The organism is Bythopirellula goksoeyrii (genome assembly GCF_008065115.1).
Taxonomy (GTDB): Bacteria; Planctomycetota; Planctomycetia; order Pirellulales; family Lacipirellulaceae; genus Bythopirellula; species Bythopirellula goksoeyrii.
In genome coordinates this window covers 5823064-5880734 of the sequence record NZ_CP042913.1, presented here as the reverse complement: position 1 = coordinate 5880734, position 57671 = coordinate 5823064, and the positions used below count along the sequence as shown (strand labels likewise).

General features: G+C 53.6%; 54 protein-coding genes (2 of these 54 only partly in view). 34 read left to right on the top strand and 20 right to left on the bottom strand.

All coding sequences use genetic code 11. The annotated features are described in order from the left end of the window. From Pr1d_RS23235 to Pr1d_RS23205, 6 genes are all read left to right on the top strand, one after another. Positions 1-443, top strand: the end of a protein-coding gene (locus Pr1d_RS23235; protein WP_148075765.1) for a lipoprotein N-acyltransferase Lnb domain-containing protein. The gene continues 601 nt to the left of window position 1, outside the view; 443 of the gene's 1044 nt are visible here — the last part of the coding sequence; the start codon falls outside the window, past its left edge; the stop codon is at positions 441-443. Next, entirely contained in the window at positions 440-2287 is a 1848-nt protein-coding gene (locus tag Pr1d_RS26565) for a cyclic nucleotide-binding and patatin-like phospholipase domain-containing protein (protein WP_148075764.1), read from the top strand. Before Pr1d_RS23235 ends, Pr1d_RS26565 begins: the two co-directional genes overlap by 4 nt. A 287-nt stretch (positions 2288-2574) precedes the next feature. Next, complete coding sequence (locus tag Pr1d_RS23225) at positions 2575-3477, top strand: nuclear transport factor 2 family protein (protein WP_148075763.1); 903 nt, start codon at positions 2575-2577, stop codon at positions 3475-3477. Positions 3478-3541: 64 nt separating this feature from the next. Further along, entirely contained in the window at positions 3542-4975 is a 1434-nt protein-coding gene (locus Pr1d_RS26145; RefSeq protein ID WP_210417810.1) for a hypothetical protein, read from the top strand. Between the two features lie 166 nt (positions 4976-5141). Then, positions 5142-6743 carry a hypothetical protein gene (locus Pr1d_RS23210; RefSeq protein ID WP_168205445.1) on the top strand — a complete coding sequence of 534 codons (1602 nt, stop codon included), beginning with the start codon at positions 5142-5144 and terminating at the stop codon, positions 6741-6743. An 18-nt stretch (positions 6744-6761) separates the two neighbouring features. Next, positions 6762-7613, top strand: coding sequence for a phytanoyl-CoA dioxygenase family protein (locus Pr1d_RS23205; protein WP_148075760.1), 852 nt, complete (start codon positions 6762-6764; stop codon positions 7611-7613). A gap of 64 nt (positions 7614-7677) precedes the next feature. Here the strand turns inward: Pr1d_RS23205 and Pr1d_RS23200 are convergent, their stop codons facing one another. The 6 genes from Pr1d_RS23200 to Pr1d_RS23175 form a co-directional block, all read right to left on the bottom strand. Beyond that, positions 7678-8280 carry a hypothetical protein gene (locus tag Pr1d_RS23200; protein ID WP_148075759.1) on the bottom strand — a complete coding sequence of 201 codons (603 nt, stop codon included), beginning with the start codon at positions 8278-8280 and terminating at the stop codon, positions 7678-7680. Then, complete coding sequence (locus tag Pr1d_RS23195; protein ID WP_148075758.1) at positions 8277-8927, bottom strand: RNA polymerase sigma factor; 651 nt, start codon at positions 8925-8927, stop codon at positions 8277-8279. Before Pr1d_RS23195 ends, Pr1d_RS23200 begins: the two co-directional genes overlap by 4 nt. Positions 8928-9048: 121 nt before the next feature. Then, positions 9049-10089: a hypothetical protein gene (locus Pr1d_RS23190; protein WP_148075757.1), complete on the bottom strand. Its 1041-nt coding sequence runs from the start codon at positions 10087-10089 to the stop codon at positions 9049-9051. Positions 10090-10318: 229 nt separating this feature from the next. Further along, complete coding sequence (locus Pr1d_RS23185; protein WP_148075756.1) at positions 10319-10948, bottom strand: Uma2 family endonuclease; 630 nt, start codon at positions 10946-10948, stop codon at positions 10319-10321. 55 nt (positions 10949-11003) lie between these two features. After that, entirely contained in the window at positions 11004-12164 is a 1161-nt protein-coding gene (locus Pr1d_RS23180) for a DNA topoisomerase IV subunit A (protein ID WP_148075755.1), read from the bottom strand. Positions 12165-12254: 90 nt separating this feature from the next. Continuing rightward, complete coding sequence (locus Pr1d_RS23175; protein ID WP_238476576.1) at positions 12255-14390, bottom strand: DNA topoisomerase VI subunit B; 2136 nt, start codon at positions 14388-14390, stop codon at positions 12255-12257. Between the two features lie 518 nt (positions 14391-14908). On the opposite strand from Pr1d_RS23175, the gene Pr1d_RS23170 reads away from it, so the two are divergent. The 7 genes from Pr1d_RS23170 to Pr1d_RS23145 all read left to right on the top strand — a co-directional run bounded on the left by Pr1d_RS23170 (position 14909) and on the right by Pr1d_RS23145 (position 22573). Next, positions 14909-15454, top strand: a complete 546-nt coding sequence (locus Pr1d_RS23170; protein ID WP_148075754.1) for a hypothetical protein — start codon at positions 14909-14911, stop codon at positions 15452-15454. A gap of 61 nt (positions 15455-15515) precedes the next feature. Further along, positions 15516-15896, top strand: coding sequence for a hypothetical protein (locus Pr1d_RS23165; protein ID WP_148075753.1), 381 nt, complete (start codon positions 15516-15518; stop codon positions 15894-15896). Between the two features lie 18 nt (positions 15897-15914). After that, positions 15915-16565, top strand: a complete 651-nt coding sequence (gene def / locus Pr1d_RS23160) for a peptide deformylase (protein WP_238476575.1) — start codon at positions 15915-15917, stop codon at positions 16563-16565. Positions 16566-16591: 26 nt separating this feature from the next. After that, positions 16592-17524, top strand: a complete 933-nt coding sequence (gene fmt / locus Pr1d_RS23155; protein ID WP_148075752.1) for a methionyl-tRNA formyltransferase — start codon at positions 16592-16594, stop codon at positions 17522-17524. 142 nt (positions 17525-17666) lie between these two features. Then, positions 17667-17840, top strand: a complete 174-nt coding sequence (locus Pr1d_RS25910; protein WP_168205443.1) for a hypothetical protein — start codon at positions 17667-17669, stop codon at positions 17838-17840. Positions 17841-17872: 32 nt separating this feature from the next. Then, the gene (gene miaB, locus Pr1d_RS23150; RefSeq protein ID WP_148075751.1) at positions 17873-19297 is read left to right on the top strand and encodes a tRNA (N6-isopentenyl adenosine(37)-C2)-methylthiotransferase MiaB; all 1425 of its coding nucleotides are present in this window, start codon (positions 17873-17875) and stop codon (positions 19295-19297) included. Between the two features lie 99 nt (positions 19298-19396). Further along, positions 19397-22573, top strand: a complete 3177-nt coding sequence (locus Pr1d_RS23145; RefSeq protein ID WP_148075750.1) for a [protein-PII] uridylyltransferase family protein — start codon at positions 19397-19399, stop codon at positions 22571-22573. Positions 22574-22613: 40 nt separating this feature from the next. Here Pr1d_RS23145 and Pr1d_RS23140 read toward each other — a convergent pair whose 3' ends face one another. From Pr1d_RS23140 to Pr1d_RS23130, 3 genes are all read right to left on the bottom strand, one after another. Next, positions 22614-23828, bottom strand: coding sequence for a DUF362 domain-containing protein (locus Pr1d_RS23140; RefSeq protein ID WP_148075749.1), 1215 nt, complete (start codon positions 23826-23828; stop codon positions 22614-22616). Positions 23829-23861: 33 nt separating this feature from the next. Beyond that, the gene (locus tag Pr1d_RS23135; protein ID WP_148076500.1) at positions 23862-24185 is read right to left on the bottom strand and encodes a P-II family nitrogen regulator; all 324 of its coding nucleotides are present in this window, start codon (positions 24183-24185) and stop codon (positions 23862-23864) included. 84 nt (positions 24186-24269) lie between these two features. Then, the gene (locus Pr1d_RS23130; RefSeq protein WP_238476573.1) at positions 24270-24806 is read right to left on the bottom strand and encodes a 2Fe-2S iron-sulfur cluster-binding protein; all 537 of its coding nucleotides are present in this window, start codon (positions 24804-24806) and stop codon (positions 24270-24272) included. Between the two features lie 87 nt (positions 24807-24893). Here Pr1d_RS23130 and Pr1d_RS23125 point away from each other — a divergent pair, with 87 nt between their 5' ends. The 4 genes from Pr1d_RS23125 to Pr1d_RS23110 all read left to right on the top strand — a co-directional run bounded on the left by Pr1d_RS23125 (position 24894) and on the right by Pr1d_RS23110 (position 27200). Further along, positions 24894-25160, top strand: coding sequence for a hypothetical protein (locus Pr1d_RS23125; protein ID WP_148075748.1), 267 nt, complete (start codon positions 24894-24896; stop codon positions 25158-25160). A gap of 155 nt (positions 25161-25315) precedes the next feature. Beyond that, positions 25316-26110, top strand: coding sequence for a thymidylate synthase (locus Pr1d_RS23120; protein WP_148075747.1), 795 nt, complete (start codon positions 25316-25318; stop codon positions 26108-26110). Then, a complete protein-coding gene (locus Pr1d_RS23115) occupies positions 26107-26616 on the top strand; it encodes a dihydrofolate reductase (RefSeq protein WP_148075746.1) in 510 nt (169 codons plus the stop codon). Before Pr1d_RS23120 ends, Pr1d_RS23115 begins: the two co-directional genes overlap by 4 nt. Then, the gene (locus Pr1d_RS23110) at positions 26616-27200 is read left to right on the top strand and encodes a DNA-3-methyladenine glycosylase I (RefSeq protein ID WP_148075745.1); all 585 of its coding nucleotides are present in this window, start codon (positions 26616-26618) and stop codon (positions 27198-27200) included. Before Pr1d_RS23115 ends, Pr1d_RS23110 begins: the two co-directional genes overlap by 1 nt. Here Pr1d_RS23110 and epmA read toward each other — a convergent pair whose 3' ends face one another. The 4 genes from epmA to efp all read right to left on the bottom strand — a co-directional run bounded on the left by epmA (position 27201) and on the right by efp (position 31544). Beyond that, entirely contained in the window at positions 27201-28157 is a 957-nt protein-coding gene (gene epmA / locus Pr1d_RS23105; protein WP_148075744.1) for an EF-P lysine aminoacylase EpmA, read from the bottom strand. It lies immediately after the preceding gene. Positions 28158-28173: 16 nt separating this feature from the next. Beyond that, on the bottom strand, positions 28174-30129 hold the full coding sequence (locus tag Pr1d_RS23100; protein ID WP_148075743.1) for a M48 family metallopeptidase: 1956 nt from the start codon (positions 30127-30129) through the stop codon (positions 28174-28176). A 91-nt stretch (positions 30130-30220) separates the two neighbouring features. Next, positions 30221-30826 carry a LemA family protein gene (locus tag Pr1d_RS23095; RefSeq protein WP_148075742.1) on the bottom strand — a complete coding sequence of 202 codons (606 nt, stop codon included), beginning with the start codon at positions 30824-30826 and terminating at the stop codon, positions 30221-30223. A gap of 136 nt (positions 30827-30962) precedes the next feature. After that, the gene (gene efp / locus Pr1d_RS23090; RefSeq protein ID WP_148075741.1) at positions 30963-31544 is read right to left on the bottom strand and encodes an elongation factor P; all 582 of its coding nucleotides are present in this window, start codon (positions 31542-31544) and stop codon (positions 30963-30965) included. Between the two features lie 102 nt (positions 31545-31646). Here efp and epmB point away from each other — a divergent pair, with 102 nt between their 5' ends. The 4 genes from epmB (at position 31647) to Pr1d_RS23070 (ending at position 38817) form a co-directional block, all read left to right on the top strand. After that, complete coding sequence (gene epmB, locus Pr1d_RS23085) at positions 31647-32681, top strand: EF-P beta-lysylation protein EpmB (protein ID WP_148075740.1); 1035 nt, start codon at positions 31647-31649, stop codon at positions 32679-32681. Then, positions 32678-33724 carry a 23S rRNA (adenine(2503)-C(2))-methyltransferase RlmN gene (gene rlmN, locus Pr1d_RS23080; protein WP_148075739.1) on the top strand — a complete coding sequence of 349 codons (1047 nt, stop codon included), beginning with the start codon at positions 32678-32680 and terminating at the stop codon, positions 33722-33724. Before epmB ends, rlmN begins: the two co-directional genes overlap by 4 nt. A 59-nt stretch (positions 33725-33783) precedes the next feature. Beyond that, entirely contained in the window at positions 33784-37968 is a 4185-nt protein-coding gene (locus Pr1d_RS23075) for a DUF7133 domain-containing protein (protein WP_148075738.1), read from the top strand. Positions 37969-38229: 261 nt separating this feature from the next. Next, positions 38230-38817: a putative ATP-dependent zinc protease gene (locus Pr1d_RS23070; protein WP_168205442.1), complete on the top strand. Its 588-nt coding sequence runs from the start codon at positions 38230-38232 to the stop codon at positions 38815-38817. 37 nt (positions 38818-38854) lie between these two features. Here Pr1d_RS23070 and Pr1d_RS23065 read toward each other — a convergent pair whose 3' ends face one another. After that, on the bottom strand, positions 38855-39793 hold the full coding sequence (locus Pr1d_RS23065) for a DNA-methyltransferase (protein WP_238476572.1): 939 nt from the start codon (positions 39791-39793) through the stop codon (positions 38855-38857). 118 nt (positions 39794-39911) lie between these two features. On the opposite strand from Pr1d_RS23065, the gene Pr1d_RS23060 reads away from it, so the two are divergent. Next, a complete protein-coding gene (locus Pr1d_RS23060; RefSeq protein WP_315853091.1) occupies positions 39912-40748 on the top strand; it encodes a sugar phosphate isomerase/epimerase family protein in 837 nt (278 codons plus the stop codon). A gap of 16 nt (positions 40749-40764) precedes the next feature. Here Pr1d_RS23060 and Pr1d_RS23055 read toward each other — a convergent pair whose 3' ends face one another. Next, positions 40765-41160: a 4Fe-4S dicluster domain-containing protein gene (locus Pr1d_RS23055; protein ID WP_148075735.1), complete on the bottom strand. Its 396-nt coding sequence runs from the start codon at positions 41158-41160 to the stop codon at positions 40765-40767. Between the two features lie 252 nt (positions 41161-41412). Here Pr1d_RS23055 and Pr1d_RS23050 point away from each other — a divergent pair, with 252 nt between their 5' ends. Together Pr1d_RS23050 and Pr1d_RS23045 are read left to right on the top strand one after the other, a co-directional pair. Next, positions 41413-42969: an alpha-N-arabinofuranosidase gene (locus tag Pr1d_RS23050; protein WP_148075734.1), complete on the top strand. Its 1557-nt coding sequence runs from the start codon at positions 41413-41415 to the stop codon at positions 42967-42969. Positions 42970-42989: 20 nt separating this feature from the next. Then, positions 42990-43559 carry a DUF2585 family protein gene (locus tag Pr1d_RS23045; protein WP_238476571.1) on the top strand — a complete coding sequence of 190 codons (570 nt, stop codon included), beginning with the start codon at positions 42990-42992 and terminating at the stop codon, positions 43557-43559. Between the two features lie 764 nt (positions 43560-44323). Here Pr1d_RS23045 and Pr1d_RS23040 read toward each other — a convergent pair. After that, positions 44324-44827, bottom strand: a complete 504-nt coding sequence (locus Pr1d_RS23040; protein ID WP_148075733.1) for a CBS domain-containing protein — start codon at positions 44825-44827, stop codon at positions 44324-44326. A 1234-nt stretch (positions 44828-46061) separates the two neighbouring features. Next, positions 46062-46268, bottom strand: coding sequence for a hypothetical protein (locus tag Pr1d_RS23035; protein WP_148075732.1), 207 nt, complete (start codon positions 46266-46268; stop codon positions 46062-46064). 373 nt (positions 46269-46641) lie between these two features. Here Pr1d_RS23035 and Pr1d_RS23030 point away from each other — a divergent pair, with 373 nt between their 5' ends. The 6 genes from Pr1d_RS23030 (at position 46642) to arsM (ending at position 51303) form a co-directional block, all read left to right on the top strand. Beyond that, positions 46642-46842: a hypothetical protein gene (locus tag Pr1d_RS23030; protein WP_148075731.1), complete on the top strand. Its 201-nt coding sequence runs from the start codon at positions 46642-46644 to the stop codon at positions 46840-46842. A gap of 425 nt (positions 46843-47267) precedes the next feature. Continuing rightward, positions 47268-48248, top strand: a complete 981-nt coding sequence (locus Pr1d_RS23025) for a WD40/YVTN/BNR-like repeat-containing protein (protein ID WP_148075730.1) — start codon at positions 47268-47270, stop codon at positions 48246-48248. A 225-nt stretch (positions 48249-48473) separates the two neighbouring features. After that, on the top strand, positions 48474-48821 hold the full coding sequence (locus tag Pr1d_RS23020; protein WP_148075729.1) for an ArsR/SmtB family transcription factor: 348 nt from the start codon (positions 48474-48476) through the stop codon (positions 48819-48821). Positions 48822-48876: 55 nt separating this feature from the next. Then, positions 48877-49314 (top strand): arsenate reductase ArsC, encoded by a 438-nt coding sequence (locus Pr1d_RS23015; RefSeq protein WP_148075728.1) that lies wholly within the window; start codon positions 48877-48879, stop codon positions 49312-49314. After that, complete coding sequence (gene arsB / locus Pr1d_RS23010; RefSeq protein WP_148075727.1) at positions 49307-50410, top strand: ACR3 family arsenite efflux transporter; 1104 nt, start codon at positions 49307-49309, stop codon at positions 50408-50410. The genes Pr1d_RS23015 and arsB overlap by 8 nt, the downstream gene beginning before the upstream one ends. Beyond that, on the top strand, positions 50407-51303 hold the full coding sequence (gene arsM, locus Pr1d_RS23005) for an arsenite methyltransferase (RefSeq protein ID WP_148075726.1): 897 nt from the start codon (positions 50407-50409) through the stop codon (positions 51301-51303). Before arsB ends, arsM begins: the two co-directional genes overlap by 4 nt. Positions 51304-51410: 107 nt before the next feature. Here the strand turns inward: arsM and Pr1d_RS23000 are convergent, their stop codons facing one another. Further along, complete coding sequence (locus Pr1d_RS23000; RefSeq protein WP_148075725.1) at positions 51411-51929, bottom strand: glycine cleavage system protein R; 519 nt, start codon at positions 51927-51929, stop codon at positions 51411-51413. A gap of 81 nt (positions 51930-52010) precedes the next feature. On the opposite strand from Pr1d_RS23000, the gene Pr1d_RS26140 reads away from it, so the two are divergent. Further along, positions 52011-52148 (top strand): DUF4160 domain-containing protein, encoded by a 138-nt coding sequence (locus tag Pr1d_RS26140; RefSeq protein WP_210417809.1) that lies wholly within the window; start codon positions 52011-52013, stop codon positions 52146-52148. Between the two features lie 238 nt (positions 52149-52386). Then, positions 52387-52680, top strand: a complete 294-nt coding sequence (locus tag Pr1d_RS22990; protein ID WP_148075724.1) for a DUF2442 domain-containing protein — start codon at positions 52387-52389, stop codon at positions 52678-52680. Between the two features lie 77 nt (positions 52681-52757). On the opposite strand, the gene Pr1d_RS22985 is transcribed toward Pr1d_RS22990, so the two are convergent. Then, positions 52758-54425, bottom strand: coding sequence for a hypothetical protein (locus tag Pr1d_RS22985; RefSeq protein ID WP_168205441.1), 1668 nt, complete (start codon positions 54423-54425; stop codon positions 52758-52760). A gap of 298 nt (positions 54426-54723) precedes the next feature. Then, on the bottom strand, positions 54724-54948 hold the full coding sequence (gene infA, locus Pr1d_RS22980) for a translation initiation factor IF-1 (protein ID WP_148075722.1): 225 nt from the start codon (positions 54946-54948) through the stop codon (positions 54724-54726). A gap of 407 nt (positions 54949-55355) precedes the next feature. On the opposite strand from infA, the gene Pr1d_RS22975 reads away from it, so the two are divergent. Beyond that, the gene (locus tag Pr1d_RS22975) at positions 55356-57494 is read left to right on the top strand and encodes an efflux RND transporter periplasmic adaptor subunit (protein WP_148075721.1); all 2139 of its coding nucleotides are present in this window, start codon (positions 55356-55358) and stop codon (positions 57492-57494) included. Positions 57495-57613: 119 nt separating this feature from the next. Continuing rightward, positions 57614-57671, top strand: partial view of an efflux RND transporter periplasmic adaptor subunit gene (locus Pr1d_RS22970; RefSeq protein WP_148075720.1) — the 5' portion only. It continues 833 nt past the right edge of the window; 58 of the gene's 891 nt are visible here — the first part of the coding sequence; it begins with the start codon at positions 57614-57616; its stop codon lies off the right edge, out of view.

Sequence of the window (57671 nt, the reverse complement as noted above, 5' to 3'; positions counted from 1 at the left end):
GAGACGCGATTTTGCGCCGCTCGAAATGCCTGGAAGGCCACGACTTGTATCTCTATCGCCTTGCCTCGGATGCACTCACCGATCACGAGTTCTTTTTTGAGTATGTGAATGCCATCAATTCATTAGCAGAAAATCCGCGTTGGTATCATGGTTTGACGACTAATTGCACAACCAGCATCTACGCACAGGGTCGAGGCCGGATGGAGTGGGATTGGAGGATGCTATTCAATGGATCTCTGGACCGATTTATGTACGATCGTCAGCTGCTTGACCAAGAATTGCCGTTTGAATCATTGAAGAAACAGAGTTGGATCAATGGCATTGCCAATTCTGCTCCAGTCGACAACTTTGGTGATTACCTCCGACGCGAGTTAACTGGCTATCGAACTTCAGTTGATCATGAATTAGCTGAAACAGGTAAACGTGAAGAGTATCTAACATGAACGAGATTGACGAAAAGATCCACTTACTGAAGCTGCACCCCTGCTCCCGTGGCTTGGATCATGAAGCCTTGCGAGAAATCGCTGAAGCCGTAGAACTCATGCGCTGTCAGCCTGGCGATACTATCCATCGGGCTAATGAGCCCATGACTTCGGTGTATTTGATCATTCACGGACGGCTAAGGCTGGAATTAGTAGACATTCAAGGCAACGTGATCACTCAGCGATTTCATAGTTCGGGCGACCAAATCGGGGGCTTAGCTGCTGTGCTCGCGGAGCCGACACCCATGGAATGTATCGCCGAAGATCCCTCCACACTACTCCGGATGGAATATGCAAGGGGCCTGGAGTTAACTAAGAAGTTCGATGTGTTTCGTACCAATTTTACGCGACTGGTGGCTGATTCGGTTAAGCGTACGATCTTCAATGACCGACTCCCTACCCGTCCGAGATTTGTAGCATTCGTACATCAGTCTGATGAGACCCGTATTGTCAGCCGAAAGCTATTTGAGCGACTTGTCGAATTGGGAGAGACACCTGGTGTCCTCACGGACCAGTCAGATGCAGAATCCATCGAGGGGAGCCGCTGCTGTCAAATGTTTGGAGCCGGGCGTGACTTGAGCGTTGATGAAGTGCGAAAGCAAGTGGCCCAATGGCTGGAAACGGGCCAAGTTTTCGCCGATACCAAAACAACTTTTGATCTATCACTTGCCTCCAATACCTTGGAAAAATGTCACCTAGCGTTCTGGTGTGTGACGTCTCAAAACTGGCAGGCATCGGTAAAACTTTTGCGGGAGATTGAGTCCCTTGCTCCGGCATGGCGCGACAAAATCTGCATTCTCTGGCTACTTGAGCCCGGAGAAGACGCCCCATTAGCAAGGGAGTTGCGCGATCTGGCCGGGAGAGATCTTAAGGTCTCGTTCGGTTCACCAGTATCTAACCAAGGCAAAGTCCTATTTAGTGGGTTTGAACGACTCCTCCATCTGGTCCGAGGTGTCAAGATCGGAGTAGCGCTTGGGGGCGGCGCTGCACGCGGAATGGCACACCTGGGCGTACTCAAGGCGCTAGAGCAGAGTGGGATTACCGTGGATATGATTGCTGGCACTAGCGCCGGAGCGATGACCGGCACCGTTTACGCAGCAGGACTCGATGCCGATTATGCTGTCGAGTGTTTTGTAAATGATCTACGACCCTCCTGGTTCTTCCGGTTACTTCCTCGTGGAGATCAGTGGTACTTGTTGCACAAATACCGCATGGGTCGCTTTGATCCCATGCTCCGAAAGTATCTTAAGGACTTAGACTTGGAGCAATTAGCGGTGCCGATGCACACGGTTACCCTCGATTTGATCGAAGGCAAATCCGTGGTACGGAGTGGAGGTGATGCGGTACATGGCATTCTCGAAAGCATCAATCTACCGGTGTTGTCCACGCCAATTAATCGATCTGGCCAAGCTTTGGTAGATGGTGGATTGATTAACAATATTCCTGCCGATGTGCTCGTTGCTAAAGGTTGCAACTTCGTCATCGCGGTGAGTGTTACTGCGAAAATGGAAAGTGAGTTCGCCCGAAACCGGCCGGATACGCCTGCTTCTCAAATGCGATCTGCCTCAACGATTCAAACAATACTAAGGAGTTTTCAGGTTCAAAGTACCAACATCAATGCGATCGGCGTTCAACCGGCGGACTTTGTCATTGAGCCGGACGTAACCGGATTCGAGCTGACTGGGTTCACCCGCACCGACGAGCTAGCAGCGATCGGCGAACAGGCCACAACGGAGGCGATCCCCGAGATTAAGAATCTCTTGCACCGACTCGATGCCGAACTTTTTCCCGCGTTCGACGGCTGACTATTCGATTAATCGGCCAGTAGCCTGCGGATAGTTTATTGACGCGGTCAGCAATGTGATTTCACTTGAAGGACTGCGGGAGTCACACCTGAGGTTGTTTGGCAGTTGGGATGTGCGGATAAGATGCGCTCCACACTTTGGGGCAACCAATCGTTTCTTGTTGCGAGTAACATGTGGAAACTGTATCGATTGACCGACTTCTTTTGTGGGGTTAGGATCGATTCGGTGCGGATCTCTCCGCCCGGCTAGTGGTAGATTATGCCAATTCAACATTGGAGGATTTTGATATGAAGCGAACGATTTGGAAATGTGTGGCAGTAGTCCTCGCGGCGTGTGGACCAGCGACGGCTATTGCGGGCAACGCTGTGGCGGACAAAGCTGCGATAGAGAAAGCGATTGCTTCCTATGTGGCCGCGTTCAACGCCCATGATTCAGCCGAGTTGGCCTCCCATTGGTCCCCAGAGGCGGTTTACACCAATCCTCGCACTGGTGACCAAGTCGTTGGTTTGGAGGCTATCAAGCAAGAGTTTGATGCGCTGCTGGCTGACGCCAAGGATGTCAAGCTGGAAGTCGAGGTGGAATCGATCGACTTCGTTTCTCCGAATGTGGCTGTCGAAAATGGGTTAGCCACGGTATCGGGGCCTGAGAGTGTAGCCGAAGTTACCCGTTATCAGGCGGTTCATGTGAAACAGGGAGGTAAGTGGCTGCTGGATCGGGTGAGTGAAGAGGAGGTCACATCACCACCTTCCCATTACGAGCAACTCAAGCCGCTCGAATGGTTGATCGGCTCGTGGGTCGACGAGGATGATGAAGCTCGGGTCGAAACCACCTGCCAATGGTCGAAGAACCAGAATTTCATCACACGGTCATTCACCATCGACCTCGCCAACGAGCCACCACTTTCGGGAGTGCAGTTCATCGGCTGGGACGCCGCGTTGGGCAAGATACACTCTTGGGCCTTCGATTCCGATGGCGGTGTCGTCGAAGGCACTTGGAGCAACAAGGACGGTAGTTGGATTGTCGAGTCCTCAGCAGTACTGCCCGATGGTCGCAAGGCGTCGTCGATCAATATCATGAAGATATTGGACGACAAGACGCTCTCCTGGCAGGTCACGGGGCGTGATGTCGACGGCGAGATCCTACCAAATCTGCCGGAAGTAAAAATCACTCGCATCGCTTCTGAACAATAACAACTCGCTAGCGGAGAAGGCTTTCTCGCACGCAAAGAATCAATTTCGCTTAAGGAGCATTTCTATGTTCAAACTTAAAATACTGCTGGTAAGCTTCACGATAGTCATTCTTGTTTGTCCACTTGACGTTTTTGCCCGCGGTGGTGGAGGTCGTGGCGGCGGTGGAGGGGGTCGAGGAGGGGGTGGAGGTGGCCGCTCAATGAGTGGAGGCGGAGGGGGATCCATGAGTCGCAGCCCTTCGATGAGCCGTCCTTCTCCTAGCCAGTCGCGACCCAGCCCCTCCGCATCGCGCCCCAGCTCGTCTCGTCCGAGTGCCGGTGGAGCGCGAACGAGCACAGGTGCTCTAGGAAGTCGGCCGAGCGGTGCCGCTGGAGCACGTCCTGGAGCGAGTGCCGGTGCACGACCGGCAACGGGCGCGGCTGGCCGACCAAGCGCAGGTAACGTGGCTGGGAGCGGAAGACCTTCTCAAGGGCAATTGAATAGTTTCTTGAATGTGCCTTCACAGGGATCGCGACCAGGCGCGTCAGTCGGCTCGCGACCAGCCGGTGGTAATGCGGCTGTCTCTGATTTCTTCCATAGTGGCGGTGGAGCTGTAGCAGTTGCTGGCGCCGGTGCCGGTGCCGTTGCAGGAGCACGGGCCGGTCAAGCTGGTGTCCGTGCCGAAGGCGCCCGCACTGCTGCCTCCGGTAATCGTGCCGGGAACCGCGGTGACCGCCAATCAGCACGCGTCGAAAGTCGTGGTGAACATCGCTCGAGTTTGGCCGAGGGCCGTGGCGAGCGACAAACCGAACGGCAACAGCAAAGGGGAGAGCGCGCGGACAGCATCCGCGATGAACTTGGCAATCAGTTTGACGAAAATCATTTGTTCGAAGACTTCTGGCGTGACAATCCTCAAGCCTACTTGAACTTCCAGCAGAACCCCGCTCTCTGGTCTTGGGCAGCTTTCTCGACCGTATCGGCATTCATGCCCTGGAATTGGGGAACAGGCAATTACTACGACTACGGCAGCAGTGGAGGATCCTCTTCCTCAGGTGACGCAGGAACCGTGTACGCGGATGAAGCAACGTACTCATCGCCGGAATACTGCGAAGAGGCAGAACAATTAGCGTCCAGCGCGCCTGAAGAGCCGCCCGCCGATACCGAGTGGCTATCCCTGGGAGTTTTCGCCGCAGCTGACGAAAAGAGCAACTCGATACCCAATATGTTTCTACAACTAGCCGTGAGCAAGGAGGGCATCATCGCCGGAACCTACCAGAACAAGACCACCGGTCAGACGGAATCGCTCGAGGGGATGGTCGATCAGGAAAGCCAGCGGGTAGCCTGGACTGTCACCGGCAAGAATACTCCGATCATGGAGACGGGCCTGCAAAACCTGACCATGAACGAGACGCCAGCGCTGGTTCACTTCGCCGATGGAACGACGCAGAATTGGCTCTTGGTGAGGGTGGCGAAACCGGAGGATACCCAGACTGGTGGTCAATCGACGACACCTCAGTAGCGAGGCGGCTGAGACAAATTGCTGACGCAAGCCGTGGTGTGCAAAACCCCTCGGCTCGCGGTTATAACTGTGCCCACTCTCATGGTCCGCTAGCTTTAGTATCGATGGTAGTCGAGATTGCATGTGGATCAATCGAATGATCGCTATTAACATAGGGAATTAGTCCATGTTTGCGCTTCGTCAATTGTTGATCGTGTTGGTAAGTGCGACACTTATTTGCCCTCTGGATGCCTTTGCCCGTGGTGGTCGAGGGGGTGGAGGTGGAGGCCGAGGCGGCGGTGGTGGCCGCTCGATGAGCGGTGGCGGCGGGTACCGCGGCGGATCGATGAGTCGCTCACCATCAATGAGCCGGCCATCAGCACCGCGGCAGAGCATGTCTCGCCCGAGCACGTCGCGACCCAGTGCCGGGGCCAGACCTAGTACGGGGGCAATTGGCAGCCGTCAAGGTGGTGCGCGGCCTGGCACAGGTGTCGGCGGGCGCCCGGGAACAGGGGCCGGCGGTCGGCCCGGACCGGGTAACATCGCAGGTGGTGGGCGACCCAGCGCGGGGCAGCTTAATAACTTCCTGAATATTCCATCTCAGGGCGCGCGGCCCGGAATGGGGGCGGGGAGACCCTCGGCAGGCACTCTTCCGGCAGGTGGGAACAGGGCGGTAGTCGACTTCTTCCAAGGTGGCGGTCAAGCGGCAGCTGTAGCGGGGGTAGGCGCGGCAACGGGAGCGATCGCCGGTAATCGCGCTGGCCAAGTCTCTAATCGAGCTCAAGGCGTCGCGGGAGACCGCGCCGGTCAACTGGCTGATCGCGCTGTTCAGGCAGGCGAGCGTGCCAATACTTTTGCGGATCGTGCGGGGGAGGGCTCGATTGCCGGCGATCGAGCCGATCGGATCGGCGATCGCACCGATACTCGTTCGGACATACGCGACAGCCGCGGCGAGAATCGTGACTTCGCTTCGGACAACCGACAAGACCGCGTGTCAGGACGTGGTGACCAACAGGCGGCGCGGGTTGAAAATCGTGGCGACTATCGTGCGAGCTTGGCCGAAGGTCGTGGAGATCGTCGCACGGATCGTCAGCAACAGCGGGGCGATCGTGCCGATTCCATCCGGGATGCGATCAGCGACGAGTTTGACGAAAATCACCTATTTGAAGACTTCTGGCGCGAACACCCCAATGCGTATGTCAACTTCCATCAGAATCCTATCTTCTGGAGTTGGGCTGCCTGGTCTACGGTGTCGGCTTTTATGCCATGGAATTGGGGATCCGGTTACTACTACGATTACGGTAGCGGTGGGAGTAGTGGATACTCGTCGGACACAGGCACTATGTATGCCGACGAGGCTACATATTCATCGCCTGAGTATTGCCAACAAGCGGAGGAGCTAGCGGCGAGCGCGCCGGAAGAGCCGCCAGCGGATACCGAGTGGATGCCGTTAGGCGTGTTTGCGATGACCGTCGACGACAATAGTAGTGCCTTGCCGAATATGTTCCTACAACTTGCTGTGAGCAAGGAAGGAATTATCGCGGGCACTTATCAGAATAAAACCACGGGAAAAACTGAATCGCTCGAAGGCATGGTCGACAAGGAAAGTCAACGCGCGGCATGGACTGTTACTGGCAAAAACACGCCGATCATGGAAACAGGGCTGCAAAATCTCACCATGAACGAGACGCAGGCCTTGGTGCACTTTGCCGACGGCAGTACCCAGCAGTGGCTGATGGTGAGGATCGACAACCCTGATGCGGCGAAGGGGGTAACTGGGACGCAGTGAAATAGAGGATTATCTGATATGGATCTATCGACAATTCACAAGCCAGTATGCGATCTGTTTGCTGCTCAAGGGGCGCATGTACCGCTAGAACTGAGCCAGGAACAGTTGGCAGATTTCGAGCGAGACGGTTTTATTGCCAATGTGCCGCTCTTGACTCTGGAGCAGTGTGATGCGCTGTGTGATGAACTTGAAGAATTCTTTCAGCCGGGGCACGAGGGCTCGGAGTTGTGGTACGAGTACCACTCGAATGAGTCCACAACTCCCGAGAAGGCGTTGTTCCACGCGCTCGGTGCCTGGCGATTGAGGCCAGGGTTTCATGATTTACTTTGGAATCCGGCTTTAGTGGGGACTTCGCGGCAGTTGCTGAACGCTGCGCCCAGGTTCTGGCACGATCAACTTTTCTGCAAACCGGCCCAGCATGGCGGAGTCGTCGCTTGGCACCAGGACTATTCCTACTGGACCCGTACCGAACCGATGCAGCATCTCACCTGCTGGATTCCGCTTGACGACTGCGACGCTGAAAATGGCTCGATTCAATACGTCCCCGGCAGTCACCGCTGGGAACTGCTCCCGAGAACGGAGCTTGCGGGCGACATGGACGGCATTCGTGCGGTGCTGAATGATGAACGTTGGGAAGCTCTTTCCAATCCCACTGTGGTTACCGCAAAGCAAGGTTATGCGACGTTTCACCATCCGCTAATGGTGCATGGTTCTCAGGCGAACAATAGTTCGCGACCGCGACGAGTGACCGTGGTGAATCTTGTTGCGGATGGCGTCTGTAGCATGGCTGACGAACCGCTTCTGGTGGGAGTACCAGCGATTCCAAGCGGGGAGCCTCTCTGCGGGCAGTTTTTCCCGCTGTTGGGGTAAGCTTCTCGTGATCTTGGAGAATCCGCACTCCACGTCACGGTTAGCGGAGACATGCTCCGGTCACTTACGTTCCCGGCTCGCCGGTGGGTGTCCATTCGGAGAGGAACTGCTCACCAAGGGATTGCCAGGGAGTGATAACCGAATCGACCTGAGTTTTCAAACTTGCCTGGGTACTGGCAGAGACGTTGGCAAATACATTGGATTCAGGGAGCTTGAGTTGAGCGAGTGGGTTGTAGCGAGGCAACTGGGAATTATTAACGGCCTGATTGAGAATCATTGTCATTCCCTCGGGGACGGCGGCGAACTGCTGCGTCAGAAAACGTGCGTGCTCGGCATTGGAGTGACGCTCGGTGGCACGGTGTGCTAAGAAGGCGATGGCGAGGGAGGCCGCAAGGGCGGCTGCGGAGAGCCAGCCGATCAGAGCGCGATCGTGCTTGGCAGCGGAGAGTCGTGCCAACTCGACTCTTGGGGATTGGCCTGTCGCTTCGAACAGAGATTCGTGCCGAGCACGGGCCCCTGAGTGGAGCAGGGAATCAAGCTGTCGTGAGTCGTCCGCAAATTGACGGAGATGAGGGCTAAGGCGCAGTACGACGCGCAGCCAGGCAGGAAGCTCAGGCGACTTGTCCAACGCTCGTTGAATTTGGTATTCCAGGAAGGTGCGGATCATGTGTTTACCTCCACAAGGGCAGGTTCTTGAGAAATCGTGTCTAACACCTTTTCCTGCGAAGGTTCCTGACACTTATTGTTTTGTAAGTGCGGTAGCAGAGCTTTGCGGGCGCGGAAGAGTTGGACGCTGATAGCGGATTTGGTCTTGCTTAGTGTACGAGCGACTTCGGTGATCGAAAGCTCTTCGCCATAGTGGAGCCAGAGGGCGGTCCACTGATCGGGCTTGAGGACGCGATCAGCCAGCTTCCAAAGGTGGTCGCGTTCTTCGTTGTGAACGGCCACGTACTCAGGGGAGAGCGAAGCGTCGGCTATTTCCAGTGGTGCGGCGGTCTCGGCTAAGATAGGGAGCTGCTTCCGCCGGCCATGTTCAATCGAGAGCCGCATGGCAATGGTAAATACCCAGGGGCTGAGCCGTTGGTTAGTGTCAAAGAGGCGAATCTTTTGGAATACACGGAGCATGGTCTGTTGTACGACATCTTCGGCGTCTTCACGTCGTGGAAGCCGTCGAGTAAGTGCGTAGAGCAGTCGTGGCCTAAAGCGTCGATCTATCTCGGCGAAACTCCGCTCACACCCCGTCTGCAAACGACGCGCAAGTTCGGCGTCACTTAAATGGTAGAGCGATTCAGCGTTCGCCGCAGGGTCGTGCATTGAATCTTGATTTCCTCACCTTCATAGTAGCCCTCGCCGGGAGGCGGGGGTTCGGCTTTCATGGAGCCGCTGCCGGAATGGGGGGGGAGTTTCTCCCGACAACGGCTTCGCATGAGTTCGTCTATTCGTTGTAGGTCTGGAATTCTTGCACTCCATTTTTCAAGGCCATCAGAGCATCATAGCTGATCTTGAAATTCGCCGTGAGAGTGGAACTACCGGCTTGGTGGTCTACGGTGAGATTATTCAAGAGTTCGGCTGCTTTCTTAGCTCCCTTCTTGTCGTGGTGAGGGCGGTTTTTCTGGTCGAAAGCGTACGGATCATGTCGGTCTGAGTCATGGTTGTCCTCATGCATCGCCGCGAGTTGGACCATGGCTTTCAAACCGGTGAGCAGTTGCTGCAGTTGCTGAGCGCGGGCTGGGCTGCCGGCAGTGAGTTCGCCGTGTGCGGTGAGGGTATCGTCTTCAGCGGAAGCTTGCATGTTGACCGAGCGGATCGTTCTTACGATGGCTGATCCGGGGTCGTCGCTATCGATCTTCATCGGCAATTTCGAGAAATCATTCACTGAGACCGAGAGGAACGTATTGGCTGACGAGGGAGTCGCTAGCCAGGTCGTTCCTTTCTCAATAACTTTGTTTGTTAGTTCAATCGTTCGATCACGTTCGAAGGTGGCCACTAACGTGTATTGTTTATCCACCGGGTTGCGAGGAATCGCACACCAAATCCGGGGGTTGTCCCCTTTCTCCAGAATGAATGAATGAAGTATCGTATTCTCGTCCAAATCCTCGGATTGGTATCCCGGGGCGGCAAGGAGCCATCCTTCCAGGTTTCCACTGGTAGCACCCAGCTGGACGATGGCAGTCGTGGGTGCTCCGTCGAAGTTGTCCCCCAGCATCAAGATATCTGTCACGGCAGTTCTTGGGTCAAATCCCAAGGCATCCGCAAAGCTGTCCATCTTGGCTAGAGCATCGGGGTGCTTGGCCGAAATCAAGTCTTCGAGGATGCGTCCAAAGTTGCTGGAAAAAAGTCTTTCGGGGCTAGCTTGCACCGTCCAGAGAGAACTTGCTGTAAGCGTTTCGACTGTTGGTTTGGTGTCGCTTTGGGCCAGTGCTGGCAGTGAGACTGTAGCTGTGAGCAGACTGAGTGTGCAGAAAATGGTTTTCATAGGATTGCTCCTGAATAAGTGAGATGGCCGTAGCGTAGGCTTCCAGCCTGGGTAATTGGGTATGACAGCCAAGTCGCCACGGCGATTCACCTGCGGAGAGATGGCTGCTCCACATAGATATACGCTTTGAGAACGAGGGGGATTACAGTGCTTGGCCGGATCGTCACGCGATCCAGCTAGAAAGTTTTGTTGGCCCCGTGGCAGAGGTACCTCCGGCTAAAGCGAAAGTTTACGCCTTGGCCGCCGCGAACACCGCTGCGACATCGACATTGAAACCTTCGAGCAATTTAGAGTTAGCAGTCTGCCCTTCGCGAAAGACACCGTGCTCTATGTAGGTTTTTTCCTTAAGTGTAAGCACGGTGATTTGTTTTTCCTGGGGATCGACGATCCAGTATTCAGGTATCCCCCCCTCGGCGTAGTCCGCTCTCTTGATGCAGTAGTCGCGTTCGTGACTTTTCTTGTCAGGACTGACAACTTCAATTATCAAGTCAGCACCATTGAAATATTGCTCCTCAGGGCGAGGGAGATTCTTGCGAAGCTTGAAAATGATATCAGGCTCACGAATCTTGCCCTGTGTGATCGTCGTTGGAAGCGGCGCCATCAAGACTAGCCCGCCTTCGGCAGCAGCTTGCAATACCATAAACAAGAAACCGACAATCTTCTGGTGCTCGATTGTGGGCATTTCCAGGACCTCGATTTTACCTGAAGTGAATTCGACAAGTTGATTAGTTCGCTCAGTGATCTCAAGATATTCGCTGATACTCCATTGGCCCTGAGGAGGATAGAGTAGAGCTAATTCCCACGCGGGTTCGCCAAGAGAAGAACTGACAGGATGGGAAGTAGGCGAGATGCTGGCCATGGTAAATACTCCGCAGAGTTGCTGGTCTCATGAATTATAGCACGAAGCTCACCAGTTAATCCAGCCAATCCTGTTCTGCGAGCCTCTCTGGGACATAGACCTCAGTAACGTAGCTAATGTCTTTGGAGATGAGCGATTCGACTTCGAGTTTGAAATCGTTCTTGAGCATGCGCTGAATTTCTGACTGCCAGCGGCGCTTTTTCTCAAACCAGGGGTACTTGGCGATCTGTTTGGCTCGCTTGCGATCGGTTTCATTGAGCGAAATTTTGACGCTATCGGAGAGTTGGCAGCGCTCGAGATCGATGCTGCGCAAACCCAGGTATTTGGCCGCGGGAATGGCCATCCGCTGCGACTCAAAGGCCAGGTTGATGGAACCTTGCTTGATGACACTGTAGATGTAATAGCCCCAGGGGTCGTTGTCGAGCACGCAATAGATGGGGAGTTTCAACTCATTGTGCAAACGGTGCAACATACGACGCACGCCGCGGGGGGGTTGGCCGCTACCGTGGGTGAGAATGCAATTGTGCTTTTGCCAGAATTTGTCCTCGTTAAACCGCTGCCAGACAGTGCCTTTTTCAACATGGAGGATAAACTTGGCACCGCACTTCTTGGGATCGAGTTCGATCACTTCGGGTTCGACGATTGAGGGGATCGCGTAGCCGCCTGAACCCATGCGAGCGCAGTCGATTGTGTCGCCCTTGTCCGTGATTACAATATTACCGACCATGGCCCCGCGATTTTCAGCGTAGAGATGCAGTTCCTCCCGGATGGAATTCAAGAGTACTTCGACATCTTCAATGATTGTATCGCACTCGTTTTGCACATCAAAAGTATTCTCTTTCGCTCCTTCGATGGTGTGTTTGAGCATGTAGAAAAGACCTCGAAGGCTTGTCGATTTACCCTGATCGATGAGTCTCTTGCAACCGCTGGCTACGAGCATCGTGCGCATGTAGGCTTTTGCTTGGGAGAGGTCGAACAACTGGCGACGATTCTTGCTGTTGCCCATTTCCAGGATCCCCTTACGAGGGCTGAAACGGACATTCGACAGGGTGCGCGAAGGAATATCGACGTACGGGTCCTTGCGCGTTTTGGCCGCACTCACGACGCGGTCGGCCAATCCCGTGAGGTTGGAGATCGTTTTCTTGTCGCGCGGAGTAAGCTTCACTCCAGCGTGAGGCGTGGCAGGTTTCTTTTTGAGGGGGCGTTTCTTGGCCATGGATGTTTTTCTATGGTGTAATTAGCCGGAAGATCATGTCCTCAGGCTCATCCCGGACTGCGTGGCAAGCCCGGCTAGGGGGAATGTGTGTTAATCTTGTTCAGGTTCTTCTTCGACAGTTTCAACGCGGTTGATGGCGGCTTCGTGCTGGGTGGGGTCGACAATCAAAACGTTCTCGCCGAGGTCCAACTGGGTCGGGTCTTCCTGGATTTTCTTGCCACGTTCGTCGAGTTTCATGTCGGCGTCGGCTGTGCGCCGCTTCGCAACATTTACTAGTTGCTCGTAAAGCTCGGGTTGTTTAACGCCATTGATTTCACTCACTGCGTTGGAAACTTCCTTCAGATAGCGGAGAAATATCTCGCGACGATCGGATTGCTGTTTCACCCGTAGACGACGGCGTAGGAACATGCCCAGTTTGCGACCGACAGCTTGCAGGCCGAGGCGGATTTCCTTTTGAATCTCCGGGTAATTGGCAATCGCCTCCTTGGATTCGCTCGTGAAGGGGACCCACACGCTGGCGATGTGGACCATCAGGCTCACGGGGCCTTTGGGCAAACCGCCGCGGGATTGGCTCAGCCCGTAGCTCCGCCAATTCGTGTTCAAAATGGTCTGCGTAATGGCACAGGCTGATTGCTGGAACTGCAACGGCACACGATTGGCGTATCGGAGTACCTCCATCGATTGGCCCTCGGCGATGTTGACGTTTTTCATCGCCGTGAAAAGGGCTTCGATTTCCTTGGGCTTGAGCTTGCCTGGAGTTTGGCGCGTGCCTAGGCTGGCCGTTTTAATAATCTTGTCGGCCCCCTCGCCACCAAGTCCATTGAAAGTATGGACAAGGAATTGCCTCACCGTGCGAGCATCAGTTTCTTCGAGCAAGTCCAACAATAGATCCTTGGTGATGTTTTGCGTAGGTGCGGTGCCACCGTAGGTGAGGCCCACTTCAATCTGAAAGGGATTCCCCCGATAAACCGAAGGAGGGCGAGTCGCCGCGGCGTAGAATTCACCTGGCACAACTTTGTGCATTCCCTTGAGGATGAGATCTTCACCAATCGGGCATATGCAATCCGTCGCAGGTGCAGCGATCTTCGTTTTCTGGATCGCATGAAAAAGCAACTCTGCTTCCTTGCGGCCTACTTTGCGAGTGTTCGTCCGCGTACCAACTCCAGCGGACTGACAGATGCGACGAGCTATCGGCGAACTTACGCGGGAGAAACGCGAGGTGAGAAACTCCGAAAGGGTCGAACCTTGTGCCTCTTCAAGCATCGTAGCGAGTCGGCCCATTTCCACACCATAGGGATGGGGTTTGATTTCTTTTGGCTCGGGAGGAAGCGTCTTGGTGGAGCGCTCGTAGGTGTAGACAAAATCGTCAGGGTCTTCGTAATTGAGCGTAATATGCGGATTCGCGATGGCGGTCTGCTCCAAGTATTCGCCGACGCTCCCACGGCCTCGGACGAACTTGGCTTCCAGCTCGATAGTTACCCGCGTGCCGTGAGGCTGCTCGACCCACTCGATGCCATGCTTTTCGATATACTCTTTCCCTTTGTCGCCAGGAGGAATGTCAACTCCCTCGCCTTTGCCGTTGAGAATGCGGGGCTCGTTTTTCTTGGTGTCGATTTGGATCTCATAGTAGTGAGCCGATTTTCTTGCTCCCACTTTCGAGATGATCTTCACCGGCTTGCCGGTAGTTTGTACGCCATACATGCCGGCGGCGCTGATGCCGATTCCCTGTTGGCCACGGCTTTGACGAAGTCGATGGAACTTAGAGCCGTAGAGAAGTTTGCCGAAGATCAATGGGATTTGCTTCTTCAAGATGCCAGGGCCGTTGTCCTGAATTCCGACCTTGTAGTGGTCGGCTGAGGTCTGCTGGATATGGACCCAGATTTCTGGGAGGATGCCTGCCTCTTCGCAGGCGTCGATCGAGTTGTCGACCGCTTCCTTTACCGTAGTAAGCAGTGCTTTGCGAGGGTTGTCGAAACCGAGCAAATGGCGGTTCTTAGCGAAGAACTCGCTGACGGAGATATCCCGCTGAGTGGCGGCCATCGCTTTGGCGGTGGTGCGTCGCTTGGGGGAGGCAACGCCATTGGACTCAGCGAGGGATTGCTCAGAAGCAGGAGCCGCAACCTTCTTGCGGACCTTTTTCTTCACCTTTTTTTTCTTTACCGAACGAGTCGCTGGTTTTGCCGCTCGTACTTTTTTCTTTGCTGTTTTCTTCTTTGCCGTTGCCAAACCGCCCTCTCCCTCGAATGTCTCTAAGAACTTTCAATCTTAAGTTCGCAAAGTCCCAAGACTGGAAAACTGTAGCCCGACCAACACTTTGGTCCGGGAACCTCGGAGGCAGGTGTGTCTCCGGCTAAGGTTTGCGTTAAACTCTGCGGGTTCTGGGGATTATAGCGATATTTTGGTCCTCAACCCAGGGCAGGTAACCCCTCAATTTACGAATCCTAGGATTTGCCCCTACCTGCGGAAAACAAATTCTCATCGTTAGGACCCGAACTGGCCGAAACCAATTGCAGGACGACTCTCTCTTGTTGAGGACCCAGAATCCAATCTCAGATGTGAGTCATCCCCACCCCCAACAGTCCCGTCACCGGTCGGAAGTGACCACCAACCTCGACGGGGCTCCCCAAAACCCCATCAGGCTCTCGCCGGAAGCCTTAGCGACAATTCCCGTTCCCCCCCAATGGAACCGTGCGAATTGAAACATGCCTACCGTGCTTGAGTCTGCGATCGCAGGGAGGCGATTCATGGCTACACGTATTCTTGCCGTCGGCACATTGGCGTGCCTTGTCGGGATCCTGTCTATTTCCACCATTGCGTCGGCCAACGACGATCAATACGAATGGTGCGGCGGAGAGCCGGGATCTGGCGAGTGCTACTGCAGCGATGGTTCGGCAGACTGCCAATGCCGTTGCAAACGATGCCACGGTGCATTGGCACATCACGATGGACTATGCCAGAAGTGCCTCGGTGCGATGGCAGATTGTGAAGGCTGTTACAAGCGGTGTATCAGTTATCAAAACAAGAATGACTTGTTTTACAATTACTATGAAGGGCCGAATCCTAGTGGTACTGCTGCACAGATGTATGTATCACCTTTGCCTGTGCCGGCGCATGTAGGACACACCTATGTGACCTATCAGCCGTTGATGCCGCACGAGTTTATGTACAAGCATTGTCGATCACACTACGCCCATACTCCCGGTGCGGGTTGGTCGCGAGCCAAGATTCGCTACCACACGTATGGATTGCGTCTGCAAGACATTTGTCATATTTGGAGCAACAAGTATTGATTGTTGCTGGTACGAATTCTGACATTACAACTCACATAATTCCGTCACGAGGAACAGAATCGTGTCTCACACAACACCCCTAAAGTTTGCCTTGGTCTTGTTGCTATCCTCTGTGCTGGCACCGACGGTCGAGGCAGAGGCTCCCTATTTGAAGAAGCCACTACGTCGGGCAGAACTTACTAATTGGCACGCCAACTACGCCCATTCGGCGTATGGCTACCCGGTGGCGATGGTTGTGCCTCCTACCGCTCAGTTGCAAACCAACTGGAGCTGGGGCGCCCCAAGCATGAGCATTTCACGGATTGACCACCAGTTTGGCCGGAATTATCCCGGTCCAGGCCCCTTCGGAGCAGGTTTCCGTAACACACCCGTGTGGCCAAGCAACATGCACCAATTCGGTGTGTATCACGTGCGGGCTCCCTGGTATCCAACTCAGCGGTAGTGGGACCTGTTACTCAGGATGAAAATCGGGCAGAATGGCGATTTAATCGCCATTCTGTTTGATCGTATAGGTATTCTGCGCTTGACTCTCGAAGTTATTCATTATCCGCATCCCACGTTGAGGCATGTCTCAAAACCCCTCAAAAAGGTTGATCGTGAGCTGCGCGAGATGATTGTGCAGATGTTTGAGTTGATGTACAAGCATGAGGGTGTGGGATTGGCGGCCAATCAGGTTGATTTGCCATATCGGCTTTTCATCGCCAATCCTACCGGGGATCCCAAAGAAACCGACTCTGAGCACGTATTCATCAATCCCGTCTTACGTGGCGGCAAGGGTCAGGTCGAGGGTGAGGAGGGGTGTCTCAGTATTCCCGAAGTCAAGGGAAACGTGGTCCGCAAGGAGCGGATCACCATCGAGGCCTACAATCTTGCAGGTGAACAATTCAACGGAGAATTGGATGGGCTGTTTGCCCGCATTGCTCAGCACGAGGTCGATCATCTGGATGGAGTGTTATTCATTGACCGACTCTCGCCGGGGCAAAAAATCGACATTGGCGGGTATTTAGAAGAATTCGAGATTGATTTTCAGAGCAAGCGGGAACATGGCGAAATGCCCTCTGATGAGCAAATCGCAGCAAGAATTGCGGAACTTGAACGCATGCGAGCTTGACGCTTACTAACTCAACGGAGCACAACATGCGGATCATCCTATTGGGAACCGGACCGTTTGCTGTTCCTTCGCTGCGGACACTCGAGGCCTCAGAGCATAAAGTCTTGATGGCCGTGAGTCGGCCTCCACGGGGGCGCAAACCCATGCCAGCTCCGGTGCAGGTGGCTGCCGAGTCACTGGGTATTCCCGATTGGCAGCCCGAGACGGTTAACTCCGATGAAGCACGAGCTAGGCTGAGGGAATTGCGAGCTGATCTTCTGGTCGTCTGCGACTACGGAGAGATTCTCAAATCGGAGACTCTCGCCATCGCACGATTGGGGGGAATCAATCTGCATGGATCCTTGCTCCCCAAATACCGTGGTGCTGCACCCGTACAGTGGGCTGTCCTCAATGGCGACAGCGAGACTGGTAACACAGTGATTCAGATGACGCCGGGGTTGGATGCCGGGCCTGCGTTAGGTGTGGAACGAGTAGCGATTGATCCCGACGAGACCGCTGGTGAACTTGAGGTTCGCTTGGCCGAACTTGGGGCCGCTTTGGTACTGCGGGTTGTGGATGAATTGGCCACCGGCACAGAATCGCCCGTGGAGCAAGACAAAAGTCAGGCCACCAAGGCCCCCCGGTTGGCCAAGGAACATGGCGAAATCGATTGGTCACGCTCTGCGGTGGAGATTAAGAATCAAGTGCGAGCGCTGCAACCCTGGCCGCGGGCATTCACCGATTGGCACCGTAGCGCCGACGCAGCTCTACGATTGATCGTACATCGTGTCGCGCTTTGCGATGAAACATTCTCTGAAAGTACTCCCGGGAATGTAGTTTCGACAACTGGGCAGCTGGTCGTCACCACCGGTGACGGCTTCTTGAGCCTGCTAGAAGTTCAGCCTGCAGGTAAGCGCGTGATGCGAGCTGAGGAGTTTCTACGAGGGAATCCGATGCAAGTTGGAGACGAGTTGCTCTAGTTTTCCTGCTATCAGGCACAGATTTCGCCTCGCACGCACCACCACAATCCGTGTATCATGGGAGCTTGCAAAGGTGCGAAGAGACTTATTCCTTCCTAGCCGTTGGCACCAGGCCTGCGGTTATTAGCTCCGGAGTCGAAGCATGGATCGCTGGGACTTACTAATAATTGGTGTGGCTGGTTACATAGCAGTGATGGCTCTGATGCGGATGATGGCCAACCGGCGTAATGAGCTGGTCGCCCATGCCCGCGAACAAGTTGCGACGCAGCTGAAGAAAAAAAAGAAGCAAGAGAAGTCGAATCGCAATGCGGCATAGTGAAGCAGAGTATTTGAGTTGAGAGTTGAGTGATGGCTAAGAAACTCTATATCGAAACGGTTGGTTGCCAGATGAATGTGCTCGATAGCGAGCTCGTCGTGGCCAGTCTGCGCAAGCAGGGTTATGAACTGACCGACAACACAACTGATGCCGACACGATTCTATTCAACACATGCAGTGTTCGGCAGCATGCCGAGGACAAGATCTATAGCGCCCTTGGGCGGCTCAAGAATGCCAAGCAGACGCACCCACATAAAGTGATCGGAGTTTTGGGCTGCATGGCCCAGAAGGATCAGCGGCTGATCTTTGAACGCGCCCCCTATGTTGATTTGATCGTCGGGCCAGGCCAGTTGCATCAAGTTCCCGACCTCATCGCAGGCATCGAGGCTGGAGGTGGCCCTCAGATGGAAGTGAGCCTGGGTCGCAAGGAGGGGAGCCGTCAGCAAATCGAGCGGAGCCATGAGAGTTTCGACCCCCTGCGTGATGCAGCGATGCGACCGACACCTTATCAGGCCTACGTGCGGATCATGATCGGCTGCGACAAGTTTTGCACCTACTGCATCGTGCCGAGCGTTCGTGGTCCCGAACAGAGTCGTCCGCCGAGTGAGATACTCATCGAGGCACAGAAGCTTGCATCTGAGGGTTGCAAGGAAATTATCCTGTTGGGTCAGACGGTCAACAGCTATCGCTATAAGGAAGGGGACCGCACCACCCGCATGAGCGATTTGTTGGTATCTCTCAGCGAAATCGATGGACTGGAGCGGATTAAGTTTGTTACGAACTATCCCAAGGATATGACCGACGATCTTCTGACTGCCGTGCGAGACTTGCCCAAGTGTGCAAAGTATCTCCATGTGCCAGCCCAGAGTGGTTCGAATTCTGTGCTGGAGCGGATGAAACGCGGCTACTCGATTGAAGACTATCGCGAAATGATGGAGCGTATTCGCAGCATCGTGCCTGATGCGGCGGTGACCAGCGATTTTATCGTTGGCTTCTGTGGAGAGACAGAAGATGATTTTCAACTCACTTGTAAGCTTGTCCACGAGCAGCGATTTAAGAACAGCTTTATATTCAAGTACAGCGAAAGACCTGGAACCCGTGGGGCCGATCTATTTCCTGATGACGTGCCTGAGGAAGTGAAAAAGCGCCGCAACAACGAGCTTCTGGCGATGCAGAATGTCATCAGCGAGGTGGACAACCAGCCGTTCATCGGCCGCCAAGTGGAAGTTCTGATCGAAGGACCCAGCAAAGCAAGCGAGCGCCAGGGGACTGCCGATTCCGAACAGTTGCAGCTAACCGGTCGGACGATGTGTGACCGCATCGTGGTTTTCGACGGCAATCGACGTCAGATAGGCCAGACGTTGCCAATTGCGATCTATGATGCCAACGCTCACACGCTATTTGGTGCAGTCGTTACGCAGCACGTGGGACCAGAGCTGTTTTCTTTAGGTGCTTAGGCGCATTCCCGTTGATCTATGGTTGAGGTGGGGTGAGAATAGAATCGGCTTCGCGAATAATGCCGACGAACCTATCCCCGCATAGAAGAGACTTGCCTGGTGACTAACGTTGCGATTGATCTTGAGTCCGTGCGTCGTGCCGTCGATGATCGGGATGAGGCGGGGCCACTCTTAAAGTCATTGGGAGTTGCCAATCTCCGCTCGGCGCACGCCAATCTGGTAAAGCTCGCGGAGGATATTCCTCTGGATCTCTTAAGCATGCTCATCGAGCAATTCAGAGAAACCGCTCCGCAATTAGCTGACCCCGATATGGCACTGAATAATCTGGAGCGTTTTTTTCAGACGGCCCGTAACCCGCTGGCGATGGCATCGCTTTTCGAGCGAGATCACACAACCCTGCCGAATCTGCTCTTGATTCTCAACACTAGCCAATATTTGAGTGATCAGTTGTGTGCTGATCCTGAGAGTTATGACTTACTTCGGATGACGGAAGGTCGTCCAGTCGCTCGTGAGGTGCTGGTCAACGAACTCGTCGGCGAAGTCCACTCGATGGACAGTGAATCAGATGTGCTCGCAGCATTGCGCCGATTCAAGCGGCGCGAAACTTTGCGGATTGCCTATGGAGACATTGTGCTCGAAGTTCCCGTGGCCCAGGTCACTCGGCAGATTTCCTATGTGGCCGACTCCGTGGTCGAAGCGGCCATGGATTTTGCAATTCGCAAAGTGGGCAAACGCAAGCAGCATGGAAACGTCCGAGAGTTTTCGCCTCCACGTATTGTTGCCCTAGCCTTGGGCAAACTAGGAGGCTTGGAACTGAATTACTCGAGTGACATCGATCTCGTGTTCCTATTTCAAGCAGCGAGTACAGGGCAGGGGGATGCAAGTCAGACCATCGCGACTTCGATTGCCCAGGAGACGATCAATCTGCTTTCCGAAACGACCGAATTGAGTTTCGCCTATCGCGTAGACATGCGACTCAGGCCCGAAGGGAGGCAAGGCCCCCTGTGTGTGAGTGTCGACCAAGCACTCGGCTACTACGACATGCGAGGCCGCACCTGGGAACGGCAGGCTTATGTAAAAGCTCGGCCAATCGCTGGTGACCTGGAACTTGGTTATGAATTCTTGGGGCGATTAGAACCTTGGGTTTTTCGACGCTACTTGAGTCTAACTGATATCACTGGCATCAAAGCACTGAAACGCCGCATCGAAGTCCGCAGCACGAACGGAGAGTTTGCAGCCAGCGACGTAAAAGCTGGTTTGGGAGGAATACGCGATATCGAATTTGTGATTCAGTTCTTACAGCTCCTTAATGGTGGGGCTCTCGAAGAAGTGCGGACTGGCAACACGCTCGAAGCGATCGCCAAACTCAGCAGGGCCGGCGCGCTGACACATCAAGAAAGCACGATGCTTGAGGAGAACTACAGCTATCTTCGAAAACTAGAGCATCGCCTACAAATCATGTACGATCTCCAGACCCATCAACTCCCCAAGTCGGAAACAGATCTGGTGAAGATCGCTCGAAGGATGGGTTATTATGATACGGAAAAAGTATCGGCTCTGGAGTCTTTTCGCAACGATTTTCGCCAGCGAACTGAAATCGATCGCAAAATTCTCGATCACTTGCTGCATGATGCCTTTGGAGATAATGCAGAGAGCGAACCCGAAGTCGATCTGGTAAACGATCCCGATCCCTCGCCGGAGACGATTGCCAAAGTTATGGACAAGTATCCGTTCGCCGACTCCCAGGCGGCATACGCTAATCTCATGTCGCTTGCGGAAGAACGAATTCCGTTTCTCTCGACACGGCGTTGCCGGATGTTCTTGGCGTCGATTGCTCCCCGTTTGCTCGCGGCCATCGCCAAGACGCCTGATCCCGACGTCACACTAGTGAATCTGAGCCGAGTGAGCGATTCACTAGGCGGGAAGGCAGCATTGTGGGAGTTGTTTAGCAGCAACCGTCCTACACTGAATCTGTATGTCACATTGTGTGCGGCCTGCCCCTATCTGGCAGGCATCCTCACCAGCAATCCGGGCATGATTGACGAACTGCTGGATAGCTTGTTGTTAGGAAGGCTGCCCAATCTGGAGGCCGTCGAAGCAAGTCTGGCCGAACTGACCCGAGGGGCCGAAGACAAAGAACCAATTCTACATAGCTTCAAGGTCTCACAGCACTTGCGTGTTGGAGTACGTGACATACTTGGCAAGGATGACATCCAGGCCACCCATGGTGAACTCTCCGACATTGCTGAAGTGTGTTTGAGGGAAGTCGTCGAGATGGAATACGACAAACTCGTCGAAAAACGGGGCGAGCCTCGGATTGACCCGCCGAGCGAGACCAAGTCATCCTCCAGCGAAGAGAAGCAGTTCGCCGAGTGGGAGCCGAGTCCCGAACGGATTGGCAAACCTTGTGAATTCATAGTATTGGCTATGGGAAAACTCGGCGGGCGCGAACCGAATTATCACAGCGATCTCGACCTCGTATTCCTCTATGAGGCTGAGGGCCGCACGGTCACCGATCGCCGAGGTTCGGCCGACTCGACGACGAACAATCATTTTTTCAGTGAATTAGGACAGCGAATCATCAAACGAATGTCGGACTTTGGTCCCTACGGGCGGCTGTTCGAGGTGGATCCTCGACTGCGACCTACCGGTCGTGGTGGGGCGCTATCAGTTTCCCTAGAGGAATTCGTGCGATATTTTCTCGAAGGTGCCGGTCAGCTTTGGGAACGCCAGGCATTGTGTAAGGCCCGTGTGGTTGTGGGCAGTCCAGTGGCAGCAAACAAGGCAATGGAAGCAGTCGTGGCTGCGACCTACTGTAAGCCATGGCAAGCAAGCGATGCTACGGAAATCCACGGGATGCGTATGAAACTTCAAGAATCAGCCAGCGAGCGCAACCTCAAACGGGGCCCCGGCGGCACGATGGATGTCGAATTCATCGTGCAAATGCTTCAGCTCAAATATGGCCAATCCCACCCAGCGGTCCGCGAAACGAACACCCTCAACGCCTTAGCCTCCCTGGAGCAAGCAGGTTTTCTGTCTGAGGAAGATGCCCGCTTTTTAAAGGATGCTTACAACCTACTTCGAAACGTGGAGGCACGAATACGGCTAATGGATGCTACAGGTCGTCACGAGTTTCCCGAAGAGGACCGCGAACGCGCGAAGTTAGCATTTCTGATGGACGGGACGGAACCCCAGAAACTTGCGGAGGAGGTGTTCGAAACTTGTCGCAAGGTGCGCGAAACGTTTCTGCGGATTTTCGCGGAGGCTGAAGGTTAGATTGAACACGCGCTGAAATACTAAGTGACTTTGGCGTATTTCAAAACGTCAATTGATGCTGCCCGTCTTGAAACGTGAGTTCAATCGGCTCGCCTTCGATCGTACACTGAGGGCAAGCCGCGATTTCATCGCGGAGGTCTTCACTCACGAAGAGGTGGTCCAGGTTCAATGAGTTTTGAATGAACATCCATCGCTCAGATCCGTAGCGGTGGACAATGCGTTCGACGACGGTCTCGTCGTCTTTCAGTGTGGCGGGGATTTTGGCCCGCTCCATGTCACCGGTGGTGTAGACGTTGATGAAAGTCTTGTGTTCGTCAATCGCATCGCGGAGACGCTGAGTGATGAAGTCGGCCAGACCGACGCCGATGGCGTTGCCTTGTGAGGCGGCAGCCAGCGAAAGTGCTGCGATGATGTTGATGTTGGGTCGGTCGAGATCTTCGTATCCTTTGACGCCACGGTAGCCGATCACGTTCGTGTCCATTCCAGTGCCGCTGAACGTTTTGCCGATTTCGTTCACGATCAATACGTCAAGTTCATCAATGGGGATGCGCGGGAAATAATCGCGGCAACGATCCAATAGTGCGGGTTCGCGCTTGAGGATCTGGTCGGCAGGTAGGGCGTGAACCTCGGCCGTTTGATCGAAACCATCTTCGAGTATCGCCAGTCCCGCCCAGAATTTGCCGGAGTCGACAAGCACCTGGCCCATCTCCAACAGCATGTCTTTCATCTGTGGCGTAGGGCTGGAGTGGAAGGTCTCGGCCGACTTAATCTTCCCCATGCCGACGACCATCATTTTTACCAGTCCGCTCTGTACCGGGCCGGAGAAACAGGTGTGCAACTTAACGCGATTGATGACCAGAATGCCATCGGCCTCGTAGGAGTGACGATCAAGCCACACGTCGCCCGTCTTCACAGAAGCAATCTTGACACACTCCATGCTGGATAGAATCGGCATCTGCATTGCTTCTTCGGTCATGCCGAGCGATTCAACCATCTGTTGTTGCCCTTCGGCGGTCGCCCCGTTGTGCGAACCCATGGCTGGCACCATGAAGGGTTCTGCCCCATGCTTGCGGAGCCAATCGCCTGCGGCGCGAACGATCGTGGGAATCTGTGAGATGCCACGACTGCCAACCGGTATTGCTACACGACCCTGAGGCGGCTCTAAGCCGAGGGCATCGAGTTGTGCGTGCACCTCGGCCGCTACGTCGGCGAGCGGGTTAGAAACGAGATTCTGTCGAACGGAAAAGAATTTCATAGTAATCAGTGGTCGGTAGGCAACAATCAGGGGTCAGTGCTTAGATGCAATGAGTGTCTCCGGGGTCTCGGCGGCAAGAACGAGTATCTTACCATCCCCCATACGACCGGTGCGGGCGACTTCCACTAATTTTCGAACGACCTCCTCGCAGCGAGCGTCTTCGACCCAGGCGGTGATCTCCACTTTGGGGAGAAACGCCTCGGAATATTCGCTCTCAGAGTACTGGTCGAGATAACTTTTTTGCCGACCCATCCCTTTCACCTCGCGCACATGCACTGCTTCTAACGGAGCGAGCCGCAGCCCTTCGAGAATTTTCTCGGCGAGGTACGGCTTGACGATAGCGATGACTTGGCGCATGGGGGTAGCTTTCAGCAATTGTTTACCAGCCATCATCAACCAGAATTTCTGAAAACTGACGGCTGATAGCTGACAGCTACTATTCTAACTGAAAAAATTCTCACCGAAGAGATCTAGCTCTGGGCCGGTTTCCACTTCCATATCGCCTTGGATCGTCACCTGGCAGGAGAGACGCATAGTCTCTTCGTGCCCCAGATAGGCCATCGCAGGAATAGGATCAAGTCCGCCCGGGGTGATAGGAGTTGGAATCGGCCATGTGAGCCGCGTTTTTTCCAAGATCCCCATCTTGCTGGCATTCTCCATGCCCTTGATGATATTCACGCGGCAAGTGCCACATTGGCCAAGGCCGTGACAATTGACGACCTTGTTGAGTGAGGCTCCGAAGCCGTTGAGGCCTTGATGCGGATTCACGCCGGCCTTCATGGCCTCTTTGCGTAGATTGGCGCCCTCGGGAACCTCGATTTCTTTTTTCTCTTTGATAAACTTCAAGACCGGCATCGGCGACCAACCCTTTGGAACTTGTGGGAAACGCAAATCGAGAGGATCGGCTACCGTTGCTGCCGACCAGCAGGTAGGATAATCTACCGCGCCGCAAGGAGTCAGAAAAGTGGAAACACTCATGGTTTCCGCATAAATTTGACATGTTTCACTGTCGGCAGTTCGTCACCGAAATACCCGTTTCCTAGCATAACCCGATAGAATTGAGCGATGGGCAAACAATATTCCAAACATCAACAGAAGATCATCAAGAACTATTATGACAACAAGGACGCGATTTCGCTGCAGAGACTCAGTGAATTGGTGACCGATCTCTATTTGGCCGAAGGCAAGGGTCGACAAACCAAATGGAATCAGGTAGTTGGAGTCCTGGAAAAGTTGGGTCTCAGCGCTAAGCGGATCGAACAGTTGCGTAAGAAGGACGACCCATCGATGCTGGTCAAGGTAGTGGAAGAAATCATGGCTAAGGAGGAGTGAAATAAAGAGAAATTAGAAGAAATAGGCCGCGGATGAACGTTGATGATGCGGATACACGCGGATCAGAATATTTCTAAGTCTGCGCTAGTCCGTTCAGTCCGCGTTTATCCGCGGCGAGTTTCTTTAATTCCTATCGATCTACAAGTTAGTATCAAATGCAACAATACATCACCCTCCTCAAACACATTCTCGACAACGGCGTCGTCAAAAGCGATCGCACGGGGACAGGTACACGGAGTGTCTTCGGTTACCAAATGCGTTTTGATCTCGAAGAGGGATTCCCTCTGGTGACAACCAAGAAGTTGCATCTGCGGTCAATCATTCATGAATTGCTATGGTTTCTGCAAGGAGAGACGAACGTACGTTATCTCAACGAGAACCGAGTGTCGATTTGGGATGAGTGGGCCGACGACGAAGGGGAACTCGGACCCGTCTATGGCAAGCAGTGGCGATCTTGGGCGACTCCCGATGGACGCAGCATCGATCAGATGGGTGAAGTCGTGGACGCGATTCGCACGAATCCCGACTCACGGCGACTGATTGTGAGTGCCTGGAATGTGGCTGACATCGATCAGATGGCATTGCCGCCGTGTCATTTGTTGTTTCAGTTTTACGTTGCCGAGGGAAAACTATCCTGTCAGTTATATCAGCGCAGTGCAGATGTGTTCCTCGGCGTCCCTTTCAACATCGCGTCCTACGCTCTGTTGACGATGATGGTGGCTCAGGTGACAGGTTTGGGCGTTGGTGATTTTGTCCACACGCTCGGTGATGCCCATTTGTATGATAACCATTTGGAACAAGCCACCTTGCAATTGTCGCGCACACCACGACCACTGCCGCAGATGAAAATCAATCCGGCCGTCGACGACCTATTCGCCTTTCAGTTTGCGGATTTTGAACTCACCAACTACGATCCGCATCCCCATATATCTGCACCGGTGGCTGTATGAAACTAGCGATTCTGGTAGCCGTCTCGGAAAATGGCATCATCGGTCGCGAGGGGCAACTTCCCTGGCACATGTCAGCCGACTTGCGGCGGTTCAAACGCATCACGATGGAACACGCGATCCTCATGGGACGTAAAACTTGGGAATCAATCGGAAGGCCGCTCCCCGGGCGAACTTCCATCGTGATATCCCATCGGCCGGACTATGAGACGGGGCATGCTGAAGTTAGAGTCGCCGGCAATCTCGAACAGGCGATGGACTATGCGAAACAGGCTGATTGCGACCAAGACCAAGCGTTTGTGATCGGAGGGGCAGCAATCTACGAGTTGGCGTTACCCCAAGCCGACCGACTCTATTTCACGCGAGTCCATGCCGAGGTGGAAGGGGACGTGAGCTTCCCCGAGGTTGACTGGTCTCACTGGGAAGTGAAAGAAGAGTCTCATCATACGGCCGATGAGTTCGACCAGTTTGACCACACTTTCACGGTATATCAGCGAGTGAGGGCGTAGTGGCAGAGGCGAGAAAGACCTGCGATTGGCAGTACGCTGGCCGCGGCGAATTGGTGCCGTATCACGATCAGGAGTGGGGCGTCCCCGTCCACGACGATCGCAAACAATTCGAGTTTCTCACGCTCGAAAGCGCTCAGGCAGGGTTGAGTTGGATCACGATCTATCGCAAACGCGAAGCCTACCGCAAGGCGTTCGCCGAGTTTGATCCAGAGAAGGTTGCTCGCTTCACAGAGAAGCGAATCGAGAAGCTGCTCCTCAATCCCGGCATCGTCCGCAACCGACTCAAAGTAAACGCTGCCGTGACCAATGCTCGCGCCTTCTTGGAGGTGCAAGAAGAATTCGGCACGTTCGACAAATACATTTGGGGTTTCGTCGGAGGCAAACCGAAAGTCAACAAATGGAAGCGAATGAGCCAACTCCCTGCCAACAGTAAAGAGTCCGATGCACTTAGCCGCGATCTCAAACAGCGAGGCTTCAAATTCGTGGGCAGCACGATCATTTACGCCCACATGCAAGCCGCAGGACTAGTGAACGACCATCTGGTGCATTGCTTTAGGCATAAGGAGTGTGCAGCCCTGCTGTGATCAGCCTTCATTGTTCTGTTTGTTGTACGCCATCACATCCCCAATCGATTTTGCCCCAACGGCCAGCATCACGAGACGGTCGAACCCCAGGGCGCAGCCGGATGAATCAGGGAGTCCCAGCTCCATCGCAGCCAGCAGCGACTCGGGTAAGGGGAGGGCAAGGCGGCTATCTGCTTCTCGATGTTGATTCACTTGCGTGAGACGACCGCGGAGTTCAGCGGAGTCGGTAAGTTCATGATATCCGTTGGCCAGTTCGACACCTTGGAAGTAAAGCTCAAACCGTTCTGCCACTTGTGTGCCATCGTCGCGGGTGGCAAGTTTTGCCAGAGCTGCCTGGCTGGCCGGATAATCGTAGAGAATCGTGGGTGAATCGAGTCCCAACTTTGGTTCGATTCGTGCGGCCAGCAGCAGGTTGAGCCACTCGTCGCGGTCTGTCGTTGGCATGTCTGCCGGAATCGAGACTTCATGATGTTCAGCGCAATTGGCCAGTTGCTTGCTAGTGGCTGTATGAGGGCAAATGCTCAGCATGGAGTGAAACGCTTCGCTATAGCTGATACGTCGCGCTGGTGGTGTACCGAGCAGTGATTGGCAGAGTTCATCGAGAAAAGTCATGCCGGCCTGCATATCGTCCCCCGCACGATACCACTCGACCAGCGTGAACTCGGGGTTGTGTAGTTGACCCGATTCGCCGGCGCGGAAGGAACGTGTGACTTGGAAGATGGATGACAGACCCTCGGCTATGAGGCGCTTCATGTGCAGTTCAGGAGAAGCCTGTAAGAATGCAGGGTGACGCGTTGCGTCTCGGCTTAGGGCCATGGGTTCGATATGCAGCTCAGGGATTATTTCACTGGAGAGCAATGGTGTTTCCACCTCGATGAAGTCGCGATCGAAAAAGAATTTGCGCAGTTTTCGTAGCAGTTCACTACGTTGCTGCAGATACTGGAGTCGCTTGTCCATGTCGTACACCGTCTAACTAAGCAGACGCCCGTGCTACGATTGGTTGGCCAGGAAGTAGCGGAGGCATGGGGCAGTCGAGCATGTCACACATCCCTCGGAAGAGTTCTGCTTCTTTGATCGACACGTCGCGATCGTAACAGATCAGGTCCGCAGCAGCTTCGATAATTTGATGGCGATGTTTGGGGGCTACTGTCCGAATCGTCTCCAGTGCCTTCTGCAATGCTGGTAGTGTGCATTCGGAAGCTGGTAGCAGCGGGACGGATATCTCAGGCAGCATTTCGGCAGCATGGCGAAAGGAATGTTCCACACGCTTTCCCGAATTGTCGAGATTTGCCAAGGTGGAAAGGAGAATGCCGACTTCATGCTCCAGTCTCGCAAGACTATAATAGGCAACTCGGGGTGGACGAGTGGGCTCAAATTGAGGCCGCAAATGTCGCAGCAATACGCTGTGTAACATCCATTCAAACGCAGCGATGCGGTTATCCGCTTCCACAAGTTTCTTAAAAGCCTGTGAAAAACGGCGGTATTGCTCTTTGGTCATTGTTCGCAGTGCAGGCAATGCCAAGTCCACGAGGGCGAGCCGTGCGCGAGGATCTACGACGCGCACCACCGGATCGAGTTTTCTCGTGAGGTCTACAACGTCCGGTGATATAGTTTTTGTTAGAGCGTTGAACTGCTGCTCGCGAATTTCCTGGTTCGAATCCAGCAGCAGCGCAAACATGACCGCTCGCCCGCCGTAAGGTTCCTGAACCGCAGAGCGGATTTCTGGTGGAAGGCGGTCAATTAATTCAGCAGCGTACTCACGGTGGGTTTCAGTTGGGCTACCAACTTGCTCGGGTGAATGGCGCACGACTTCCAGAGGAACTTCGTCGGCACCAGCAGCCAGTCCGACCAATCCAGCGGCGGTTCCCAACTCGGTCAAAGCGGCAGGGATCTTTGGCACTGCCGGAAACTTGCCATCCCAACGGGGTTCGAGGGCAAGGATGCGTTTCTCTAGTGGGGGATGCGTCGCCATCAAACCAGTGAAACCTTCCCAAACACCTTGACCGAAATACATGTGGCTCAACTCAGCAGCATGGACGTTCTTTAACCTTGAGCCAGAGACAAAAGCCCCGATTCGCTTCAATGCACCAGCGATCCCCTCAGGATTGCGAGTGAATTGCACCGCAGAGGCATCGGCCAGGTACTCACGTTGACGCGAGATGGCCGCTTTGATCAAGCCCCCGAAAAAGGTGCCAAGATATCCGATGACAACCAGCGCCAGACCAACGGCCAAGAAGTAGATGGTCGGGTCCCCCTTACTACTGCGTCGATTTCCGCCTCGAGCTGCAATATTGAAAAGCAAACGCCCCAGAAGCCCCATCAGCAAGATGCCATGCAACACTCCGATCATACGGATGTTAAGACGCATGTCGCCATTGAGAATATGGCTGAACTCGTGGGCAACAACCCCTTGTAGTTGATCGCGCGTGAGCTGTTCGGCAGTCCCCTGAGTGACCGCCACAACAGCATCGCTAGGAGAATATCCAGCGGCGAAGGCGTTGATGGCCTTCTCGTCTTTCAACATGTAGACCGGTGGCACCGGTACTCCAGAAGCAAGGGCCATTTCTTCGACGACGTTGACTAGGCGGCGTTCCACAGGATCAGTCGTATTCTGTGGAACGCGCTGGGCCCCCAAGTTCTCAGCAACGGTGGTTCCCCCGCCACGAAGTTGCGCGAGTTTGAACAAGGTTCCACCTGCGATCAAGGCTAGTGTGAAGCCTCCTGTTCCCAAGGGAACGTTCCACGCCTTGGGTGAATAGCCAGCGGCACTATCGGCAAAGAGTTGACTCTTGCCGGAAGCTTCGATCAGGCCGATCGTCGCAAGAAACACCGTAGCGACCATCGCGATTACCGCCAGAATGAATACGACGACCAACCATTTGGTTGTGCGGCGTGCATCGGTCTGGCGCTGATAGAAATTAGTAGACATAGAGGGAAAGGTTGAGAGTGGATCGTGGAGTAACGGAAACGGGAGAGTGTCTCTGGACACTCGATCCTCAACACTCAACTCTAAGCTTCCATCATTCAAACGACACTTTGGGAGCTTCGGCGATGGCTGCGCTGTCTTCGAACTCTAGTAATTCGGCGTCGCTGCTGTGGCCGAACATGTTAGCGAAAAACACGGGGGGGAACGACTGGCGGTAGGTGTTGTAGGCAGTCACGGCGTCATTGTAGGCCTGACGAGCGAATGCCACACGGTTTTCCGTCGAAGTGAGTTCCTCGGTTAGTTGGGCCATATTTTGATTCGCCTTGAGGTCGGGATAGGCCTCCGAGAGGGCGAATAGTCGACCAAGCGTTCCACCGAGAGCGGTTTCTGCAGCGGCAAGTTCTTGCATCGCTTTGGGATCGCCAGGAGAAGCAGCGGCTTTTTGAAGTCCGCCAACAGCTTGATTACGGGCGTTGATGACAGCTTCGAGCGTTCCTTTTTCGTGGCTCATGTACCCTTTAGCGACTTCGACCAGATTGGGAATCAGATCGTACCGCCTCTTGAGCTGCACTTCGATTTGAGAGAAAGCGTTTTGGAAGCGATTGCGTAACGCCACCAAGCGATTGAAAATTCCCACTCCATAAAGCAGGAGCAAGAAACCAATACCAACGATAATAGCAAGAATTACCCAAGGGGACATGTGCGTCTCCATTTGTTAACGGAAAAGGGGGGCGGATTGGAATTCTATACTTTGTTCGTTTTACAGTGAGTGATCTTGCTAGAAAAATCCTCGATTTCTCGGAGGTCCGCCTAGACGGATGCCTCCGGATTGAGAATTATCCTTCTTCAGGATCCTTGGCTCGTTCGATGTAACTTTGAGTTCGGGTGTCGACACGGAGCCAATCACCGATGTTGATAAATGCGGGGGCAAGAACCTCGGCACCTGTTTCAAGTGTCACCGGTTTCGAGACGTTGGTGGCTGTGTTCCCCTTGACAGCAGGTTCACAGTACTCGACTTTCAGGACCACATGGTTGGGAAGTGTCACGCCGATGGGATTGTCGTTGAACACCAGCAGCGAGCAGTCCATCCCTTCTTTGAGAAATTTGGCGTCGTCGCCGAGTTGGTCTGCGGTCAATTCATATTGCTCGTAGTCGTCGAGCTTCATGAAGACGAATCCATCCACCTGCTTGTAGAGGAATTGGGCGGTGAATTCTGACACATCGGCCGCCTCGACCGTTTGTCCAGCTCGGTAGGTTTTGTCGGTGACCGTCCCCCGTACCAAGTTCTTTAGCTTGCACTCATAGAGGGCATTTCCCTTGCCGGGCTTGCGGAAATTCATTTCGACCATCTGGAAAGGAATGCCATCGATCTGGATTTTTAGTCCTTTGCGGAATTCGTTCGTACTATACGTGGGCACGGTGTATCTTCCTGTTTAGCTTCGGGTTATCTTGGGTTATGTCTTTGGTGCAGCGGCAACTCGGTGTTGCTGGTTGCTTGACGGATGCAATGAAATCGCGAAATGGCTATTCTAACGAGTAATGATCGATCTGTCCGCCCCGCCTCAAAACCGGCGCAGGAGGACTCTTGGCAGGCCGAAATCCGCCAGGCAGTGCGCACCTCGTCCGAGTTATGTCGTCGGCTAGGGCTCTCTGAGAGCTTGGCCTGTGATGCAGCCGTAGGCGCTGCCCAATTCCCAGTGTTTGTGCCGCCAGGCTATTTAGCTCGTATAGAACCGAACAGCCCCCACGATCCGCTTCTCCGACAGGTTCTGCCACTGGGGGGAGAAGGCAAAGCCGTGGATGGTTTTACAGCCGATCCAGTGGGCGATGAATTAGCGGCTCTGCATCCTGGCGTGTTGCAAAAATACCAGGGTCGCGCGCTGCTGATTGCCACGGGGAGCTGCGCGGTACATTGTCGGTACTGCTTTCGGCGCCACTATCCTTACGAAGAAGTACCCCACAGCGAAGCGGCTTGGGATTCGGCGCTGACTGCAATTGCGGAGGACCCCTCGATTACGGAAGTCATACTCAGTGGAGGTGATCCGTTGATGTTGGTGGACTCACGGCTAGCGATGTTAGTGGGTAAGATAGCAGATTTGCCCCACGTTACACGACTTCGGATCCATACGAGATTACCGATTGTTGTGCCTCTGCGAGTCACCGACGAGTTGCTCCAGACTCTTACCGATACGCGACTGACAAGTGTGATCGTTGTCCATACAAACCATGCTCGTGAACTAGCCCATGACGTGGCAGTAGCACTCAGCAATCTTCGCGATGCTGGCATCACGCTCTTGAATCAAGCGGTCCTGCTTCGGGGGGTCAATGATTCGGTCGACGCGCAGCGGGAGTTGAGCGAACGACTCGTCGCGGTTGGCGTGTTGCCATACTATTTACATCAATTGGATCGCGTAGCGGGGGCGGCTCACTTTGAAGTGCCGATTGCAGAGGGGAAGCAATTAGTTGGCGAACTTCGACGACAACTGCCGGGCTACATGGTGCCACGTTACGTGCAAGAGATCGCTGGCGAAACGAACAAGACGGTGCTCGCATGAAACAAGTCAGCATCTTCGACGCACCTGAATTTGAACGATTGCAGCGAGAACTGCAAATCGATCCCCAATACATGCGTAAATTGCGTAACGCATTATTCAAACATTTCCAAGCCGATGATATGGCGATCGTCGACTTCCCCTCCCCGGAGCGACTTTCCTTACATCCTCTCACTATTGAATCACGTCATGATTCACAACTTGATGGTGCAACCAAATTATTGTTTCGTACAGCGGGTGGAATGCTCATTGAGACCGTGATTCTCCGCATCACGACGGGTCGTACAACTTTGTGTGTGTCGAGTCAGGTTGGTTGTGCAGCGGCGTGCGATTTCTGCGCTACAGGCAAGATGGGAATCGCACGTGTTCTTTCGGCTGAGGAAATCTGCGATCAGGTATTGCAGACGGGGCAACTGCTAGCAAGAGAAGGCCGCAAACTTCGCAATATCGTCTTCATGGGGATGGGTGAGCCATTCCACAACGAGGAGCAACTTTACTCATCCCTCCAAATACTGACCGATGCGAAGATGTTCCATTTCTCTCCAGCGAAGATCCTGGTCTCGACGGTGGGGATTGCCGACGCAATGCTTCGCTGTGTACGCCGGTTTCCCCAAGTTAACCTCGCTTTGAGTTTGCACAGTGTCAATCAGATAGTGCGCGAGCAGTTGATCCCCATTGCCAAGAAATATCCTCTCGAACAATTGCAGGCTACTCTCCGGAAGGTGAACTCATTGCAGGGAAAGCCTGTAATGATTGAGTATCTGATGCTCTCCGGCGTAAATGATTCAGATGATGATGCCTGCGCAGTAGTGGATTGGCTCACTAGCCTCAATGTCCATGTCAATCTGATTCCCTATAACTCGATCGAGGACGCCCCGCATCTTGCAGGGACAGATCGAGCAGGTCGCGAAGCCTTCGCTGGAATTCTCAAGCAGGCTGGCATTCCAACAACGATCCGCTATTCATTGGGAGCCGATATTGCTGCCGCTTGCGGGCAATTAGTTCGGAAAGAGAATCGTGCTCAGGCGATGGCGCAGTTGCAGTAATCGGAAACAATCAAGGATCACGCGATGACCCCACAAGTTCGATGGAAATGTTTACAACCATGAACCTCGCTCTTCATCCTATCAGCTTGGCTGTATGCCTTATTCTAACTTCGCTTTCTCAAGGCAACGACCAAGCGTGGGTTGTTTATCCCGGTGGAGACGGTGCAGGGAAGGGGAAGCACTTGGTATTCCTCTCGGGCGATGAGGAGTATCGCTCTGAGGAAGCCTTGCCGATGTTAGCCAGGATCCTCAGCGATCGACATGGCTTCAAGTGCACTGTGCTGTTCGCTGTGAATCCAAAGTCCGGCGAGATCGATCCCAACAATGTTGCTTCGCTCCCGGGGAGTGAAGCAATTGGCTCGGCAGATGCCATTGTGATGGCACTTCGGTTTCGCGCCTGGCCAGCCGAGGCGATTGAGAGATTTTCACAAGCGGTTACCGCAGGCAAGCCGATCATCGCGCTGCGGACGAGTACGCACGCATTCAAGTATCCAAAAGGGAGTCCGTATCATAAGTTCAACCGCTTTGGCGAAGTAGTGCTGGGAGAAGAGTGGGTAAATCATTGGGGTGTGCATAAGAAAGAAGCAACTCGTGGGATCATCGAATCCTCCGCCAAAGTCGATCCGATTATAAACGGTGTGAGCGACATTTTTGGCGATACGGACGTCTACGAAGTCTACCCCCCCGAGGACGCGAAGATTCTCCTACGAGGACAGGTTCTCTCAGGCATGAAGAGCGACTCTCCCCCAGCTAGTTATTCCAAGAAGCGAACCAACGACGGCAGGTCGCAGGATGTCAACGACCCAATGATGCCAATCGCCTGGACACGCCTCGTGAAGAATGATGCCGGCAGCACTAACCGTGTTTTCTGTACCACAATGGGGGCTGCGACCGATCTGACGTGCGAAGATTTGCGGCGCCTCATCGTGAACGCGGTGTTTTGGGGACTTGAAATGGAAGTCCCAGAGAAAGCGGATGTGGAGATCGTTGGCGATTTCCAACCGTCCGCGTATGGATTCGATGGTTTCCAACGTGGCGTGAAGCCACAGGATCACGCGATAGAAGCAATGTCCAAGGTTGGCACCTTGCCCTTGTGGCTTCATAAGCATGAACGGATTGCGCTAGTCGGCAATTCGCTTGCTGAGCGGATGAGTCTGTTCGGACATTTCGAATCGCTTCTTCATAGTCGTTTTCCGCAGCAGGAACTCGTGTTCCGCAACTTTGCCTGGCCATGCGACGCGGTTGACAACCGCCAGCGACCCAGTAGTTACAATGCCATCGACGATCCGCTGGAGGTATTCAGCCCCGATACTTATCTCTGCTTTTTCGGATTCAATGAGTCCTTCGCAGGCCTTGAAGGTGAGGCGGCGTTTCGCTTAGCCTATGAAAAATATCTCGACGAGATGGCGAAGCTATACCCTCGTCGATCAGGTGCAGCGCCGCGTTTTGTGCTCGTTTCACCCATCGCTTGGGAACCAACGGGCAATTCCCTCTGGTCAAATGCCGACCAGCGCAATGATCAACTACGACGGTATGCAGCGATCGTCGAGGAGGTAGCAGCAGAGAGAAGGCTCGTATTCGTTGATCTGCTCACTCCGACCGAGACTTTGTTTGCTGCCGAGCCAGGAATGCAGTACACGATCAATGGTTGTCACTTGAACGAAGCAGGTGATAGGGAAGTGGGTCTCATACTAGATCAGGCCCTGTTTGGCAGTCCAGCGTCTGTGAAAGTTGGTTCTCAATCTTTTGGCGAATTGAGAGATGCGATCAACGATAAATCCTGGGTTCACCAGCAAGACTACCGCATGCTCAATGGATGGTACGTCTATGGTGGTCGGCGCACCTGGGACAAGGAGACATTTCCGCTGGAATACGCCAAAATCCGCGCAATGGCCGCAGTGCGAGATCGACGTGTTTGGGACATTGCTCAAGGGAAGTCGCCTGGACCGCCGGATGACAGTGAGACGGGCGAGCTGTATGTACCTGAAACGCGATTTGGGAACCCGAGGCAGGATTACTCTGAGCCCGAAGAACTCAAGTATTTAACTCCGGAAGAGTCCATCGCCACGATGCGAGTGCCAGAAGGTTTTGAGGTGCAGGCATTTGCCAGTGAGCGCGATTTTTCGGAACTCACCAAGCCGGTTCAACTCAACTTCGACAATCATGGCCGCCTGTGGGTTTCGTGTATGCCTACCTACCCTCAGTGGAAGCCAGGCAATCCCAAGCCGAATGACAAATTGCTTATCTTGGAAGACACAGACAGCGATGGTCGCGCTGACAATTGCACGACCTTTTACGACAAACTTCATTGTCCCACCGGATTCGAATTTTGGAACGGCGGCGTTTTGGTGACTGACCAGCCGAGGCTATTGTGGCTCAAAGACACCGACGGAGATGATCGGGCGGATGTCGTTGTCCATCTGCTCGATGGCTGGGCTAGCGACGACACCCATCATGCCATCGGCGCGTACGAGTGGTCCAACGGCGGACTGCTGCACATGCTTGAAGGAGTCTCAATGCATACGGCCGTCGAAAGCCCTTGGGGACCATTTCGGCACCAAAATACCTCGGGTTCCTATGTTTTTGATCCATCAACTTTGAAGATTCGACATTTTCAAACTCCAGGCTATGGCAATCCCTGGTGCTTCGTCTTCGACCCGTGGGGCCAGGGTATCGTTGGAGACGGCACCACTGCCAACCAAACTTGGGCAACACTCCTTTCGGGCGCTCAGTTTTCTGGACGTCGAGGCGTCGACTTGATCTTGGACAATCAAGGAATGCGCCCCGCGGTTGGCAATGAGTTTCTGTTCTCCCGCCACTTACCTGACGAAGTGCAAGGACAGTTTATCTACGCCTGCGTAATAAACATGAATGGTCTCCCGCGATTTGCGATCCGTGACGATGGTTCAGGCTTCCAAGGGGAGCGTCTGATGAAATCTTCAAGGCCCGATGACTTGCTGGTAAGTACTGATAAGAACTTCCGTCCCACGGATCCGCAAATTGGTCCCGATGGCGCCCTCTGGTTTGGCGATTGGTGCAATGCCCTGATTGGACACATGCAATATTCTCAGCGTGACCCCAGTCGCGATCACATCCATGGACGAATCTATCGGCTCGTTGCGAAAGATCACCCTTTGCTTGAGCCGATTACACAGGCGGGCATGAGTGAACAAGAATTACTGGAACAACTTCGTTCCTATGAGCCTCGCACTCGCTACCGTGCTCGCAGGGAATTGCGCGACCGGGATACGGCGAAGGTCATCTCTTCAGTCAAAAAGTGGACCGCTCAACTCGATCCCAGTGATTCTGAATACGACCGCCTGCGATGTGAATCACTGTGGATCTTACAGGGACATCACTCCGTCGATGAAGTGCTCTTGCAAGAGGTATTCCAGTCAGATTCGTTTCAGGCTCGAGCGGCGGCAACTCATCTTGTCGCTGACGAACGTGAGTATTTAATTGACTCATTTTCAATGCTCCAAATGCAGGTACTGGATGAGCATCCCCGGGTAAGGTTGGAAGCGGTGCGGGGACTTAGCTTTTATCCAACTCTCGAAGCAGTCGAAGCGGTTCTCACGGCGTTGGACAAGCCTTGTGATTCCGATATGAAGTACGTAATCCAGCAGACAATCGGGGCCTTGGAGCCGGTGTGGACTGAGCCATTTCAAGCAGGGACGTTCGCTGTCGGGCGTTCTCATTCAAGAGAATTCTTAAACGAATATCTGGCACGCCAGCGTCCCAGTCTCGCTGCTGTAGAACCACTCAAAGTTGCACTCGATCCAGACAATTCCACGCTGGCCCGCAACCACGCATATGACCTACTTGTGAATCTTGCAGGCAATGTCGACAATGGCCGCGCAGTTTTTGGTCGAGTGTGTGCGAACTGTCACCAAGTGGGAAGCTCCGGCTATGAGTTCGGCCCGAATCTTAGCGATGTCGGCAAGCGTCTCGATCGCCGTGAGATTATCGAATCAATAGTTGAACCAAGCAAAAAGGTGGATCCTAAATATGTAACAACAACCATTCTCACTGCCGACGGACTTCCTATGGTAGGATTTGTCCTTAAGAAAACAGAGGATTCGATCACCCTCGCTCTTCCCGAGGGGGTAAGGAAGACCTTTACCAATGAAGACATCGATGAAGTTTTCGAGACAAATCAGAGTAGTATGCCCGAAAACTTGGGCAGTACGATCGCTCCGGCTGAGTTTCTCGATGTGGTCGAATATCTGACGACTCTGAAGTAGCGCCAGGTGGTGAAGGGCTTGAAATCCCTCCAAAATGGGGACATCGGGACAAACCGCACAATTTTTCCGGGCGTCTGCATTTGGTGTAACTCCTTTCAGGCAAAGGGTTTGCGGTTCTTGGTAGTGTTGGCGTGGCACAATTTCTTCCTGCGAATTTGCAACACCTGCAATTTCACTACGCATAATTGCACTGGGGTCGTTACCTCACCTGCACGGATGACGCCGAATTTTGTTCTCCCCCATGCTAACGGAGAGAAATCTGTGAAATCTGCCAAGCCTTTGCTGCTGTGTCTGGTCGTTATCAGTTCCGCCGTCGGACTCCATCAATATCATTCCAGCGACTCCGTTGCTAAGAACTTTTCCCCCGAGAGCATCTCTCTGACAACAGTCTCTCTAGGTGACAAGTCGGTCCGGTTGATTGGGCCGGTGGCACCAGTTGCCGAGAACGTTAGCGGGCTGGTTTTCAAGGCACGCGTTGACACGGGGGCGAGTCGCTGTTCATTGCACGTGGCAGAATGGGAAATCGAAGACGCAGATGCTGAGATGTCCGCTAACGTAGGCAAGACGATTCGTTTTCGCTTGGTGAATCGTCAAGGCGATTCTCAATGGGTCACTCGTCAGATAGCAGAAGTAGATCTCGTTCGCACTTCTGAGGCGGAAGAAATGCGCTATCTCGTGCCCCTATCGTTGTCCTATCAAGGAGTGGAGCGTGAGGTGCTCGTATCGCTCAACGATCGTTCAAAGATGAACTTTGCGATGCTCTTGGGCAGGAACTATCTAGCGGGCGAATTCGTAGTGGACGTGTCGCGTGAAGAAGCCGACGGGAGTTTGTTCGCAGGAAATCCGTAAACACGACATCGGGAAGATGCCGTGAGAACCACAGAGTTCATTCACTCAGCAGCGATTTCTGGCGACTATTTCCCGCCAGTCGTTTAGTACGCGACTCCAATGTCGTCCCATTCTTCGTGCTCGGAGCGCTGGCGACGGGGTCTGCGGGGCCATCGAGAGGGTCGCCGCAGCCAATCTGCTTTAAACGGTCGGTGGCGTATTTGACGTAATCTTCGGAGAGTTCACAGCCAACGAACTCTCGGCCTAGTTTCTTTGCGACGGCCAATGTCGTTCCACTACCAGCAAAGGGATCAAGTACAAGATCACCTTCATGGGAACTTGCACGTATGATACGACCCAAAAGCTGCTCTGGCATCTGGCAACCGTGAAAGCCTTGTCGCTCTTTGAACGTGCCCGCCACTCGAGAAAAATACCAGGTGTCCTGATCGGGCGTAAATCCGTAGGCATCACTCTGGAAATCTTGTGGCCGCAGGATCCAGGTGTCGTCGGGAAGACGCCCAGCGGGATTGGCTCGCTTGTCACCGTAGACTAATGCGCGGGCAGAAGGGACACGAATCGCAGGATCATCGGCATTGAAGGTGAACTTCTTCGCATCTTTCACGAAGTGGAACAGATGTGCATGCGAACGGCTAAACTTGTTCTTGCAGTTCACACCGAAGGTGTAATACCAGATGACCCAACTGCGCGTCGTGAAGCCAATTTCTCGCTGGGCTGCTACTTTCAATTCAGCCGCGTACTCGTCTCCAATCGCCAGCCAAAAGGTGCCTGTTGCCTTGAGCACGCGATGGACTTCAGCAATCCACGTACGACACCAGTCGAGATACTTCTCGTCATCCTGGCGATCGTCATACTGGTCGTATTCGTAGCCGATATTGAATGGAGGGTCGGCGAATACCAGATCGACCGAGCCAGCATCAATACGCTGCATCAACTCAATGCAATGTCCCTGGTGTATCTTCCCTGATTTAAGTGTCATGACTTGATCGGCTAATAGATGTGAGACAATACAACGGTGGGCGCATGTTATCGTACTCTGGTAGAATGCTCAATCTCCAAGAAAACCAATTCGCATCATTAATCTTGATAGGATCCCTATGAAATACGCATTCTGCAACGAAATGTTTGGCGACGAGCCATTTGAAAAAGTCTGGGCTGAGGCATGCAAACTGGGTTATACGGGGATCGAGATCGCTCCTTTCACTCTCTTGCCAGTAAGCGAGTCAGTCGATGTTCGTGAGGTATCTACTGCAAGACGCACGGAAGTGAAACAACAAGCCGCCGATGCGGGGTTGGAGGTCATCGGGCTGCATTGGATCCTGGCCAAAACATCGGGATTCTATCTGACAAGTCCCGAGAAAGCCGTTCAGCAGGAGACAGCAGAGTATCTCAAGGCCCTTGCCCAGTTGTGTGCCGATTTAGGGGGGAAAGTGATGGTACTAGGCTCGCCCCAGCAACGCAACTTGCTTCCAGGAGTGGGGTACGACGAAGCGGAAAGTTATGCCGCGGAGGTACTGCGCACCGCCATGCCAACATGTGAAGGATTGGGAGTAACCATCGCTTTAGAGCCCCTGGGACCTGCCGAGGGTGATTTCATGCTTACGGCCGAAACGGCAATCGATCTGGCAAAGTTAGTTGACTCCCCAAGTTGCAAGCTCCATCTCGATGTGAAAGCTATGTCCACCGAGCCGAACTCGCCGGACGTAGTCATTCGCGAATCCAACGATTGGCTGGTCCATTTCCATGCCAACGATCCCAACTTGCTAGGACCTGGCATGGGCAAGGTTGAATATGGTCCGATTTTCGAAGCCCTCAAAGACGTCGATTACACAGGGTGGGTGAGCGTGGAGGTATTCAATTATGAACCCAGTCCACAAGAGATTGCCAAGCAGAGTATCGACTACATGCAGAAGGTATGGGCCGCCTGTTTCTAGTGCCAAGAAAACGTCCTCAGTTCGCAGCCCGTAGTTCGGCTAGCTTTTGTGCCGTGCCCACCAAGCGATCCCAGTTGTCGTGGATGTACTCTGGCGGTCCACCGACTTGAGCCATGACTTGGGCAGCCTGTTCCGTGGGAACCATTTCGATGGCGTCCCAGGGGCAGACGAGCAATTCGTAGGGGTTCGATTTCTTGCCTGGGATGTGGACACACACTTCGCAGCCCACACATCGTTCCAGATCAATCTCGCACCACTGCTGGTTGCCTTTGAGGATGCCTCCGTTGAGGGACTTCAATTCGATACAATCAACGGGGCATACCTCCAGGCAGGACTCGCAGCCTGTGCAGTTGTCGGCGTTGATGATCGCCAATTCTTTCGGGACTTTTTTGCGGGGACCTTGTTTGGCCATGAGAATTCGTAGGGTTAGCTGCGAAGCTTGGGGTCCTAGCCGCGATGCACTGCATCGCCGGGCATTACATTGTGAAATCTGTCACAATCTTACCTTACCATCGGTCGATAGCCAAGCGGGACTATGGTTTTTCGAGTAGCTTAAAGCAGCTTTTAAGCCTGCATATCCAATTTGGGTACTTGCGAGCGGGCTATTTCTCAGCAGAATTCTGCTTATTAACTATTTGACTCCGTCTTCTCAAGGTAAATGAAAATGAACAAGTTCCTCCTAATTCTACTTTCGAGTCTGCTTGTATCTCAGGGGCAGAAGGTTGCTGTCGCCGAGGCACTCGAGGCCACCGCCACGATTCATGGGGATCGGGCTCAAGGGACGATCAGCAAGCACATCTATGGACACTTCATGGAGCACCTGGGTCGCTGTATCTACGATGGCCTTTGGGTGGGCGAGGAATCGTCGATTCCCAATACCCGCGGGATTCGCAACGACGTGATCGCTGCTCTGAAGGATCTGAATTGCCCGAATCTCCGTTGGCCGGGGGGGTGCTTTGCGGACGACTACCACTGGCGTGACGGCATTGGTCCGCGAGACAAGCGGCCCGAGCGGATCAACATCCATTGGGGGGGCGTCATCGAGACGAACGCGTTTGGCACGCACGAGTTTCTCGACCTTTGCGAAATTATCGGTGCGGATCCGTATATTGCTGGCAATATGGGGAGTGGGTCGCCTCAAGAGATGCGTGACTGGATCGAGTACATGACGTTCGCTGGCGAGAGCGAGCTGGCCAACGAACGACGCGCCAATGGTCGGGAGGAACCTTGGAAGATTCCCTTCTTCGGCGTCGGCAATGAGAACTGGGGCTGTGGTGGGAACATGACCCCCGAGTTCTACTCGGACTTGTACAAGCGATTTGCAACGTTCTGCCGCGATTTCAGTGGCAACCATCTCATGCGAGTCGCCTGTGGTCCGAATGGTGGTGATGACAACTGGACCAAAGTGGTTTTCTCGCGGGTAGGAGGACATGCTCAGGCTCTTTCGCTTCACTATTACACACTTGCCGCTCCCTGGCATGACAAACTCTCTGCAACCGGCTTTGGTGAGGATCAGTGGTTTGGCATTCTCCGCAGTACAATGCGAATGGATGATATTCTCAACTCCACCGAGGCGATCATGAACGACACCGATCCTGAGATTTATCGGGGTCTGTATGTCGATGAATGGGGAACGTGGTATCAGGTGGAAGAAGGGACGAATCCTGGTTTTCTGTACCAGCAGAATACGTTGCGTGATGCCCTGGTGGCGGGCCTCAACTTCCATATCTTCCAAAAACACCACCAGCGGGTGCGAATGTGTAACATCGCGCAAACGGTGAACGTTTTGCAGGCGATGATTCTGACCGAAGGGGAAAAGATGCTGCTTACTCCTACGTACTATGCCTTCGAAATGTGCAAGGTGCATCAGGATACCAAGTTTCTGCCTGTCGAACTTGAGACCCCCGAATACAAATTCGGCGACGCAGCGATTCCTGCAGTAAGTGTTTCTGCATCGCGGGGCGACGATGGCACGGTGTACGTTTCCTTCGTCAATACGCATGCCCACGACTCGATCAACTTGAAATGCCAGTTGGCGGGCGTGGATGCCCAAAAAGTTACCGGTCGAGTGCTCAGTGCCGACAGTCTCGATGCACACAACACGTTCGACCAGCCCAATCAAGTTGAGCCGCGCGAGTTTACCGATGTCTCTCTGAACGACAGTACCTTGAGCACGACACTGCCGCCGCATTCGTTAGTTGTAGTAACGCTCTCGAATTAGTCGACATTCCTAGGAGAGAGATGATCAGAGCCCTGGAGCGGAAGAATTGGCCACTGTTGGCAGTGATCGTCACGATTGTGCTGATGATCGTGCAACTCCGCTTGCAGCACCGCGAGTGGTTTTGCTCGTGTGCAACGTTGCGGGCATGGGTGAGTGACCCGGCGAGTTCTCATACCTCGCAACATTTAGCGGATCCCTTTACCTTCACGCATTTTCAACATGGCTTGGTCCTCTGCTTTGTCGTGGGCTGGTTGGCCAAAAATTGGAAGTGGCCTTGGCAAGTGTGGCTGGCACTTGCGATTGAAGCGGGCTGGGAGATTTTGGAGAACACCCAGTTTGTGATCAACCGCTATCGGGACGCGACTGCCGCATTGGGCTACACGGGAGATTCCATCGTCAACAGCGTGGGAGACGTGCTGGCTTGTTGGTTGGGACTGGTGGTTGCCAAAAAAATCGGCTGGAATGCCACCTGGGTGCTCTTCTTCGCGATCGAAGTCGTGCTCCTGATTACAATCCGCGACAGCTTGCTGCTGAACGTGCTGATGCTGTTCTGGCCCATCGAGGCGATTAAGCAGTGGCAGTTGGGGTGAGAGCGGGTGCGGGACACCAGACACCACAAGCCCTAGGCAAAGGCAAGAATCCTTTCTCGATTCTGCGCACCGCAGAGGGAGTTTCGAGCTGCTGGTTTTGTTGCAAACTTTTCCTACAAAACAAAACCCCCCATTTCGGCACGGTGAAAAATTGCCTCATCTCGTTGGCAGAGCAGGGGTTACGCAGATTTCGGTGCGGTTCTCTTGAAGAGGTTTTGAAAACGAAACCCCTCTGGTCGCTCCCGCAAAGCGGATTGCTTCGTGCCATCAAGGGCTATCGGCGCTAGACGGATCTCTAGCCCATGCCGCTGTTCGGCCCGTAGAGAAGCAGTTCAATTTTCAAAGATCGGCGCAGCGCAGGCGCGTGCAACGCCGATTCTAACAAATCGCGCGGCCAAAAACTTGCGGAAAGTTTCGGCAGTCGGCGAGAGGAGGAAAACAGTATCCATTTTGGGGACACCCGTCTTGCGTGGTGACGCAACGCTTTCGAACGGAACGACTTAGAACAGCCGGTTCGCGCTGCAACAGATGGGTGTCCCCAGGGTTCGCCCTCAGATCGAGTGGGAGAGTCGGTCATGATTGTTCCTCCTGATTCCGAAGACCGCGGTGAAAAGGAAATCCATGGGAGGGCGGTTATATCGCCTCGGGAACTCGGCCTTCAAGATGTGCATTGGTGTACAATCATTGGAGATTGATCAGCCAAATATTCCTGCCATTGCTATCTCTCATGGCATTCGCTTCCCATCAACGACTTTTCGATTATTTTATCGAGTATCCCCAGCGACCAGTCTGACGAAGTCGACTGCCGATATGATGCCATACAATTGGCCCCCTTCGTCGAGGACTAGTATCCGGTGAACCCCCGCCTCACACATCTTGGCAGCGACCTCCCGGACTAGAGTCTCTCGCTCGACCCAGAGCAGACTACTCGCCATGACTTCTTCAACCCGCACGTCGCCGAACTCCTCTAAGGCGAACGAGGACAGACGGATGCTTTCCCACCGCTCCTTCTCTGGGTCGTAGTACCGGGCTTCTTCCGAATTGCCCTCTTCACTCTCCTCACAGTGCTCTTGCTCGAAATTGAGGATATCAGTGGCCGAGATGAGACCGATGCAACGTGAGTGCTGGTCCACGACGGGCAGCCCTGTGACATGGTTCTCAGTGAGCAGACTCATTGCGTCCCGTAGTGTGTTGCTGGGAGAAATGGTGATGATATCACGCTGCATAATATCGTCGGCAGTCAGTGTGACAAAGGTTTTCTCGCACATCGTTTCTTCTCCCAAGCTCAAATGTTATAAAGGGCCAGAATCCCCATTGAGTGGATTCGAGCGAATTGGTCCTGCAATCAGTTAGCAGTTATCTCATAAGTCTTTCTGCGGTGAAAGGACTTACTTGGATATCGGTCACCGACGCTTATTCGAGGCAACTACAAGTGCAAAGAAATTTAGCCAACGGTGTTTCTGTCCATGATTGTGCGACAGCCACTACCGCTCGACAAGGTGGCTAGGGGAGACCGCCAGCAAGGTGGCAAGGATGCGGGCCTCGCGTAGTGCAGGCGAGCCCGTCCAGAACGAGTTCGCCGAGGAGGAACGGGAAAAATACTGTAGCTCAAATATGCTTGGATGGCAGTTAAAGCCTCAGCTTCGAAAGCTGTCTTAGCTGGCTAGAAACTCAACTTTTGTGGTTCGTCTGTTTCTATTGATAATCTCATCAAAGCGGTGACGATAAGTAAGCAGTGGCGGTTGACCACCGACATATTCCCAATGAATTGTGTCACACTGTGGACCAGCCGTCTTGATGAGCAGTTTGCTCTGCCTTGAGCGGCAAAGTCGTTAGGCTGTTTCTCTCGGCAGAGTTCTCGTGCAAAACCTACATGCTTCAGTTCTGATGATGCATAGATAGGTTTCACACACAGACCGATCTGCATGGAGGAGATCACAATGAATACCTCACAAGGAAGCTTGAGGGTTATATCCTACAGTACTGCAAAAGATGCCAGTCTTGAAAACCGTGTCGCTAACTACCTCTATCATCGGCACGTTCCTGGTTGTGAAGGCATCCACACTTCGGCCCACAGGGGGACCGTGGTCGTGAGAGGCCAGTTACCATCTCAGCATGCCAAGTGGTTGTGCTTCGAGTGCTGTAGCCGAGTGGCTGGGGTGATTCGCTTGATAGACAACGTGGCCGTGAAATGCGATAAGACAGGAAAGCCACTTCGTTGTAGAGTCTCTACGGTCTTGGATATGGCTTGTGAAACACCTCACCGCAATCCAAACTCACAACTCAGGATGACAGCGGCTCCTTGCGTCCGGGCAGCTTGATCCCACGGTCCAAGTTAAGTTGGAGTCTGGCTTGCCAGCCCGCCTCAGGTTAGTGCTTTACGTCTAGATGAGTCCGAGGGAGAGTCGCTTTTCCGCAAGTTCCTTTTTGGCGGCGATTTGGCATGCCGACGTAGCTTGCGTTCGACTGGGGTCGCCTTCCAATGGCGGCATCAATCTGCAATCAGGCAGGTGAATTAAACCACCGGCCCGTGTATGCACCGAGCGTTAGTCCGATTCCACCGACTAAGCAACTAACTGCCATGAAACAGCCTCTTAGCGAACCCGTTGAAGCTTCGAGTAAAGAGACAGGCAAGGAATACAGAAGCAGAATCGCTCCAAGTATTCCCGCTAAAATGCGAAATGGCAGCCGCGTGACAGTGTTTTCCATGTCATGGCCTCCCGAAGCCGGGCTCAGTGTTTAGCAGGACAGACTTTGTCCATAAAAGCATCTCTGAGCAGCACTTGGTAGTCTAACCAATTACCAAACCGAGAACTAGTGAACAATAGTCTGCTGACGCCAAACGCAGTCACGGCTAAGTTACGAGGATTGGCACGCTGAAGCGTGAAATGGCTCGGATCAATTGGTGCCCAGTAACGATTTTTGTAAAACTGCGATTGTCGAGCAATTAGAAAAAAGACTTATTGGAAACACCGAGGTAACACAGCGGTAACATCCGGTCCCTATCGTATATGTTGTGACATCTATTGAGTTGTCAACGTTAACAAACGTTTGCCATTCAGCGTGTACAAGGAGAGATGAAATGAGTGACCAGAAGAAAATAGAAGATCCAGTCGAACATTATACAGCGGTCGGAATAGCCTTGGGCGTTGCTTTGGGTGCGGGTCTTGGTGCGGCGCTAGGTAATTCTGGGACAGGTGTGGCTTTAGGAATAGCTATTGGTGCTGGGATAGGTATTAGTATCGGGGAAAGTCTAAAAGTCTTAAGAAAAAACAGTAACTAGAGGCTAAGCAGGATAAGGATACTCCATCCTAATTCGATCAACCAGTAATAATCAGCTGCCTACTCAATGCAGGTTGTGCGATACTGGCGAATAAGTTCTGTACGGAAAGCTCGCTTCTTTACTATTGCGAAACTCTTTAGGAGGTAACAGTATGGAAACTTTGGAATCATAGGCATGTCAATGGGTACGCTTGGCTTCATATTCGCGCTGTCGGCTTTAGCCCGAGTCCAGAAACTAGAGAAACGATTGAAAGAGGCGGGTGTGCTGACGGGTAAACCTCACAGCAACTAGGATTCACAATCAAAAACCATCCTCAATACTAGGCAAAGTATTGCCCCAGTTAAATAGATCCAAGTGCCATTCGCCGATGGCACTGGCACCCATGATGGATGAAACCAGAACATAATAGCGAGATGAGGCTGCAGATGCAGATGCCCCGATATTACGTCGGCGTTGGACTTGTGTTGTTCTCTGGGGCCGTCGCAAATGCGGTAGAAGAACACGCAGTCTTCAAATCTCTTGATGGCGGTCAATCCTGGGTTCGCTTCGATACCGGGATTCCACAGACAACTCGAACTAATACGTTCGGGTGTTCGGGGGAAATTCTGTTCGCGGGTACTGATTCTGGTCTATTTTTCATCGATGACAGGTCTCAACCGTGGAAAGCTGCTGGTGGATTGGCAACCAGCTCAGGCCGCATCATTAGCATTGCGACCGCCGGGTCGAATGTATTTGTCGGGACAGCTGACCATGGAATGCTAGTGTCAACCGACAAGGGGAAATCTTGGGTTCGCAATGCATCGTTACCCGTGCAAAAAGTGCGTTCTCTGCTCTTGGAGGATGGCAGGCTCTATGCGGGAGCTGACACCAAAGGCGTGTTCGTCTCCGACGACAATGGCGTGAGCTGGAGAAAACTTGGAGGCGGACTACCCGTTAATGCTCAGGTCTTTGACTTGGCCGTGGTCAAAGGCAAATTGTTCGCGGGCCTGTACAGCAAGGGGCTCTATGTCTGGAATGACGGGAATAGCCGTTGGACAAAGTCAGGGAATGTCTCGCCGTTAGTCCTTGCTTCAAGTGGTGATACTTTGATCGCCGGTCACAATCCTGGGGGGCTCTATTGGAGCGATGACCTAGGTGATTCATGGTTCAAAGGTACTGGCAAAAATGTTGGCGGCAAAGATAAATTTCCCGATATACTAAGTGATGCCCCCGTGTGGGAGGCAGGAGCAAACGACAAGCGAGCGTTTGCCGGGGCATCAGACGGAATCTACGTATCCAAAGACCATGGAAGGAACTGGACGCGTACAAGAAGAGGGCTTCCCAAGAACGGCCCAGGCATCGCGTTTCTTGTGACGAACCAACTTGTGTTAGCTTCTACGGTATTGAAGCATGACCCTGCTGAATGAGTGACGATGATCCGACGGCATTCAGCAATCGACCGGTGGGATAAAGGGTACGCAGCTGAATTCATTGGTGAAGTTTGCCCCCTTTGTCTCTTAATCTCCCACCTAAGCTGTATATTTTGTGTCGCCGTGAGAAACGGATTCAGGCTAAACCTCCTATAGAACGACACAGTCGACTTGACGGTAGTCCCCCTGTGCAATACAAAGAACATATATGGAGGCGCGTATATGACAACACCAGTAGCCGATTCGACCGAAGTATTTCAAGCGTTTGCGGATGCCACCCGCTTGCGATTGCTCAATCTTCTTGTCGAGCAGGAGTTGTGTGTGTGCGACCTGTGTGAATTACTCGACGAAGAACAGCCGAAGGTGTCGCGCCACTTGGCCTATCTGCGTCGAGCGGAACTTGTCACAGTTCGCGATGAGGGGAAATGGAAATATTATCGTGCCGCTCGTGGTGCGAGTGGCTTGCGAAAAACACTACTGAGGTGTGTTAAGACCTGCCTGCGAGAAATGGAACCGTTGAATACGGATCTCGATCGCCTTGCCCACCATGAGTGCGACGACTGTTGTTGAAGTGGCCAGTGAACCTAGAAAAACAAGCACGAATTGATAAGAAAACCAGACAATAATGCCTAAGATACTCTTCCTCTGCACTGGAAACTCCTGTCGCAGCCAGATGGCTGAAGGCTGGGCCCGTCAGCTCAAGGCTGACACAATTGATGCTTATTCGGCAGGCATCGAGACCCACGGGCTCAATCCCAATGCAGTGAAGGTAATGGCCGAGGCAGGCGTCGACATCACAGACCAAAAGTCTCAGCACGTCGATGATTTGAAGCACGTTCAGTTCGATTACGTGGTGACTGTTTGTGATAACGCGGCTGAATCGTGCCCGGTGTTTCCAGGAGACGCTCGGGTGATTCATTGCCCGTTCGACGACCCACCACGTCTGGCCCGCGAATCGGAGACCGAGGAAGAAGGGATTGCCCACTATCGGCGTGTCCGCGACGAAATCCGTGATTTTGTTGCCTCGCTGCCTGGTGCGTTGGAGAATGCAAATCATGGATGATGTCAAAGCTGAGGTATGTGAGCCGCTCGGCTGCCCCCATGGCAGGCTCGGTTTTCTTGATCGTTTTCTTACGCTCTGGATATTTCTGGCGATGGCTGTTGGCGTTGCTGTGGGCTACTTTCTGCCAGGGACCGAAGGATTCATCAATCGGTTTCAAGTCGGTACGACGAACCTGCCGATCGCCATCGGGCTGATTCTGATGATGTATCCGCCCTTGGCAAAGGTGAAGTACGAGGAACTGGGGGACGTTTTTCGCAACTGGAAGATTCTGGGACTCTCGCTTGTCCAAAACTGGGTGATCGGCCCCGTGCTGATGTTCGCATTGGCAGTGATTTTCTTACGCGATTACCCTGAATACATGACGGGGCTGATTCTCATTGGGTTGGCCCGCTGTATTGCGATGGTCATCGTGTGGAACGATCTGGCCAAGGGCGACACCGAGTATGCCGCTGGCCTCGTCGCCTTCAACAGTGTTTTCCAGGTGCTGTTCTATAGTGTTTACGCCTGGTTTTTTATTACCTGGCTCCCACCGCTGCTGGGGCTCGAAGGGAGTGTCGTGGTGGTCAGTATGGGACAGATCGCCGAGAGTGTATTTATCTATCTTGGCATACCTTTCTTGGCAGGGATGGTCACACGTTTCGTGCTCCTCAAGGCGAAGGGCCGTGACTGGTATGAGCAGGTTTTTATACCCAAGATCAGCCCTCTCACGCTGGTGGCACTTCTGTTCACAATCCTGGTGATGTTCAGCCTCAAGGGGGACCAGATTGTTCGCATTCCCTACGACGTCCTACTGATCGCGGTACCATTGCTCATTTACTTCGTGGTCATGTTCTTGGTGAGCTTTTTCATGGGCCACCAGATTGGGGCGGACTACTCCAAGACCACGACGTTAGCCTTCACGGCTGCGAGCAACAATTTTGAGTTGGCGATTGCGGTCGCCATCGCCGTGTTCGGCATCAACTCTGGAGTGGCGTTTGCTGCGGTCATCGGTCCTTTGGTCGAGGTGCCGGTGATGATTGGCTTAGTCAGCGTCGCGTTTTGGTTTCAACGACGCATTTTTTCAAACGTCCAAATAGGTACTGGAGAACCATCATGACGGATTCCAAATCAATTCTCGAAGAAGTTCGCACTCAGTATTCGTCCGTCGCCACGAAGGGACTGTCGAGCGACCACGCGGGAGTAAAGGCGGTGGCCGAGGCGTTTGGTTATTCCGCAGACGAACTTGCATCAATTCCCGCTGAAGCCAACATGGGACTCTCATGTGGCAATCCTTTGGCAACCGCGGGGCTGCGACCGGGAGAAGTGGTTGTGGACCTTGGCTGCGGGGGCGGACTCGATGTGTTTTTGGCATCTCCCAAGGTGGGCCCTACGGGGAAAGCAGTTGGCATCGACATGAGCCAAGAGATGATCGATCTTGCGCGCCGCAATGCAGCGAAGGCAGACGGAGGCAAGCCGTTCGCAAATGTCGAGTTCCATCTTTCGACAATTGACAGCCTGCCGTTCGCAGATGGCACCGTCGATTGTGTCATCAGCAATTGTGTCATCAACCTCGCCCCAGACAAGAGTGCGGTGCTTCGCGAAGTGTATCGCGTTCTAAAGCCGGGTGGCCGGTTCGCGGTGAGCGATATCGCTCTAAAAAAGCCGCTCCCCGCCGAAGTCAGCGAGAACCTACCGGCGTACATCGGCTGCATCGCCGGGGCGATACCCATTGCCCAATATGAGAGCGAGCTTGAGGCGGCAGGTTTCGGGGCGGTCAAGATCCAAGACACGGGTTCCGACCTGAACGCTTACGCCCAAGCGGAGAATGCGGCTTGCTGCGTCCCAGCGGCGAGCGCTGGCAATGGAATAGAAATTCTTGAAACGCAGGAGTGCTGTGGAGCACCGCCCCTCTCGGGCGACGTGCACGCCCAGTTAGCCGACCTCCTGCGGCGGTACAACGTGAACGATTTCGCTGCGAGCGTCCGCATCTTTGCCGTGAAGCCTCGTTAGGTGATTTCATGACCGAACTCGACAATGTGCTTTAGGGCCAAAATAATGGTGGCGAGTTTCGAGTCATGGGTGAGGTCACATTGTGTGACGTCTGACCCTGACATCCCTTATTCCAGCTTCAACTCCACCATCAAGTCCGCCGCGACTTGCTCGAGCGCGCCTCGCAGGGTGCCCTCTTCCAAGCCTTCCGGCAGGCGCAATTTCGCCGTAGCGTGAAAGAGGCTTTGACCCGTGTTGGGGGCCGCAAGACACTCAGTTGCTAACTGCTCTACATTGACACCGCGTTCGGCGAGTACCTGACTTACTTTGCGGACGATGCCAGGTTGGTCGAGGCCGACAAGATCGAGCTCGATCACGTTGCCCCCTTCGACGCTTGACCCAATGGGATCGGCACACACCATCGATTCCAAACCACTCGCGGTGAGTTTCTTGATGGCGGCAGTGAGTGACTCGGCCTGTTGGGGATCGACTTCCACGCGCAAGATTCCGGCGAATTGTCCCGCGAGATGGGCCATGCGACTCTCAACCCAGTTGCCTCCATGTTCCGCCACAATCGCGGCAAGTGAATCGACCAGACCAGGATGATCTTGGCCCAGGACTGTCAGTACGAGAGAAGTTTTTTGCATGATGGTCTTATTCGGTCGCCACAATTTCTGTAAAGAGGAGTTGTCTGGCTTCGTGAGCATGTACCAAGTAGAATATAGCGTATGCCGACAGTCTTGCGGAGTGGACCCTACCGATTCTACTTTTGGAGCCATGAACTTGGCGAGCCTCCGCATGTCCATGTGGATCGTGAGCGATTCTCGGTCAAGTTTTTGGCTCGACCCGGTGTCGTTGGCAAGTAATTTAGGTTTCAGGGCACATGAATTGAGGCAGATTCAGAAGTTGATTCACAATCATCCCAGCGCAGCCGGTGACCGCAACCGAATATCAATTAAACGCAGAGATCGCCGAGGCGCAGAGGAGGGATTATAAGGATTCTCTGCGTATCTTCGCGACTCCGCGTCCTCTGCGTTTAGATAATTTTTGTAGGCTGCGAAGAATTGAACTGTTAGTAGCACAAAGAGTTGTTGGAGGCTTGGCATGGGCACTTTGGCGTTGAGAGCTGATGAACGGGTCGCAGGTGTGGAATTCACAGACGAGACGCTCTCAGTTGCGCTGCATGATGGCCGGTCGATTTCAGTGCCATTGCTGTGGTATCCTCGCCTCGCGAATGCCTCACCTGCGGAGCGCCAGAACTGGGAGATTGCTGGAGGAGGCTATGGTATTCATTGGCCTGAGATTGATGAAGATTTAAATACTGAGGGTTTGTTGCGAGGGGCTCCTGCTCCTCGTACACAATCTGCCCCGGCTGGCGACTCACCGAATTTAGAATAAAAAAACCGAGACCAGCTAATTGCCAGTCTCGGTTCGGAACCTCTCAGCCTGCTGAAGCAGGCTCGCCGGGGGCGAAATTAGCGACCAGCACCTGCGGCTTGCATCTGTTGGGCCTGGACGCCGACGGCGATGGCTCGCATGACGCCTTCTTCGATCTCGAAGCGGGAGCGGACTCCATTCTCAATCGGTTGGGCAACGATTCGCACATGGTCACGACCAGCGGTCTCATTCTCCAAAGCGTCTGAAATCATCTGCACCGTTTCTTCCTCGGGGTTCAAGGCGGCCACCGTTTTCAAAACCTGTCCCACGGAGACGCTCATTTCCATGGGAGCAATCGCTTTGCCTGGATTGGCGGCGGATTCATCGATGACTTTTTTCGCCGCTGCGATAGCATCACGCCCTAGCGAAAAGTAAACCGACTGTTTGCCGATCCCGACGGCCATTTCGATGGTATTGCCGAAAAGTTGACGAGGTTCTTCTTCGTCCGGAGTGGGAACGCTCAAGGTGTGGAAGCTCACCCCAGCATGACTCTCAGCATTCCAATTCACGGTCGGCATGTCGGGTTCATTCTTACCCAACTCGGCGAGTTTCTTTAAGCCGCTTTCCACTTTGGCGGGGTCAGCAATGAAGCCTCCCGCTACCAGGGAAAGCGATTCAGGTGTGAGATTGAGAACCGCTCCACCGTCCATGACGCCTGCCTTGAAGGTGGCGACCATGGCGTCAATGAAATCGTTAGCCGCACTCTTGGCGGTTTCCTTGGCCTGATCGTTTGGAAGGTCGGACTCTTCGTCAATTGCTGTCTCAATTTGCTTGCGGGCAGCTCCAACCATTTGCTCCATTTGCGCGATGTCGGCTTCCTGCATTTTCGAGGCGAGCATCAACATGCCGGCCGCATTGGGCTGAAAGAATCCAGCGAAGTTAGTTGTCGTATTCGCCATGTCCGCAAGTTGCTCTGCCAACTGGGAACCAGCCACGGCAGTGTAGGCGAAGTCGAAAAAAGTACGCTGCTGTTTGCTATCGATCGCAAGCCCAACCGTCAGCTCGTTGATTTCATTGATAGCTCGCTCGAGTTGTTCTACTTGGACCGTGGTCATCTGCTTGCGAGCTTGAAACTTCTCATCGCTTTCGTTCGGCATGGGCTTCATGCCTGCTTCCATGCCAGCCTTGATCTGCTGGATGAGCATCTGGCGATAGGCCTCAGGGACATTTTGGACATTTGCCCTGAGGCCAATGTCGTACTCATCAGTAAGCGACGCAAAAATCCTGTCGGGATTCTCCGGCAAATTCTCCAACATCTGGGGCATCATCGAGAGGTAGGCCCAATCCTTGCCCTGCTTGCCAAACAAGGTTTGGCCGTTGGCCGAGATCTGCGTGATTCCGTTTCCGGCGTCCGAAGATTGGATTCCAAAGGCCTTGAGGTTCGTTAGGAAGGTAGCAAAGTCTTTGATTGGCAAGCAGACGGCGCCGGCAAAGTTCATGCCGTCGGTTTGTACCACGACGCCGAGTGATTGTGTCTTGTTGAGTCCTTGCACAAACCCCATGATGAAAGGTTCGAACTGCGCGGCCAACTGAGGTTGCCCAGCCAGAGAGCCCAGGAAGTTGATGTCTTCCTTGAGTTCGTCGTAGCCAGAGATGGTCAAGATAGCCATTGGCTTCATTTCACCGGCAGGCTGAGTCTGTGCTTGGACGAGGGACACACAGCTAAAGGCGAGTAATAAGGCCATCGGCCAGAGTGAGCGGGTCATTCGAATTTTCACAGTGATTCTCCGTAGGTTGTAGATAGGGGCCGCAAGGGCTGCCTGCATTACGCGGCACACAGGAATGTAGTTCCTGCCTCCGCCAAAAGTTTAATATGCTGGGAGCTAGTTATACTGTTATACGCACACCACGACGAGGTTCTTGCCAGAATATTGGCAGAAATTCCCGCAAAGTAGCGGTGGAATCCATCCATGGGCTACACGGGATGGTGGCTGGAGGCCACCACTAGAGCGTTCGGACGCGAGAAAAGCTCAAGCTAGCGTCGAATGGTCTGTCCGGCGCGGCTTACCGCTCACGGAAGGTAATTCGGCCCTTGGTGAGATCATAGGGCGAGAGTTCTACCCGGACTTTGTCTCCGGGAACAATGCGGATAAAGTGTTTACGCATTTTTCCGGCCACGTGGGCCGTTACAATGTGCCCCCCCTCGATTTCGACGCGAAATCGGGTATTTGCTAGGGCTTGTGTTACTACCCCTTCAACTTCCAGGGCTTCTTCCTTCTGCTTCGTCATAGATTCTCCGAGTGAGATAACTGGTTACCGATGTGCCTGACATTCGCTCTGTGGGGAGTTACTGCGCCAAGCTCTCTAATATTACCATTTTTAATACCACAAACCAAGGTGGGCGTCTGCAAATGGATAGGCTATCTGTCCTGCTGGGTAACCATGAGGTCTCTTGAATTTGGCTTTTGACACCTATTCGGGAGGCTTTAGGGCGAATTGCGAGGGTTTTGACGATTCCAGGGGGGAGGTGGAGACATTCAAAGGTACTGAGCGAGTTTGACGTAACTCTATTGGGGCAGAGAATATAGAATTAGCGTAGGGTGGGCACTGCCCACCAATAGCCATATTCGATTCGTTTTGAAATTGGTGGGCAGTGCCCACCCTACTGAAAACCTTATTTTCAACGCTTAACGCCTGTGTCGACATCTTCTTCTTCCTCGGATCCATCCCAAGCCACTGCCGGCCAGGGGGCTGGCGCGTCGCTCGATGACGAGGCGATTCAGCGCGCAAAGTTTGAGATTCAAAGTCTTGTCCAAGAAGTTGTTCAGCTGAGCAAATCGGAAATCGAGCCGAATGAGTTTTTCTCGGCCACGATGGACAAGACCGTTTCGGCGTTAGCGGCTGTCAGTGGCGTTGTCTGGATGCTCGAAGAGGGTGGTCCGTTAAAACTTGAGTATCAGGTCAATCTTCGTGAGACTGGATTAGCTCAAAGCGAAGAAGCCCAGGTTCAGCATGGCCGATTGCTTACGCAAGTGATTGGCAAGGCAGAGCCGACGATCATTCCTCCTTATTCAGGAGGCGACGCTGAAAACGAAGAGGCCGCCGCGAATCCCACAGAGTATCTCTTGGTGCTCGCGCCGATAGTGAGCGATCGGGGAGTCGAAGGGGTGATGGAAGTCTTTCAGCGCACTGGGGGACGGCCAACCACGCAGCGTGGCTATCTGCGATTTCTGGTGCAGATCAGCGACTTGGCAGGAGAGTACCTCAAGAATCGTCGTCTCTTGCATTTCGCCACCAAGCAAACCTTGTGGGAGCAGCTCGAAGCTTTTACGACGCTTGTACACAAGGCGCTCGACTCACGCGAAACGGCCTACACAATTGCCAACGAGGGACGCCGCTTAATCGGTTGCGACCGTGTCACGGTGGTATTGCGCAAGGGATCCAAGTACGAAGTCTCGGCCATCAGCGGACAGGATACATTTGACAAGCGGTCGAATGTGGTCAGGTTGCTCAAGAATCTCGCGACCACGGTCTCACGCACAGGGGAAGACCTCTGGTTTACCGGTGACACGGCCGATCTGGCTCCTCAAGTGGAGAAAGCGGTCAACGCCTACGTTGATGAATCGCACACCAAGCAGTTGGCCGTGTTGCCTTTGCGGGAATCGGACAAGGATCTTGAGGAGACTCCCGAGGACAAAAAAGACAAACGCCGCGAGAACATCCTAGGGGCCATTGTCATCGAGCAGCTCGTCGATAGCCGGCCCCCCGAAGGGATGCTGCAGCGAATCGATGTAGTGCGCCGCCATAGTGCAACGTCGTTGACCAATGCCCAGGACTTCGAAGGGTTGTTTCTTTTGCCCTTGTGGCGAGCCTTGGGCAAAACCAAGGTTCTCTTGACCGCACGAAATTTGCCCAAGACGCTCCTGGCTGCGATTGCCATTGCGGGGGCCATTTTCGCACTCTGTACAGTTCCCTACGATTTTACCATGGTGGCCGATGGCAAGCTGCTCCCCGAAGTGCGCCGCAACGTCTTTGCCGGGATCGATGGTCTTGTGACTAAAGTTCCTGTCAATCATGGGGAGTCCGTCAAAAAGGGAGACGTGTTAGCCGTCATGCAGAGCTTGGACCTTGATGGTCAGTTTGCCGAGTTGCAAGGGGAGCTAGCAAGCACGTTGGAGGAGATTGCCACCACGGATCGTCAGCGACAAATGCACCTGAACAATCCGCAGGAAGACCCTGCCGACATGGAACAACTCACCGGACGTTTGGCTCAGCTTGAGGCGACTCGTATCAGTTTGGAGAAACAGTACGAACTCTTGGAGCAGAAAAAAGAACGACTCACGGTCGAGAGCCCCATCGATGGGAAAGTGACCACCTTTCGCGTGCGGGAGAAGCTGGAAAATCGTCGTGTGAGTCCGGGAAATCGCTTGATGGAGGTGGCCGATCCTTCCCAGGATTGGGAGCTAGAGATTTATCTCCCTGAAGCTAAGATGGGGCACGTCATTGAGTATCAGCAGAAACTTCGCGAGAAAGATCCTGACGCTAAGTTGCAGGTCTCGTTCATCCTGGCGACTCACTCCGCCGAGCATCTCACCGGAACCGTCGAAGAAATCGACACCAGCGCCGAAGTAATGGGGGAAGAAGGCAACACGGTTCGCATCCGGGTCTCTTTTCCACAGGAAGACCTGAAACGCTTGGTCGACGATCCGGCGAATCAACTCAAAGTGGGGGCCGACGCAAAAGCCAAGATCCTATGCGGCAAGCAGCCTGTGGGCTATGTGATGTTGCACGACTTATTTGAATTCGTGCAGTCGCGGATCTTGTTCAGGCTCTAGCTTCGTTGCCACAATACCAACTTTACTAGCCCTCTCCGGAAGGTGCGGGGTTGATCGCTCACCCCCGCCTTCCGGCGAGGGCTACTAAAACATGTAAGAGAATATCTAGGAAACTAGCCATGAGAATGTTGTTGTCACTTCTGTTGCTCGTCGTCGCGAATCCATTTGCGCTCGCCG

What these genes read in the sequence shown, in the direction of transcription:
- rlmN (WP_148075739.1), top strand. Translation starts at nt 32,678, where the DNA reads ATGAAACAAGTCAGCATCTTCGACGCACCTGAATTTGAACGATTGCAG.
- Pr1d_RS23200 (WP_148075759.1), bottom strand. Translation starts at nt 8,280, where the DNA reads ATGATCCGCACCTTCCTGGAATACCAAATTCAACGAGCGTTGGACAAG.
- Pr1d_RS26565 (WP_148075764.1), top strand. Translation starts at nt 440, where the DNA reads ATGAACGAGATTGACGAAAAGATCCACTTACTGAAGCTGCACCCCTGC.
- Pr1d_RS23125 (WP_148075748.1), top strand. Translation starts at nt 24,894, where the DNA reads ATGGGCAAACAATATTCCAAACATCAACAGAAGATCATCAAGAACTAT.
- Pr1d_RS23065 (WP_238476572.1), bottom strand. Translation starts at nt 39,793, where the DNA reads ATGACACTTAAATCAGGGAAGATACACCAGGGACATTGCATTGAGTTG.
- Pr1d_RS22990 (WP_148075724.1), top strand. Translation starts at nt 52,387, where the DNA reads ATGGGCACTTTGGCGTTGAGAGCTGATGAACGGGTCGCAGGTGTGGAA.
- Pr1d_RS23020 (WP_148075729.1), top strand. Translation starts at nt 48,474, where the DNA reads ATGACAACACCAGTAGCCGATTCGACCGAAGTATTTCAAGCGTTTGCG.
- Pr1d_RS23180 (WP_148075755.1), bottom strand. Translation starts at nt 12,164, where the DNA reads ATGGCCAAGAAACGCCCCCTCAAAAAGAAACCTGCCACGCCTCACGCT.
- Pr1d_RS23190 (WP_148075757.1), bottom strand. Translation starts at nt 10,089, where the DNA reads ATGAAAACCATTTTCTGCACACTCAGTCTGCTCACAGCTACAGTCTCA.
- Pr1d_RS25910 (WP_168205443.1), top strand. Translation starts at nt 17,667, where the DNA reads ATGGATCGCTGGGACTTACTAATAATTGGTGTGGCTGGTTACATAGCA.
- Pr1d_RS23140 (WP_148075749.1), bottom strand. Translation starts at nt 23,828, where the DNA reads ATGAAATTCTTTTCCGTTCGACAGAATCTCGTTTCTAACCCGCTCGCC.
- Pr1d_RS26145 (WP_210417810.1), top strand. Translation starts at nt 3,542, where the DNA reads ATGTTCAAACTTAAAATACTGCTGGTAAGCTTCACGATAGTCATTCTT.
- Pr1d_RS23050 (WP_148075734.1), top strand. Translation starts at nt 41,413, where the DNA reads ATGAACAAGTTCCTCCTAATTCTACTTTCGAGTCTGCTTGTATCTCAG.
- arsM (WP_148075726.1), top strand. Translation starts at nt 50,407, where the DNA reads ATGACGGATTCCAAATCAATTCTCGAAGAAGTTCGCACTCAGTATTCG.
- Pr1d_RS23120 (WP_148075747.1), top strand. Translation starts at nt 25,316, where the DNA reads ATGCAACAATACATCACCCTCCTCAAACACATTCTCGACAACGGCGTC.
- Pr1d_RS23000 (WP_148075725.1), bottom strand. Translation starts at nt 51,929, where the DNA reads ATGCAAAAAACTTCTCTCGTACTGACAGTCCTGGGCCAAGATCATCCT.
- Pr1d_RS23075 (WP_148075738.1), top strand. Translation starts at nt 33,784, where the DNA reads ATGAACCTCGCTCTTCATCCTATCAGCTTGGCTGTATGCCTTATTCTA.
- Pr1d_RS23040 (WP_148075733.1), bottom strand. Translation starts at nt 44,827, where the DNA reads ATGTGCGAGAAAACCTTTGTCACACTGACTGCCGACGATATTATGCAG.
- Pr1d_RS23095 (WP_148075742.1), bottom strand. Translation starts at nt 30,826, where the DNA reads ATGTCCCCTTGGGTAATTCTTGCTATTATCGTTGGTATTGGTTTCTTG.
- Pr1d_RS23225 (WP_148075763.1), top strand. Translation starts at nt 2,575, where the DNA reads ATGAAGCGAACGATTTGGAAATGTGTGGCAGTAGTCCTCGCGGCGTGT.
- epmB (WP_148075740.1), top strand. Translation starts at nt 31,647, where the DNA reads ATGGCTATTCTAACGAGTAATGATCGATCTGTCCGCCCCGCCTCAAAA.
- Pr1d_RS23055 (WP_148075735.1), bottom strand. Translation starts at nt 41,160, where the DNA reads ATGGCCAAACAAGGTCCCCGCAAAAAAGTCCCGAAAGAATTGGCGATC.
- Pr1d_RS23045 (WP_238476571.1), top strand. Translation starts at nt 42,990, where the DNA reads ATGATCAGAGCCCTGGAGCGGAAGAATTGGCCACTGTTGGCAGTGATC.
- Pr1d_RS23115 (WP_148075746.1), top strand. Translation starts at nt 26,107, where the DNA reads ATGAAACTAGCGATTCTGGTAGCCGTCTCGGAAAATGGCATCATCGGT.
- Pr1d_RS23015 (WP_148075728.1), top strand. Translation starts at nt 48,877, where the DNA reads ATGCCTAAGATACTCTTCCTCTGCACTGGAAACTCCTGTCGCAGCCAG.
- Pr1d_RS23205 (WP_148075760.1), top strand. Translation starts at nt 6,762, where the DNA reads ATGGATCTATCGACAATTCACAAGCCAGTATGCGATCTGTTTGCTGCT.
- infA (WP_148075722.1), bottom strand. Translation starts at nt 54,948, where the DNA reads ATGACGAAGCAGAAGGAAGAAGCCCTGGAAGTTGAAGGGGTAGTAACA.
- Pr1d_RS23025 (WP_148075730.1), top strand. Translation starts at nt 47,268, where the DNA reads ATGCAGATGCCCCGATATTACGTCGGCGTTGGACTTGTGTTGTTCTCT.
- Pr1d_RS23135 (WP_148076500.1), bottom strand. Translation starts at nt 24,185, where the DNA reads ATGCGCCAAGTCATCGCTATCGTCAAGCCGTACCTCGCCGAGAAAATT.
- Pr1d_RS23060 (WP_315853091.1), top strand. Translation starts at nt 39,912, where the DNA reads ATGAAATACGCATTCTGCAACGAAATGTTTGGCGACGAGCCATTTGAA.
- arsB (WP_148075727.1), top strand. Translation starts at nt 49,307, where the DNA reads ATGGATGATGTCAAAGCTGAGGTATGTGAGCCGCTCGGCTGCCCCCAT.
- Pr1d_RS23035 (WP_148075732.1), bottom strand. Translation starts at nt 46,268, where the DNA reads ATGGAAAACACTGTCACGCGGCTGCCATTTCGCATTTTAGCGGGAATA.
- Pr1d_RS23195 (WP_148075758.1), bottom strand. Translation starts at nt 8,927, where the DNA reads ATGCACGACCCTGCGGCGAACGCTGAATCGCTCTACCATTTAAGTGAC.
- Pr1d_RS23130 (WP_238476573.1), bottom strand. Translation starts at nt 24,806, where the DNA reads ATGAGTGTTTCCACTTTTCTGACTCCTTGCGGCGCGGTAGATTATCCT.
- def (WP_238476575.1), top strand. Translation starts at nt 15,915, where the DNA reads ATGAAAATCGGGCAGAATGGCGATTTAATCGCCATTCTGTTTGATCGT.
- Pr1d_RS23100 (WP_148075743.1), bottom strand. Translation starts at nt 30,129, where the DNA reads ATGTCTACTAATTTCTATCAGCGCCAGACCGATGCACGCCGCACAACC.
- miaB (WP_148075751.1), top strand. Translation starts at nt 17,873, where the DNA reads ATGGCTAAGAAACTCTATATCGAAACGGTTGGTTGCCAGATGAATGTG.
- Pr1d_RS23170 (WP_148075754.1), top strand. Translation starts at nt 14,909, where the DNA reads ATGGCTACACGTATTCTTGCCGTCGGCACATTGGCGTGCCTTGTCGGG.
- epmA (WP_148075744.1), bottom strand. Translation starts at nt 28,157, where the DNA reads ATGGACAAGCGACTCCAGTATCTGCAGCAACGTAGTGAACTGCTACGA.
- Pr1d_RS23030 (WP_148075731.1), top strand. Translation starts at nt 46,642, where the DNA reads ATGAGTGACCAGAAGAAAATAGAAGATCCAGTCGAACATTATACAGCG.
- Pr1d_RS23185 (WP_148075756.1), bottom strand. Translation starts at nt 10,948, where the DNA reads ATGGCCAGCATCTCGCCTACTTCCCATCCTGTCAGTTCTTCTCTTGGC.
- Pr1d_RS22985 (WP_168205441.1), bottom strand. Translation starts at nt 54,425, where the DNA reads ATGACCCGCTCACTCTGGCCGATGGCCTTATTACTCGCCTTTAGCTGT.
- Pr1d_RS23210 (WP_168205445.1), top strand. Translation starts at nt 5,142, where the DNA reads ATGTTTGCGCTTCGTCAATTGTTGATCGTGTTGGTAAGTGCGACACTT.
- Pr1d_RS26140 (WP_210417809.1), top strand. Translation starts at nt 52,011, where the DNA reads ATGCCGACAGTCTTGCGGAGTGGACCCTACCGATTCTACTTTTGGAGC.
- fmt (WP_148075752.1), top strand. Translation starts at nt 16,592, where the DNA reads ATGCGGATCATCCTATTGGGAACCGGACCGTTTGCTGTTCCTTCGCTG.